Genomic DNA, 53,283 nt, shown 5'->3' on the forward strand with positions numbered 1-53,283 from the left:
TCCATCTCCGGGCGTGGCACCGTCGTAACCGGCCGTATCGAACGCGGCATCGTCAAGGTTGGCGAAGAAGTTGAAATTGTCGGCATCAAGCCCACCATCAAAACCACCTGCACCGGTGTAGAGATGTTCCGCAAACTGCTCGACCAGGGACAGGCGGGCGACAACGTCGGCGTACTGCTGCGCGGCACCAAGCGTGAAGAAGTCGAGCGCGGCCAGGTGCTGGCCAAGCCTGGTTCCATCACCCCGCACACCAAATTCTCGGCAGAGATCTATGTGCTCTCCAAGGATGAGGGTGGCCGTCACACCCCATTCTTCCAGGGCTACCGTCCACAGTTCTACTTCCGCACCACCGACGTAACCGGTGCGATCGAACTGCCGGCCGGCACGGAAATGGTCATGCCGGGAGATAACATCTCGATCAACGTTGCGCTGATCCAGCCGATCGCCATGGAAGAAGGCCTGCGTTTCGCGATTCGCGAAGGCGGCCGTACCGTTGGTGCCGGTGTCGTGGCCAAGGTCATCGAGTAAAAAACTTTTATTCGCGGCGAACACGGGTTCGCCGCACCGCTCTTTAGGAATATCATGCAAAGCCAAAAAATCCGTATCCGTCTCAAAGCATTTGACTACCGACTGATTGACCAATCTGCCCTTGAGATTGTTGAAACCGCCAAAAGAACTGGCGCGGTTGTGCGTGGGCCGGTTCCATTGCCTACCCGGATAGAACGTTTTGACGTACTGCGCTCGCCGCACGTTAACAAGACCTCCCGTGACCAGTTTGAAATCCGTACCCATCTACGTTTGATGGATATCATTGACCCCACGGACAAAACCGTGGATGCGCTGATGAAGCTGGATCTTCCGGCTGGCGTGGATGTGGAAATCAAGCTGTAAACTATTAAACCTGTAGTATGGTTTGTAACGGCTAAAAATACGGTGTATAATCCGCCGTCTTTTTAGTCGTTTAGTTCTTTTGCTATTAAAACCGCCGGTCAATCGAAATCGGCATTGTTTAAGGAAAATAATGATGAGCCTCGGACTTATAGGTCGCAAGGTTGGCATGACGCGCATCTTTACCGACGACGGAACAAGCGTTCCGGTGAGTGTAATAGACGTGTCGGGTAACCGTGTGACTCAGATCAAGAGTGCAGAAACGGATGGCTATTCTGCCGTCCAGATGACATGTGGCGAGCGTCGTGTCAGTCGTGTGACTAAAGCATTGGCGGGGCACTACTCCAAAGCTGGAGTTGAGGCTGGCCGTTCCATCAAGGAGTTCGTCGCGACTGCGGATCAAATTTCCCAGTTTGCGTTAGGTGCCAGTGTCAGTGCTGATGTCTTTCAGGCCGGGCAGTTGGTTGATGTGACAGGTACAACCCAGGGTAAGGGTTTTGCCGGTGCAATCAGACGTCACCACTTCAGTTCCAACCGTGCTACCCATGGTAACTCCCGTTCGCATAACAGTCCTGGTTCGATCGGTCAGAATCAGGATCCTGGTCGCGTATTTCCTGGAAAGCGTATGGCTGGACATCTTGGTGCTGTGCGTCGTACCACACAAAATCTTGAAATCGTACGCGTCGATGCCGAGCGTCAGCTGCTGCTGATCAAAGGCGCGATCCCCGGCTCCAAAGGTGGCGATGTTCTTATTCGTCCCGCTGTGAAGGCAGGTGCATAATGGAACTTAAACTTATTAATGATCAGGGCCAGGCAACGGCAAGTGTCAATGCTTCGGACGTTGCTTTCGGTCGTGAATTCAATGAAGACCTGGTTCATCAGGTTGTGACCGCATACATGGCAAATGCGCGTACGGCGACAAGTGCGCAAAAGGGTCGCAGTGAAGTGGCAAAAAGTACAAGGAAGCCATTCCGTCAAAAGGGCACGGGCAATGCTCGTGCGGGTATGGCGTCCAGCCCGCTGTGGCGTGGAGGTGGTAAGACATTCCCAAATAGCCCAGATGAGAACTTTTCCCACAAGGTTAACAAAAAGATGCATCGTGCCGGAATGCAGTCCATTCTTTCAGAGTTGGCGCGTATTGGTCGTCTGCAGGTGGTTGAGGAGTTCAGGATTGATACTCCCAAGACTAAACAGATGGTGCAAAAAATCAAGTCACTGGGATTTGAGAGTGTTCTTGTTGTGACTGATGATGTGGATGAAAATCTGTATCTTTCCTCGCGTAACCTGCCGCATGTGTTGGTCGTAGAGGCTCAACATGCTGATCCAGTAAATTTGGTTCGTTTTCCCAATGTACTGTTGACCCGCGGTGCGGTGAAAAAATTTGAGGAGATGCTGGGATGAGTGCGAATACAGCGAATCAAGAGCGCCTGATGCAAGTTATTCTCGCGCCGCAAATTTCAGAAAAAGCCACAATGTTGGCTGATAAATATCAGCAAGTGGTTTTTCGTGTGGTCGGCAATGCAACCAAGCCAGAAGTAAAGGCTGCGGTTGAACTGTTGTTTAAGGTTGAGGTGGCTGGTGTGCAAATTGCCAATGTTAAAGGCAAGGTAAAGCGTTCTGGCCGCACCATGGGTCGTCGCAAGGACTGGAAAAAGGCTTTTGTTTCTTTGAAGCCGGGCCAGGAACTTAACCTCATGGTTGGCGAGTAGGAGAGCTGATATGGCACTAATTAAAGTAAAACCAACTTCCGCTGGTCGGCGCGCTGTTATCAAGGTTGTCAACCCGGATCTGCACAAGGGTGCGCCTCATGCCCCACTGCTGGAAAGCCAGTTTAAACATGCAGGCCGCAATCATAATGGCCGCATTACTGTGCGTCATCAAGGTGGTGGTCACAAGCAGCATTACCGGGTAATTGACTTCCGTCGTGACAAGGATGGTGTTCCTGCAAAAGTTGAGCGCCTTGAGTACGATCCGAATCGTAGCGCTAATATTGCTCTGCTTTGCTACATGGATGGTGAGCGTCGCTACATTATTGCTCCCAAGGGTGTATCTGTTGGTATGCAATTGATCAGCGGTTCCGATTCGCCCATCAAGGTGGGTAATACCCTGCCTCTACGAAACATTCCCGTGGGTTCGACGATTCATTGCGTTGAGATGATGCCAGGCAAGGGTGCACAGATTTCGCGTTCGGCGGGCACTTCGGTTCAGTTGCTTGCTCGTGAGGGGGCGTATGCTCAACTGCGTTTGCGCTCTGGTGAAATTCGTAAAGTTCACGTGGACTGTAAGGCTACCATTGGTGAGGTGGGTAATTCCGAACATAGCCTTCGTTCCATTGGTAAGGCAGGGGCAATGCGTTGGCGTGGCGTGCGTCCGACTGTTCGTGGCGTGGTGATGAACCCGGTCGACCACCCGCATGGTGGTGGTGAAGGCAGGACGTCCGCTGGCCGTCATCCTGTCAGCCCATGGGGTACTCAGACCAAGGGGTATCGTACTCGCCGAAACAAGCGCACACAGAATATGATCGTGCGCCGTCGCCCATCGAATAAGAGGTAATCTAAATGGCTCGCTCTATTAAAAAAGGCCCGTTTGTCGACGTGCATCTGATTAAGAAGATTGAAACTGTTCGTGCTACTAATGACAAGCGTCCTATCAAGACCTGGTCCCGCCGTTCAACCGTTTTACCTGATTTTGTTGGTTTGACAATTGCTGTGCATAACGGCAAGCAGCATGTTCCCGTATTTGTTAACGAGAACATGGTTGGACACAAGCTGGGTGAGTTTTCTTTGACGCGCACCTTTAAAGGGCATGCCGCGGATAAGAAGGCGAAGAAATAGGAGATCATGATGAGAGTAAGCGCAGTATTACGCGGAACCCGCCTATCGGCACAGAAAGGCCGCCTGGTTGCTGATCAGATTCGCGGTTTGCCGGTTGAGCGCGCCTTGAATATTCTGGCTTTTAGCCCAAAAAAAGGTGCCGTTATAATCAAAAAGGTTCTTGAATCTGCAATTGCCAATGCCGAGCATAACGAAGGTGCCGATATTGACGAATTGAAGGTTTCTACCATTCTTGTGGACGAAGGTACTACGCTCAAGCGCTTCCGTGCTCGTGCCAAGGGTCGTGGCGCACGTATCCTTAAACCGACCTGCCATATAACCGTAACGGTTGGCGACTAAAGCAAGGGTAGAAAGGGAAAATTATGGGACAGAAGATTAATCCGACTGGCTTTCGCCTGAGTGTTCTGAAGAACTGGTCGTCGAAATGGTATGCAAATAGTAAAAACTTTGCTGGAATGTTGCATGAAGATATCAAGGTACGAGCATTCCTGAAAAAAAAGCTGGCACATGCTGCGGTTGGCCGGATTTTGATTGAGCGTCCGGCGCGTGATGCAAAAATTACGATTTTCAGTGCCCGCCCTGGCATCGTAATCGGCAAGAAAGGCGAGGATATTGAAGCGCTCAAGATTGAATTGAAAAAGATGATGGGTGTCCCCGTCCATCTTAATATCGAAGAAATCCGCAAGCCTGAAATCGATGCAACCTTGATTGCAGAGAACATCGCATCGCAGCTTGAGAAGCGTGTAATGTTTCGGCGTGCGATGAAGCGCTCCATGCAAAATGCGATGCGTTTAGGTGCGCAAGGCATCAAGATTATGAGTGCTGGACGCTTGAATGGAATCGAAATTGCGCGTACTGAATGGTATCGTGAGGGCCGCGTTCCTCTCCATACCTTGCGTGCTGACATCGACTATGGCGTGGCCGAAGCTAAGACAACATACGGCATCATCGGCATCAAGGTATGGGTGTTCAAGGGCGAAGTGATGGGTAAGGGTGAACAGCCTGTTGCCGCACCGACCGAACCAGTAAAGAGAGCGAGAAAGCCAGGAGCGAAACATGCTGCAGCCAGCTAGACAGAAATTCCGCAAACAGCAAAAGGGCCGTAATACCGGCATAGCTACGCGCGGTAATAAAGTAAATTTCGGTGATTTCGGACTGAAAGCCATTGGTCGTGGCCGTTTGACTGCGCGTCAAATTGAAGCGGCTCGACGTGCAATGACCCGTCACATCAAGCGCGGTGGCCGGATATGGATTCGTATTTTCCCGGATAAGCCTATTTCCTCAAAGCCCGCCGAAGTTCGTATGGGTAATGGAAAAGGAAATCCTGAATATTTCGTGGCAGAAATTCAACCCGGAAAAGTACTGTACGAAATGGACGGGGTAAGCGAGGAACTGGCGCGTGAGGCTTTCCGTCTCGCTTCGGCAAAGCTCCCGATTGCCACCACTTTTGTACTTCGACATGTAGGTAGCTAATAATTATGAAATCCAGTGAATTGAGAGCTAAATCGGCTGATGAGTTGAACCTGGAAATGGTTGAGCTCTTGCGCGCGCAATTTAGCCTGCGCATGCAGCTTTCCACCCAACAAAGCAACAAGGTGGATCAATTGGGTAAAGTTCGTAAGGACATTGCCCGGGTGCGTACCATCATGAGTGAAAAAGCGAGGCAAGCATGAGCGAAGCTAAAGTAACTACGCGCGCACTGGTTGGGCGCGTGGTCAGCGACAAAATGAGCAAGACTGTGACGGTTCTTGTTGAACGCAAGGTAAAGCATCCTTTGTATGGGAAAATTATTCGCCGTTCAAAGAAATACCATGCTCATGATGAGAATAATGAATTTCACGAAGGCGACATGGTTGAAATTCAAGAGTGTCGGCCAATTGCCAGAACCAAAGCGTGGCGTGTAAGTAAACTGCTTGATAAGGCGGTTTAACCTTATTCTTGCAGAAGCAAGAAATTCAATATATACTTGCTGTCTTTGTTGGCGAACCCCCTAATTAGTGGCTGTCGCTGCTGTAGGGTACCAAAACTGACCGTTGTTATATGCTTCGGTTCTGCAAGGAACCGAAGCATAGACGGCTTAAGTTGGAGAAATTTATGATTCAGATGCAAACTCGGCTGGATGTTGCCGACAATACCGGTGCGCGCTCCGTTATGTGCATTAAGGTGTTGGGTGGATCCAAGCGTCGTTACGCCGCTATCGGCGATATCATCAAAGTAACTATCAAGGATGCAGCTCCGCGTGGACGCGTCAAAAAGGGCGATGTCTACAACGCTGTAGTTGTCCGCACTGCCAAAGGTGTTCGTCGTTCAGACGGCTCTTTGGTGAAGTTCGATGGGAATGCGGCTGTACTCCTGAATAATAAACTCGAGCCAATTGGCACCCGTATTTTCGGGCCGGTCACGCGTGAATTGCGTACTGAGCGATTCATGAAGATCGTGTCGCTGGCGCCTGAAGTTCTGTAAGGGGCTGACAATGAACAAGATTCGCAAGGGTGACGATGTGATCGTTACTACTGGTAAAGACAAAGGCAAGCGTGGTGCAGTTCTTCGCATTCTTGAGGGTAAGGTTGTGGTTGAGGGGGCTAATAAAGTTAAAAAGCACCAAAAGCCAAACCCCATGAAGGGCTCTGCTGGCGGTATTGTGGATATTGAAATGCCGATTCAGATTTCAAATGTGGCATTGTTTAATCCAGCTACCAAAAAGGCTGACCGTGTTGGTGTAAGGCAACTTGAGGATGGCCGTAAGGTTCGTTTTTTCAAGTCCAACGGCGAAGTGATTGACGCGTAAGGAATTAACATGGCTCGTTTGCATGATTTTTATAGGGAAACTGTGGCAAAGCAGCTCAAAGAGCAGTTTGGCTACAAATCCGTAATGGAAGTGCCTCGGATAGAAAAAATTACGCTCAATATGGGTGTTGGTGAGGCGGTTGCGGATAAAAAGGTAATGGAGCACGCGGTAAGTGATATGCAGAAGATCGCAGGTCAAAAGCCGGTTGTAACCAATGCCAAGAAGTCAATTGCTGGCTTCAAGATTCGTGAGGGATATCCGGTGGGCTGCAAGGTCACGCTGCGTAAGGTGCAGATGTACGAATTTCTGGATCGCCTGGTTACTGTTGCAATCCCTCGAATTCGAGATTTCCGGGGAATTTCCGGTAAATCTTTTGATGGTCGCGGGAACTACAATATGGGTGTGAAAGAGCAAATAATTTTTCCGGAAATTGAATACGAGAAAATTGATGCGCTTCGTGGCATGAATATCACTATAACAACCACTGCCAAAACTGATGAAGAAGCGCGTGCCTTGCTTGCAGCGTTTAGCTTCCCGTTCAAGAACTGAGGTCGACATGGCAAAAACTTCTTTGATTAACCGCGACCTGAAGCGTCGTGAAACAGTTAAGAAATATGCTGCTAAGCGTGCGGAGCTGAGTGCAATCATTAACAATGTAAAGTTCAGCGACGAAGAGCGTTATGCGGCTCGCGCCAAATTGCAGCAATTGCCGCGTGACTCCAGTCCTGTTCGTTTGCGTAATCGCTGTGCGTTGACGGGACGTCCACGTGGCACGTATAGCAAGTTTGGGCTTGGGCGCAGTAAGTTGCGTGATCTGGCCATGCGCGGTGAAATTCCGGGCATGACCAAGGCCAGCTGGTAACGGGAGAATACAGAATGAGTATGAGTGATCCGATCGCCGATATGCTGACCCGTATCCGGAATGCGCAAAAAGCAGAGAAGGTTGCGGTTTCAATGCCATCTTCCAAGGTTAAGGTTTCTATCGCCGGTGTTTTGAAGGAAGAAGGTTTTATTGATGACTTCGGCGTGCGTGAAGAAGAGGGTAAGCCCTTGCTTGAACTGCGTCTGAAGTATTATGCAGGTCGTCCTGTGATTGAAAAAATTCAGCGCGTAAGCCGTCCAGGCTTGCGTATTTACAAAGGCAGTCAGGATTTGCCCAAAGTTATGAATGGTTTGGGTATTGCAATTGTCTCTACCTCCCGGGGTGTGATGACAGACCGCAAGGCACGGGCAAATGGTGTCGGCGGTGAAGTCCTGTGTGTCGTGGCATGATGAGGTGAATGCATGTCCAGAATAGCTAAAAATCCGGTAGTGGTTCCATCCGGCGTAGAAGTAAAAGTTTCTGCGAATGAAATTACGGTTAAAGGTCCTCTCGGTGTGCTCAGTCAGGCAATGACTGCGGACATTACTGTTGTGCATGAAGGGGATAATCTTCAGTGCGCAGCAGCGAACGACTCCATCCAGGCAAATGCGATGTCCGGTACGATGCGGGCACTGCTGGCAAATATGGTCAAGGGTGTTTCGCAGGGTTTTGAGCGCAAACTGACCCTTGTGGGCGTTGGTTATCGCGCACAGGCCAAGGGAGATGTTTTGAGTTTGTCCCTGGGGTTTTCTCATCCCGTTGAGCACAAGATGCCTGCCGGTGTAAAGGTTGAAACTCCGACTCAGACCGAGGTTGTTATCAAGGGTATCGATAAGCAACAGGTTGGTCAGGTGGCTGCCGATGTGCGTGCCTATCGTAGTCCTGAGCCATACAAGGGTAAGGGTGTTCGCTACTCCGATGAGGTTGTGGTGATCAAGGAAACCAAGAAGAAATAATCGAGGCAAGAGTCATGAATAAAAATCAAGCTCGTTTGCGCAGGTCACGTAAAACCCGTGCCAAGCTCGCAGAGTTGAAAGTGGTTCGGCTGTCAGTGTTCCGCACCAACTGCCATATGTACGCCCAGATCATAGATGCAACTGGTGGTAAAGTTCTTGCCAGTGCATCTACAGTTGAAGCTGATGTGCGCAAGGAATTATCAAATGGCGGCAATTCAGCTGCTGCTGCAATTGTGGGCAAGCGGATTGCTGACAAGGCCAAGAGCCTTGGGATTGAAAAAGTTGCTTTTGACCGCTCCGGCTTCAGGTACCACGGTCGAGTGAAGTCATTGGCCGAAGCGGCACGTGAAAACGGCTTGGTGTTCTAAGCGGGGACGATGATGGCAAAAATGGATATGGAAGATCGCGGCGACGGTTTGCGCGAGAAAATGATTTCGGTAAACCGGGTCACCAAGGTTGTTAAGGGTGGACGGATTATGGGCTTTGCGGCACTAACCGTGGTTGGTGATGGCGATGGCGGAATTGGCATGGGAAAAGGTAAAGCAAAGGAAGTACCTGTTGCTGTGCAGAAAGCCATGGATGAAGCCCGCCGCAATCTGGTCAAGGTGAATCTGAAAAACGGCACGCTGCATCATGCCGTTGTTGGTGAACACGGTGCTGCCAAGGTTTATATGCAGCCCGCCTCTGAAGGTACCGGAATTATCGCCGGTGGTCCGATGAGGGCAATATTTGAAGTAATGGGCGTGCATAACGTTCTTGCGAAATGTATTGGTTCAACCAACCCATATAACCTGGTTCGCGCGACCATTAATGGTTTGCAGGCGATGAATACACCATCCGAGATTGCTGCCAAACGTGGCAAGTCTGTGGAAGAGATTCTGGGGTAATAAAATGTCGAATACAGCCAAAACTCTGAAAGTAACCTTGGCCAAGAGCACGATTGGCACCATTCAAAAGCATCGTGCATGCGTGCGGGGCCTTGGACTGCGCCACTTGAATCATACGGTTGAGGTTAAAGACACGCCTGAAAACCGTGGCATGATCAATAAGGTTAATTACCTCTTGAAGTGCGAGGAATAAATGCAACTAAATACTCTAAAACCTGCTGAAGGCAGTAAGCATTCCAAGCGCCGCGTGGGTCGCGGTATTGGAAGCGGACTTGGAAAGACCGCTGGTCGTGGTCATAAGGGTCAAAAATCTCGTGCAGGCGGTTTCCATAAAGTTGGCTTTGAAGGTGGCCAGATGCCACTGCAACGTCGTTTGCCAAAGCGCGGCTTCAAATCACTGACGAAGGGTAATGTGGCTCAGGTGCGTTTATCTGCACTGAATGCTTTGCCTGTGGATTCTGTCGATCTGTTAGTGCTTAAGCAGGCTGGTGTTGTGCCAGGTTCTTGCCTAGGTGCAAAAGTCTTCCTGTGTGGAAAAGTCGAGAAAGCTGTGAAATTGCAGGGAATTCTCGTGACCAAGGGTGCAAGAGCGGCTATTGAAGCTGCTGGCGGTAACGTGGCAGGTCTGGAGTAATCACTTCTTGGCTACTTCGAGCGTAGGTTCTGCGGGCAAATACTCGGATCTCAAGCAGCGCTTGCTGTTTGTGCTGGGCGCGTTGATTGTTTATCGCATTGGTGCGCACATTCCGGTCCCTGGAATTGATCCGGCTGTTCTTGCTGAGCTATTCAAATCGCAGCAGGGCGGCATTCTGGGCATGTTTAACATGTTTTCGGGTGGCGCGCTGTCTCGTTTTACTGTTTTTGCGCTTGGGATCATGCCTTATATTTCGGCTTCCATCATTATGCAATTAATGACGGTTGTTTCGCCTCAGATGGAACAGTTAAAGAAAGAGGGCGAATCCGGACGGAAAAAAATCACCCAGTACACCCGCTACGGAACAGTCGCCCTGGCCCTGTTTCAGGGTATAGGAATTGCGATTGCACTGGAAGCGCAGCCTGGATTGGTTATTGATCCAAGTCTGTTGTTCCGTGTAACTACTGTTATCACATTGGTAACTGGAACACTTTTCCTGATGTGGATTGGCGAGCAAATTACCGAGCGTGGAATAGGTAACGGTATTTCCATTATCATCTTTGCCGGTATTGTTGCCGGATTGCCGAGTGCAATTGGAGGAACGCTTGAGTTGACTCGCACGGGCGCATTCTCGATCCCTCTGGTTATTATGTTGTTTATTGCTTCAATCGCTGTGACGGGATTTGTTGTTTTCGTGGAACGCGGTCAGCGCAAGATTCTTGTGAACTACGCTAAGCGTCAAGTTGGCCGGCAGATCGTTGGCGGTCAAAGTTCTCACTTGCCACTTAAATTGAATATGGCCGGCGTCATACCGCCGATCTTTGCCTCCAGCATTATTTTGTTTCCCGCTACACTTGCGGGCTGGTTTGGCAGTAGTGAAAACATGAGCTGGCTGAAGGATATCGGATCCACTCTTTCCCCAGGGCAGCCCTTGTATGTCATGTTTTATGCCACTGCAATTATTTTCTTTTGTTTTTTTTATACGGCCCTTGTGTTCAATCCCAAGGAAACTGCGGATAACTTGAAGAAAAGTGGTGCTTTTGTACCAGGAATTCGTCCTGGAGACCAAACGGCAAAATATATAGATCGCATTATGGCCCGGTTGACATTGGCTGGTGCGTTGTATATTACATTGGTGTGCTTGCTTCCTGAATTCCTGATCGTGAAGTGGAATGTGCCTTTCTACTTTGGCGGAACTTCGTTGCTGATTATTGTTGTTGTGACAATGGATTTCATGACTCAGGTGCAATCTTATCTGATGTCTCATCAATATGAGAGCCTGCTCAAGAAAGCAAATTTCAAAGGTGGCGGCATATTGCCACGCTAATTTGAAAAACGGACAAATAGAATGTCGAAAGAAGACACGATTGAGATGCAAGGGGAAGTGCTTGAAAATCTTCCCAACGCTACTTTTCGTGTCAAGCTGGAAAATGGTCATGTAGTACTTGGTTACATTTCTGGAAAAATGCGCATGCACTATATCCGGATTTTGCCAGGCGACAAGGTAACTGTAGAGCTTACGCCTTACGATCTATCCAGAGCGCGAATTACATTTCGTGCTAAGTAGCATTCGGTCGGAAATGTCTGACAATAGTTTTAAGGAGATATCAAATGAGAGTTCGTGCTTCTGTTAAGAAAATCTGCCGTAAATGTAAAATGGTGCGGCGGCAAGGTGTCCTACGTGTGATTTGTGATGACCCGCGCCACAAGCAACGTCAAGGTTGATTGTTATCTTGTTTGCTGATAAAATTCTTCGTTTTTCCATTCTAATTAGCTGTTGGGAGTGACCGCATGGCCCGCATTGCTGGGGTGAATATCCCGAACCATCAACACACCGAGATTGCGCTAACTGCCATATATGGCATCGGTCGCACCCGGTCGCGATTAATCTGCGCCGCTGCCGGAGTTAATACGTCTACCAAAATCAAAGATCTGAGCGACAGCGACGTTGAGCGGTTACGCGATGAAGTGGGTAAATTTGTTGTCGAGGGCGACCTTCGACGCGAAGTTACGATGAGCATTAAGCGTTTGATGGATCTTGGGTGCTATCGCGGCCTTCGTCATCGTCGTGGTCTGCCTGTCCGTGGTCAGCGTACGCGTACTAACGCCCGGACTCGCAAGGGCCCGCGCAAAGCTATCCGCAAATAAACTGACAGCGGATAAGTAAAGGATAAATTATGGCTAAAGCAAATGTACGGGTGCGTAAAAAAGTAAAAAAGAATGTGGCAGAAGGCATTGCTCATGTTCACGCATCTTTCAATAACACCATTGTCACGATTACTGACCGCCAGGGTAATGCTCTCTCTTGGGCAACATCGGGTGGAAGCGGTTTCCGTGGTTCACGCAAGAGTACTCCTTTTGCAGCGCAGATTGCCGCTGAACATGCTGGCAAAGCGGCACAGGAATGCGGCGTGAAGAATCTTGAAGTTCGGATCAAAGGCCCTGGCCCTGGTCGTGAATCAGCTGTGCGCGCACTTAATGCCGTAGGGTTCAAGATTACCGGTATTACCGATGTGACTCCGATTCCACACAACGGTTGTCGCCCGCCCAAGAAGCGCCGCATTTAATACGGCAAATATTTTTGCAGGAGAATTACTTTGGCTAGAAATCTTGACCCCAAGTGCCGTCAGTGCCGCCGCGAGGGAGAAAAACTGTTTATCAAGGGTGAAAAATGCTTCACCGACAAATGTTCGGTAGAGAGAAGAAGCTACGCGCCTGGTCAGCATGGGCAGAAGCAGAATACCCGCCTTTCTGGCTACGGTGTACAGTTGCGCGAAAAGCAGAAACTTCGCCGTATTTATGGCATTCTTGAAAAGCAATTCCGTGGTTACTATCAGGAAGCTGATCGTGTGCGTGGCATTACCGGTGAGAATTTGCTGCAGCTGCTTGAATGTCGTCTTGATAATGTGGCATACAGAATGGGATTTGGCGCCTCGCGTACCGAGGCCCGTCAGGTCGTTCGTCACAACGCTATTCTCGTCAATGGTCGTCGGGTAAATATTCCTTCCTATCAGGTAAAGCCTGGTGATGTCGTTGAGGTTGCTGAAAAAGCCAAAAACCATCTGCGTGTTAAAGGTGCAGCAGAAGCTGCTGAACAACGCACTTTCCCCGAGTGGATCGAAGTTGACATCAAGGCTCTTAAAGGAACATTTAAAGCCAAGCCGCAGCGTGCCGAACTGCCAGCTACAATTAACGAGCACCTCGTAGTCGAGTTGTACTCGAAATAATTGAGCAAGCTACCAATTTAGAGGAATTACGATCCATGCAAAGCAGTGCCGCTGAGTTTCTTAAACCTCGGATAGTTGACGTCCAGAGTCAAACACCCATGCGTGCCCGGGTGACAATGGAGCCGTTTGAGCGTGGCTATGGGCATACGCTTGGTAACGCGCTACGTCGCATTCTTTTGTCATCCATGCCTGGCTATGCAATTACCCAGGTTCAGATTGATGGTGTGGTGCATGAGTATTCGTCCCTTGATGGCGTTCAGGAAGATGTGGTCGATATTCTTCTGAACCTGAAGGGCATTGCACTTAAACTTCATAACCGAGGCGAAACTACGCTGACTCTTTCAAAGAGTGGCGAAGGCCCGGTGACTGCGGCTGATATTGAATCCTCTCACGATGTTGAAATCGTCAACCCCGGTCATGTCATAGCGCATCTGACCAAGGGTGGTAAGCTTAACATGACCATCAAGATCGAGCAGGGACGTGGATATGTTCCGGTCAGTGTGCGTCGTGTTGCTGATGAAGATCGCTTGGTGGGTGCGATGCTGCTGGATGCATCTTTCAGTCCGGTTCGCCGAGTCAGTTATGCCGTTGAAAGTGCACGTGTTGAGCAGCGCACAGATCTTGACAAGCTTGTGGTCGAGATTGAAACCAATGGAGTGATCGACCCAGAAGAGGCTATCCGCTATGCAGCCCGCATTCTGGTTGATCAATTGTCGGTGTTTGCTGAGTTGAAGGGAACGCCGGCAGAAGTTGAAGCGCCGCGTAGCCCTCAGGTTGACCCGATTCTGTTGCGACCCGTTGATGACCTGGAATTGACTGTGCGCTCGGCCAATTGCCTTAAAGCTGAAAATATTTACTATATCGGCGATCTGATTCAACGTTCTGAAACCGAATTGCTGAAAACACCCAATCTGGGACGCAAGTCCCTGAATGAAATCAAGGACGTGCTGGCTTCAAAAGGCCTCACGTTGGGTATGAAACTGGAAAACTGGCCGCCTGTCGGTCTGGAAAAGGCCTGATTGTCGGCATTGCCGATTCAGGGGACTTCTAAAATAAGGATTTGTCATGCGTCACCGTTTATCTAATCGCAAACTGAACCGCACTTCTAGCCACCGTCTGGCAATGTTGCGCAATATGGCTAACTCTCTATTGCGCCACGAAGTCATCAAGACTACGTTGCCAAAGGCCAAGGAACTGCGCCGCGTTGCTGAGCCACTGATTACACTGGGCAAGAAGCCTTCTTTGGCTAACCGTCGTCTCGCATTTGATCGTCTGCGTGACCGTGAAATTGTGGTTAAACTTTTTGATGAACTGGGGCCACGCTTCCAGTCTCGCAATGGCGGTTATCTTCGAATTTTGAAATGTGGATTCCGTCTGGGTGATAATGCACCTATGGCAATTGTTGAGCTTGTCGATCGCGCTGCTGATGCAGAAGTGGTTGATGAAACTGCCGCTTAAGCCATCAAGTTCAATGCAAACAAAAGAGCCGGATTTATCCGGCTTTTTTGTTTTTTCAGGGATGAAATTATTATTCTGATAGTATGCGCAAATGATTTTCCTGCTTACCGATTACGGCAGTTTTGATCCATATTGTGGATTGCTGAAGGCGGCGATATGGGGAAATGCCCCAGATGCAATTATTGTGGATTTGCTGCATCAGGCCCCTGAATTTAATATCACGGCGAGTGCCCATTTGCTCGCGGCGATGTCTCTTCAGTTCCCGGTTGCCAGTGTATGTGTTGCAGTAATTGATCCCGGTGTGGGTTCTGAACGTGAAGCTGTAGTGATGCGGGCTGATGAGAAATGGTTTGTTGGGCCAGACAATGGCCTGCTTGCGGTAGTTGCAGGTCGCGCCAGAAAAAGTGAGTTGTGGCGAATTGACTGGCGTCCGGAGAAACTTTCGGTTTCATTTCATGGGCGCGATCTTTTTGCGCCAGTTGCAGCCTGGATTGAGAAGGGTGCTTTTCCTCACGACAAGCTCTCCAGTATTTCGCGCCTACAGGTTGTACTGGATAGTGGCGACCTCGCTGAGGTGATCTATATTGACCATTATGGGAACCTCCTGACCGGATTGCGCACCACCCAGATTCCGCGAGAGACGACCTTCTTGTTTGGATCCTGGTTGATTGAATACTCCCGTGTATTTTCGGATGCGATGCCTGGGCGCCTCTTCTGGTATGAAAACAGCTGTGGCATGGTCGAGTTTGCGTTAAATGGCTCTAGCGCGGCTCAATTCCTGGGTACAAGGATTGGGGATCAATTCGAGATTCATCTGCCGCCCTGAAGCAGTGTTTTTGCAAGATAGGCTCCAGTGTGACTGTCGCTGTTGGCCGCCACCTCCTCCGGAGTACCTTCGGCGATGATTAGTCCCCCTCCATTCCCGCCTTCCGGGCCCAGATCGATGACCCAATCTGCTGTTTTGACGACATCAAGGTTGTGCTCAATCACCACGATGGTATTGCCGTGTTCGCGCAGGCGGTGCAGAACTTTGAGCAACATTTCGATGTCCTGAAAATGCAGGCCGGTTGTCGGCTCGTCAAGAATATACAGCGTTCTTCCCGTGTCCCGTTTGGAGAGTTCGAGAGATAGCTTGACACGCTGGGCTTCTCCGCCTGAAAGGGTGGTCGCGCTCTGGCCGAGCGTAATGTAACCGAGCCCCACGTCCAGCAATGTTTGCAGTTTGCGCGCAACGACTGGAACCGGGCTGAAAAAATCACGCGCCTGTTCTACAGTCATCTGCAGAATTTCGTGAATATTTTTTCCCTTGTACTGGATCTCCAGCGTTTCTCGGTTGTAGCGGTGACCGTGACAGACGTCGCAGGGGACGTAAATATCTGGCAGGAAATGCATTTCAACCTTGATCATGCCATCCCCCTGGCAGGCCTCACAGCGTCCTCCCTTGACGTTGAAGGAGAACCGCCCCGGGCCATAGCCGCGCTCACGTGCCTGGGGCACGCCCGCGAACAAATCCCGGATCGGTGTGAACAAGCCGGTATAGGTGGCAGGATTGGAGCGAGGCGTGCGTCCAATCGGGCTTTGATCGACGTTGATGACCTTGTCAAAATATTCCAGCCCATTCAATTCGGTGTAGGGAGCGGGCTCGGCATTGCTGCCATAGAGATGCCGGGCGACGGCGTTGTAAAGCGTGTCATTGATCAGGGTGGATTTTCCGGAGCCGGAAACGCCCGTGACGGAAATCAGCAGGCCGACAGGGAGGTTGAGTGTGACCTGTTTCAGATTGTTGCCGCATGCGCCGGTGATTTGAAGCATGCGCGTGGGGTCGGGTTTATGCCTTTGTGCCGGGGTTTCAATTCTGCGCTGACCCCTCAGGTACTGGCCTGTAAGCGATGCCGGGTTAGCCATGATTTCTGCCGGTGTTCCTTTGGCGACCACTTCGCCGCCATGTTCTCCGGCTGCCGGCCCCATGTCCACCACATAATCCGCCATCAGTATCGCATCTTCGTCGTGCTCAACCACGATGACGCTGTTGCCTAGATCGCGCAGCCTGATGAGGGTCGTAAGCAGCCGGTCGTTGTCGCGCTGGTGCAGGCCAATGGACGGCTCGTCAAGGACGTACATGACGCCCGTGAGGCCCGAGCCGATCTGGCTGGCCAGACGGATGCGCTGGGCTTCTCCTCCGGACAAGGTATCTGCCGAGCGATCAAGCGAAAGATAATCCAGCCCGACATTGGTTAGGAACTGGAGGCGGCTGGCGATTTCCTTGATGATGCGCTCGGCGATGGCCTGCTTTTGCCCTGTCAGCGAGACTTGCTGGAAAAATTCCAGCGCCTGCTTCAGCGGCAAATGGCTGAGTTCGAAAATAGGGCGTCCCGCAACCGTGACATGGCGTGCTTCCAGTCTCAGGCGTGTTCCATCGCAACTGGGGCAGGTCTGGTGATTGAGGTATTTCGTCAGCTCTTCGCGTACGGCAATGGAGTCGGTTTCATGGTAGCGGCGTTCAAGATTGCGCAAAATGCCTTCAAAGGGGTGTTTGCGGGTCTGGAATCCGCCCCGCTCGCCTAAATACTTGAATCCGATTTCTTCAGATCCACTGCCATTGAGCAGGATTTCCTGCACGCGGGGAGAGAGCTCCTCGAACGGTTGTTCCAGGTCAAAGCCATAATGCAAGGCCAGGGCCTGCAGCATCTGGAAAAAGAACTGGTTGCGCCGGTCCCAGCCCTTGACTGCGCCCGAGGCCAGGGACATATGGGGAAAGGCGACAACTCTCTTGGGGTCGAAGACGTTGATCTGGCCCAATCCGTCGCATTTGGGGCATGCGCCCATCGGGTTGTTGAAAGAAAACAGGCGCGGTTCCAGTTCTGCCAGCGAGTAGCTGCACACCGGGCAGGCAAACTTGGCCGAAAAAAGGTGCTCCTTGCCGCTATCCATTTCTACAGCCAGCGCCCGGCCATCGGAGTGGCGCAATGCGGTTTCAAACGATTCCGCCAGGCGCTGCTTCATGTCGGGCCGGATCTTGATTCGGTCCACTACCACTTCGATGGTGTGCTTCTTGTTTTTTTCCAGTTTTGGCGGTTGGTCTATTTCATAAGTTTCACCATCCACGCGCAGCCTGACGAAGCCCTGGGCCCGCAATTCGTCAAACAATTCGACTTGTTCGCCCTTGCGCCCCGCCACCAGCGGCGAGAGGATCATCAGCTTGGTGTCTTCCGGCAGCGCCAGCACGTGATCCACCATCTGGGAAACGCTCTGGGATTCGAGCTTGATGTGATGTTCCGGGCAATGGGGGTCGCCCACCCTGGCGAAAAGCAGGCGCAGGTAATCGTGAATTTCCGTCACCGTGCCGACGGTGGAGCGCGGATTGTGGCTGGTGGCTTTCTGCTCGATGGAGATGGCGGGTGACAGCCCCTCGATCAGATCGACGTCGGGCTTTTCCATCAGTTGCAGGAACTGGCGGGCGTAAGCGGAGAGGGATTCGACATAGCGCCGCTGACCCTCGGCATACAGGGTGTCGAAGGCAAGAGAAGACTTGCCCGAGCCCGATAGCCCAGTGATGACCACCAGCTGGTTGCGTGGAATATCGAGGCTGATGTTTTTCAGGTTGTGGGTGCGGGCACCGCGAATTTTTATGAAGGACATGGTCCACTGCAGAGTTAATCGTAACCTGCTAATATACCCAACTTTGCCCGCAAGAACCAATTCCATGCAATATGCTGACCGGATGAGCCCCGTTGAATTGCGCGCCAGTGCTGGTCTGGCGGGTATTTTCGGGCTGCGCATGCTGGGCATGTTCCTGATCCTTCCGGTGTTTGCCATTTATGCAACAGGCATCCCCGGCGGCGAGAATCACGTCATGATCGGCCTGGCGCTGGGCGCTTACGGCCTGACGCAAGCGCTTCTGCAGTTGCCTTTCGGCATGGCGTCCGATCGTTTCGGGCGCAAGCGGGTGATTTATTTTGGTTTGATCCTGTTCGCGCTGGGCAGTTTTGTCGCGGCTTCATCGCACGATATTTACTGGATCATCATCGGGCGTTCGATTCAGGGAGCGGGCGCGATTTCGGCGGCGGTGACGGCCTTGCTTGCCGATTTGACGCGCGAGCAGCACCGTACCAAGGCCATGGCCATGATTGGCTCCACGATCGGCCTCATGTTTGCCTTGTCCATGGCGCTGGGTCCTGCCCTTTATCAATTTATCGGCGTACCGGGCATGTTTGCCCTGACCGGTGTGCTGACCTTGCTGGCAATGGTCGTGGTGGCAGTGGTGATCCCCGACCCCGGGGTCAGCCATTTTCATTCCGATGCCGAAATGGTGCCGGCGCGGCTGAAAGATGTATTGAAAGACAAGCAACTGCTGCGCCTGAATTACGGCATTTTTTCCCTGCATGCCGCACAGATGGCAATGTTTACCGTAATCCCCCTGGCTTTGATGAAGACCGGCCATCTGGCGGAAACCCAGCACTGGAAGATTTACCTGCCGGTCATGCTGCTCGCTTTTGCTTTCATGGTGCCTGCCATTATCGTGGGCGAGAAGAAGGGCAAACTGAAGCAGGTGTTCGTCATGGCCGTTGTGCTTCTGTTGCTGACCCAGCTGCTTCTGACTGTGCTGGTAAGCTATTTCTGGGGTATCGTCGCAGCGCTGATGATTTTCTTTGTTGCATTCAATATTCTTGAAGCCAGCCTGCCCTCACTTATTTCAAAGCTTGCTCCGGCGCAGGCCAAAGGCACCGCCATGGGCGTGTATAATACCTCGCAGTCTCTGGGGCTATTTGTAGGTGGTGTGACCGGCGGGCTATTGGCGCACCAGTTTGGTCATTTTGCCGTGTTCGCATTTGGCGCGGGCCTGTCTGCTGTCTGGCTGTGGCTGGCCCTTTCCATGCGTACCCCGCCAGCAGTGAAAACCATGATGTATCATCTCGAAGCAATGGATACTTCCAAGGCGCATTTGCTGGCGCAGCAACTGGCGGCAGTGCCGGGTGTTTCCGAAGCAGCGGTGTCCGCAGAAGAAGGTGTGGCCTACCTCAAGGTCAACATGGCAGGCTGGGACGAAGAACAGGCGTTAAAACTAATCGACGGAGGAGTGTGACATGGCATCAGTGAACAAGGTGATTCTGGTCGGCAATCTGGGCAAGGATCCGGAAGTGCGTTATATGCCCAGCGGTGAGGCGATCACCAATATCACCGTGGCGACAACGGATACGTGGAAAGACAAGAGCGGAGAAAAGCAGGAAAAGACCGAATGGCACCGCGTCGCGTTTTTCAGCAAGCTGGCCGAAATCGCCGGGGAATATCTGAAGAAGGGCAGCCAGGTGTACATTGAAGGCCGCCTGCAAACCCGCAAGTGGCAGGACAAGGAAGGCCATGAACGCTACACCACGGAAATCGTTGCGGATCGCATGCAGATGCTGGGTTCGCGCAGTGGTGGCGGCAATACCTTTGAGGTGGTGGACAAGGAGCCCGCCGGGGGTGGAGCAGCGAAGCCCGCCAAAAAAACCGGTGGAGAGTTTGACGATTTTGAGGACGACATCCCTTTCTAGGGTGGTGCCTTGAACTGGATGGGTAATACCCCCATTTAGTGCTCATCCCTTTTTGATTTTGAATGGAGTTTGTGATGCCAATTTACGAATACCGTTGTTCCGATTGCGGATTCCAGAAGGAATTCATTCAGAAGATGAGCGATGCGCAGCTCACCACCTGCCCCGAGTGCGGCAAGGAAACGCTGGGCAAAATGCTGAGCGCGGCTGGCTTCCAACTCAAGGGCGACGGCTGGTACCAGACCGATTTCAAGGGCGGTTCCAAGCCCAAGGAAGAAACCAAGCCTGCCGGTGGTTGTGGCGGCGGTTGCGCCTGCCACTAAGTTGCCAGTCAAAGTGCATATATTTGCTGCGGGTTTGATTTGTGCAAATTCGGCCTGAAGTCATGAGACGCTATTTCATCACCGGTTTGTTGATCTGGATTCCCCTGGTCATTACCCTCTGGGTGCTCAATCTGCTGATTGGCATGCTGGATCAGAGCCTGCTGCTGGTGCCCGAATCCTTGCGCCCGCTGGCATTGATCGGGCTGAACATTCCCGGTGTGGGCGCCATTCTTACCGTGCTGGTGATTTTCCTTACCGGCGTGTTGGCTGCGAATATCATCGGCCAGCGCCTGGTGCGGTTCTGGGAGGCGCTGCTGGCGCGCATCCCGGTGGTCAAGTCGATTTACTACAGCGTCAAGCAGGTCAGCGATACTCTGTTTTCAGGCAACGGGGAAGCCTTTCGCAAGGTGCTTCTGGTACGTTACCCCCATCCCGAATCATGGTCGCTGGCCTTCCAGACCAATGTGCCAAGTGAAGTGGCATCCCGGCTGGATGATGAGCATGTGGGTGTGTTCATTCCCACCACGCCCAGCCCTGTCAATGGCTTCTATTTCTATGTCAAGAAGAGCGAAACCATCGAGCTCGACATGAGCGTGGACGATGCGCTCAAGGCCATTGTTTCCATGGGTGTGGTGGCACCCAAGAAAGTCCCTGCGTCAGTTACCTATCCTGGCGACTGATTTTTCCTGCTCTCGGGTATAATTCCCCCTTTTTTCAGCGCCCAGGCGCTTTCGTAAAAACTCGAATCGGATTCAATCATGATGCGTACTCATTACTGCGGCGCGGTCAATCGCGCCCATTTGCAGCAAACCGTTACCCTGAGCGGCTGGGCACACCGCCGCCGCGACCATGGCGGGGTGATCTTCATCGACCTGCGCGACCGCGAGGGCCTGGTGCAGGTGGTGTGCAATCCGGACAAGGTGGATACCTTCGCCATTGCCGAGAAAATCCGCAACGAGTTCGTGCTGAAAGTCACTGGCCGCGTCAATCCGCGCCCCGAGGGAACGGTCAACCCCAACCTGCCTACCGGCGAGATCGAAGTCATCGCCGACAGCATTGAAATTCTCAATGCCTCCCTGACACCGCCGTTCCAGCTCGACGACGAAAACCTGTCCGAGAACGTGCGCCTGACGCACCGCTACATCGACCTGCGCCGCCCGGTGATGCAGGAAAACATGAAGCTGCGCTACCGCGTCGCCAAGACCCTGCGCGATTATCTCGACCAGCACGGCTTCATGGAAATCGAAACCCCGATGCTGACCCGCTCCACGCCGGAAGGCGCGCGCGATTACCTGGTGCCGAGCCGGGTCCATCCGGGCCAGTTCTTTGCACTGCCGCAGTCGCCGCAGATTTTCAAGCAGCTGCTGATGGTGGCGGGCTTCGACCGCTACTTCCAGATCACCAAGTGTTTCCGCGACGAGGACCTGCGCGCTGACCGCCAGCCGGAATTCACCCAGGTCGACATCGAAACCTCGTTCATGAGCGAAAACGAGATCATGGACATTGTGGAAACCATGATCCGTGGCATGTTCAAAACCGTGATGGACATCGACCTGCCCAATCCCTTCCCGCGCATGCCTTATTCCGAGGCCATGGGCCGTTACGGTTCGGACAAGCCCGACATGCGCGTGACGCTGGAACTGACCGAACTGACTGACGTGATGAAATCCGTCGAATTCAAGGTATTTCGCGGTGCGGCGGACATGGAAGGCGGCCGCGTGGCGGCGCTCAAGGTGCCGGGCGGCGGATCGCTGTCGCGCAAGGAAATCGACGATTACACCACTTTTGTCGGCATCTACGGCGCCAAGGGCCTGGCTTACATCAAGGTCAATGAAGTGGCCAAGGGCCGCGACGGCCTGCAGTCGCCCATCGTCAAGAACCTGGACGATGCCGCCCTGAAAGCGATCATCGAGCGCACCGGCGCCACCGACGGCGACCTGATTTTCTTCGGCGCCGACAAGGCCAAGGTGGTGAACGAGGCGCTCGGCGCACTGCGCGCCAAGGTCGGCCACGATCGCGGCCTGGCCGAAAGCGGCTGGCGTCCGCTATGGGTGGTGGATTTCCCGATGTTCGAGCGCGATGAGGAAAACAACCGCTGGGCGGCGCTTCACCACCCCTTCACTGCACCCGCCGACGGCCACGAGGACCTGCTCGCCAGCGATCCCGGCAAGGCCCTGTCCAAGGCCTACGACATGGTGCTGAACGGCTGGGAAGTGGGTGGCGGTTCGGTGCGTATTCACCGCCAGGAAGTCCAGGCCAAGGTGTTCCAGGCCCTCAACATCAGCGACGCGGAAGCCCAGGAAAAATTCGGCTTCCTGCTCGACGCACTGCAGTATGGCGCGCCCCCGCACGGCGGCCTGGCCTTCGGCCTGGATCGTCTTGTGACCCTGATGGCCGGTGCCGAGTCGATCCGCGACGTGATCGCCTTCCCCAAGACCCAGCGCGCTGCCTGCCTCATGACCCAGGCGCCCAACACGGTGGACGAGAAACAGCTGCGCGAACTGCATATCCGCTTGCGCCAGCAGGTGCAGACGCAAGTCGAAGTAAGCAACAACTGAGCCCCAGAATTGGAGAATTGAAATGGCAGTAACCCCTCACGACCTGGTGGTCGAAGCCAAATCCCTGATCAGTGAAGTTTCCTGCGATGAAGCCATGTCCCTGCTCGGCAAGCGCGTCGTGCTGGACGTGCGCGAGTATGATGAATATGCCGCAGGCCACCTGCCGGGCGCCATCAACATCCCGCGCGGCATACTCGAATTCAAGATCGGCATGGTGCCGGAAGCAGCGCCGCGTGATGCCTCGCTGCTGATCTATTGCCGCACCAGCGGCCGCGCGGCTCTGTCCGCCGTGCAGCTGCACCGGCTGGGCTATAGCGATGTGGTCTCCCTGTCCGGCGGCTTCGATCAGTGGAACAACGAACAGCGGCCGACCGAGAAGCCAGAGCAGATCAACTTCGAGTAATTCCGGAATTTGCCCGGATGGTTTACAAAACGCCCGTTTCCGTCCTGGTGGTCATCTACACGCCGGATTTGCAGGTCCTGCTGCTGGAACGCGCCGATCATCCCGGTTACTGGCAATCGGTGACCGGCAGCTGCGATCCCGGCGAGAACCTGCGCCAGACCGCAGTGCGCGAAGTGGCCGAGGAAACGGGTCTCGCTGCCGAATCATTCCGGCTCAGCGACTGGAATACTCAAAATGTGTTCGAGATTTATGCCGAGTGGCGCCATCGTTACGCCCCCGGCGTCACACACAATACCGAGCACGTGTATGGACTGTGTCTGCCGGAGCCGCTGCCCATTACCCTCGCCCCGCGCGAGCACCTGGATTTTGTCTGGCTGCCATGGCAGGAGGCGGCCCGAAAGGCTTTTTCCTGGACCAACGTGGCGGCTATCGAGAAGCTTCCGGAGATGACTGGCCATCCTGGTTAAAGCCGGGAAATCCGGGAATTCCGCGCAAATAGTGTTCCCCCAGCAGTTTGCTCTCCTCGCGCAGGAAATCCAGAAAGGCCAGCGCGACCACGGATAGCTGCTTGTCCTTGGGATGGGCTATGTACCAGTGGCGGCGGATCGGGAATCCCGCGACATCGAGCAAAACCAGGTCTTCAGCACTACGCTCCAGCGCGAGGGTATGCGCCGACAGCACCGCGATACCCAGCCCGCCAGCCACTGCCTGCTTGATCGCCTCGTTGCTGCCGAGTTCCATCCTGACCTTGAGTTTCAGCCCGCGCTCGCCGAAAAAACGCTCGGTGGCGAGACGGGTGCCGGAGCCCGCCTCGCGCATCAGGAACGGCTCCTCCACCAGGCGCGATAGCGGAATATTCCTCTCCGCCGCCAGGGGATGGCTGCTTGCGGCCAGCACCACCAGCGGGTTCTCCAGGAAGGGTTCCAGCTCCACCTCCATGTGTTCCGGCGGCTGCCCGAGCACGTACAGATCGTCCTCGTTGTCGGCCATGCGCTGCAACACCCGCTCGCGGTTGGTCACCTTGAGCGAGACGTCAATGCCGGGATAGCGCTGGCAGAAAGACCCGAGCAGGCGCGGCACGAAATATTTGGCGGTGGTGATCACCGCCAGGCGCAGCTTGCCCGCCTTCACCCCCTTCATGTCAGAAACCAGCATCTCGAACCGCGACAGCCCCTCGAAAATGTCGTGGCTGACCTTGAGCAGCTCGCGCCCGGCATCGGTCAAATGAATGCGCTTGCCGATCTGTTCCAGCAAGGGCAACCCGACAATATCGCTCAACTGCTTGAGCTGGATGGAGACGGTCGGCTGGGTCAGGTGAAGCTCCTCGGCGGCGCGGGTGAAACTGAGGTTGCGCGCCACCGACTCGAACACCTTGAGCTGGCGCAAAGTGGCATGTTTCATTGCCGTTTCCTCGAAAAAAGTATCATAGATAATTATCTATGATTAGCCTTTAAAAATACAATTATTATTTATGATCCAACATGGTTACAGTGGCAACACGCTCTAACGAGCCACAAGCTTTCCATACCGGAAAGCATACTGTTTTAACCCGAAATCAAGGAGCTAGCAATGGCAGTCAAGACCTACAACGCCGGTGTGAAAGAATACCGGCAAACTTACTGGACGCCGGAATACACCCCGCTGGATACCGACATCCTTGCCTGTTTCAAAATCACCCCGCAGCCGGGTGTGCCCCGCGAGGAAGTCGCCGCCGCCGTGGCTGCCGAATCTTCAACCGGCACCTGGACCACGGTGTGGACCGACCTGCTGACCGACCTGGATTACTACAAGGGCCGCGCCTATCGCATCGAAGACGTGCCTGGCGACGATACCTGCTTCTACGCCTTCGTGGCCTACCCGATCGATCTGTTCGAAGAGGGTTCCGTGGTCAACGTGCTGACCTCGCTGGTGGGCAACGTGTTCGGTTTCAAGGCGCTGCGCGCGCTGCGTCTGGAAGACATCCGCTTCCCGATCGCCTACGTCAAGACCTGCGGCGGCCCACCCCAGGGCATCCAGGTCGAACGCGACAAGATGAACAAGTATGGCCGTCCGATGCTGGGCTGCACCATCAAGCCCAAGCTGGGTCTGTCCGCCAAGAACTACGGCCGTGCCGTGTACGAGTGCCTGCGCGGTGGCCTGGACTTCACCAAGGACGACGAGAACGTCAACAGCCAGCCGTTCATGCGTTGGCGCGATCGTTTCGAATTCGTGCATGAAGCCACCATGAAAGCGCAGCGCGAAACCGGCGAGCGCAAGGGCCACTACCTGAACGTCACGGCTCCAACGCCAGAAATGATGTATGAGCGTGCCGAGTTCGCCAAGGAAATCGGCGCACCGATCATCATGCACGACTACCTCACCGGTGGTCTGACGGCCAACACCGGCCTGGCCAACTGGTGCCGCAAGAACGGCATGCTGCTGCACATCCACCGCGCCATGCACGCCGTGCTCGACCGCAACCCGCACCACGGCATCCACTTCCGCGTCTTGACCAAGGTGCTGCGCCTGTCCGGCGGCGACCACCTGCACTCCGGTACCGTGGTGGGCAAGCTGGAAGGCGACCGTGAAGCGACCCTGGGCTGGATCGACATCATGCGCGACGAGTTCATCAAGGAAGACCGTTCACGCGGCATCTTCTTCGATCAGGACTGGGGCTCCATGCCTGGCGTGATGCCGGTCGCATCCGGCGGTATTCACGTCTGGCACATGCCGGCACTGGTGAACATCTTCGGCGATGATTCGGTGTTGCAGTTCGGCGGCGGCACCTTGGGTCACCCCTGGGGTAACGCAGCCGGCGCGGCGGCCAACCGTGTCGCTCTGGAAGCCAGCGTGGCAGCGCGTAACGAGGGTCGGAATATCGAAAAAGAAGGCAAGGATATTCTGACCAAGGCAGCGGCCAACAGCCCGGAACTGAAGATCGCCATGGAAACCTGGAAAGAGATCAAGTTCGAGTTCGACACCGTCGACAAGCTGGACGTGGCACATAAATAAATTGGTGAGGCGTGAGGGGATAGGGGTGAGGCGAAAAACCTCCCCTCACCCCTCCCGCCTAACCCCTCACCTGAATATAAGGAGCAATAAAATGAGTGAAGTGATGGATTACAAATCGCGCGTTAGCGATCCTGCCAGCCGCAAGTTCGAGACCTTCTCCTACTTGCCGGCCATGACTGCGGACGAGATCAAGACGCAAGTGGAATATCTGGTTTCCAAAGGCTGGAATCCGGCCATCGAGCATACCGAGCCGGAATACCTGATGGATTCCTACTGGTACATGTGGAAGCTGCCGATGTTCGGCGAAACCGACGTGAGCAAGGTGCTGGCTGAAGCCGAAGCCTGTCACAAGGCCAACCCCAACAACCACGTGCGTCTGATTGGTTACAACAACTTCAACCAGTCACAGGGCGCGGCGATGGTGATTTTCCGCGGCAAGACGGTTTGATGTAGCGCTTTCCCCGCCGTCACCCCCTTTCGGCGGCGGGGTTTTTTTGAGCAAACAGTCATCAGCTATCAGATGTTGGCAAGGAATGCGATAAGAGCGGGCTCTTGCCGAAAGCAGATAGCTGATCGCTGACAGCCATGAGGAACGGACATGAACGACATCATCCAGCAGTACCGTATTGAAAAAGAACCCTACTACCGCCCCGTCTCGGACGAGGTGGAGCTGTACGAAGCCGCCTACAGCGTGCGCATGCCGATGATGCTGAAAGGCCCGACCGGCTGCGGCAAGACCCGCTTCGTCGAACACATGGCCTGGAAGCTGGGCAAGCCGCTGATCACCGTGGCCTGCAACGAGGACATGACCGCCTCCGACCTGGTCGGCCGCTTTCTGCTCGACGCCAACGGCACCCGCTGGCAGGATGGCCCGCTCGCCCTCGGCGCGCGCCACGGCGCCATCGTCTATCTGGATGAAGTGGTGGAAGCGCGCCAGGACACCACCGTGGTGATCCACCCGCTGACCGACAACCGCCGCGTGCTGCCGCTGGAAAAGAAAGGCGAGCTGGTGCATGCCCACCCCGACTTCCAGTTGGTGATTTCCTACAACCCCGGCTACCAGAGCCTGATGAAGGATCTGAAGCAGTCCACCAAGCAGCGTTTCGGCGGCCTCGACTTCAACTATCCCGAGCATGCCATCGAAACCGAGATCGTCGCCCATGAAACCGGCGTCAGCGCGGAAGTGGCCGGCAAGCTGGTGTCCATTGCCGAACGCGCCCGCAATCTCAAGGGCCACGGGCTGGACGAGGGCATCTCGACGCGCATGCTGACCTACGCCGGCAGCCTGATCGCCACCGGCGTCGACCCGGTCAAGGCCTGCCGCGTGGCGCTGGTGCGTCCGATCACCGACGATCCCGACATGCGCGATGCGCTGGATGCGGCGGTAACCACTTTCTTTTAGGTGAGGCGAGAGGCGTGAGGGGTGAGGCGAGAAAACCCTGGTTCTTCGCCTCACCCCTACCCCCTCACCCCTTACGGAGGTTCCATGAGCATCAATCTCGAAGACTATCAGGAACTGCTGGACTCGCTTTCCCCGGCATTGCAGGAAAGCCTGCATGCTGCGTGGCATGAAGCGGCCAAGGTTTTCAGCGCGCGCGGCCTGGACAATTATCTCAAGGGTGCCGCCGCGCTGAAGACACTGGGCAAGGGCGACGATCTGATCGCCACCTGGATCGACCATGCGCCGCTGGTGGCCAAGGAGATCGGCGAGGATGTCGTTCCGGACCTGGCGCAGACCGCACTTGAGTTCGCATCCAAGACCTCGGGAGCCGTCATCGAGCTGGTGCTCAGTACCGCGCCCACGGCGGCCAATCGCCTCGGTGACGAGGTGCTGTTTCGCGCTTATCTGCAATTTCTCAATACCCTGCTGTCCCAGGCGCCGCGCGGCATGCGCCCGATGCTGGAAAACCTGGAAAAATTGTTCAGCCAGCTCACCCTGGGCGGTTTGCGCCGCTGGGCGCTGTGGGGCGCCCACGCCCACCGCACCAACTATCCGGAGCAGGCCAACTACTTCAGCCTGCAATCCAGGGAATCCCTGGCCATGCTCCAGAAGGAGCGCAAGGGCACCCTGTTCATCGATGTGCAGCGCCGCATCAACATGTACCTGCGCGCTCTGTGGGCACGGGATTTTTTCATGAAGCCGACCTCCGGCGACTTCGAGACGCGCGAAGGCTACCGGCCCTATGTGGAAGGCTATTTCATCCACTTGCCCGACGCCTACGATGATTTTTTACTCCCCTCCCCCCAAAGCGGGGGAGGGGCTGGGGGAGAGGGGAGCAAGCTGCCAGGCCTGGAAATGTATCGCGCCGCCGCCGCCCATAGCGCCGCCCACCTCGTTCATACCCAGGAACCCATTTCGGCCGAGGCGCTCAATCCCTGGCAGATGGCAGTGATCAGCGTGATCGAGGATGCCCGGGTGGAAACACTGGCGGTGCGCAAGTTTCCCGGCCTCAAACATCTCTGGTCTCAACTGCATACGATTGAGCCCGTTCAGGGCAAATCGGCAGGCGATTACCTCAACCGCCTGGCACGCGCCCTGCTGGATAACAGCTACCAGGACAACGATCCGTGGATCGCCCAGGGAAGAGTATTGTTCAAGCAGGCAGCGGAGCAACTCGACACCAACCAGGTGTCCTGGGACATCGGCGTGCAACTGGCGCATGAATTCATGGCCAGGCGTATTCCCTTCAATCCGCGCACCGACCAGCTCACTGCGCCCTACCGCGACGACAACCGCTATTTCTGGGAATTCGAGGAATTCGATTTCGACAAGGCCATGGCAGCGGGTTACGAAGCTCCCAAGCAGGTGCGCAAGCACGTCAACCTGATGGAATTCGCCAACGAAATCGATGTCGAGAATGCCGGCGACGACGCGGAAGAAATCTGGGTGCTGGGCACCGAGTTGTTCCCCTATGAAGACATGGGCAAGTCCTTCAACGAACTGGAAGGCAAGGAACCGGTTTCCGAGCCCTACCATTACGCCGAGTGGGATTACCAGATCCAGCTCGAACGTCCGGCCTGGGCCACGGTGCTGGAAAAACGTCCGAAAGCCGGCGACCTGCAACTGATCGACGACATCGCCGCGCAGCACAAGCGCACTATCGGCCGCCTCAAGTTCCTGCTCGATGCCCTCCAGCCGCAGGGCGTGACGCGCATTCGCAAGCTCGAAGACGGCGACGAGGTGGACGTCAACGCGGCGATCCGCGCCATGATCGACATCCGCATGGGGCAGCAGCCCGACCCGCGCATCATGATGCGTTCGGTGCGCAAGGTGCGCGACATTTCGGTGATGGTGCTGCTGGACCTGTCGGCATCCACCAACGACAAGGTAAGCGGGCAGGATTACAGCGTGCTGGATTTGCAACGCCAGGCTACCGTGTTGCTGGCCGACGCCATCCACAAGATTGGCGACCCCTTCGCGATCCACGGCTTCTGCTCGGACGGCCGCCACAATGTCGAATATTTCCGCTTCAAGGATTTCGACCAGACCTATGGCGAGCTGCCGAAGTCGCGCCTGGCGGGCATGAGCGGCCAGCTATCCACGCGCATGGGCGCGGCCATCCGCCATGCCGGGCATTACCTGAAATTGCAGAAATCAGCCAAGAAGCTGCTGCTGGTCATCACCGATGGCGAACCCGCCGACATCGACGTGCGCGACCCGCAGTACCTGCGCTACGATACCAAAAAAGCGGTGGAGGAAATGGCGCGCTGCGGCGTGACTACTTTCTGCATGTCGCTTGACCCCAGGGCGGATCAATATGTTTCCCGGATTTTCGGGGCCAGGAACTACATGGTCGTGGACCATGTGGAACGATTGCCGGAGAAGTTGCCGGTACTTTATGCGGGGCTTACACGATGACACAGCAAACTTATGCCGGTATCGACCAGGATACCAATGCCGGCCTGACCCACCTCGGGCGCATGGTGCGCGATGCCTGGGTGTTCGGTATCCTGCCGGAAACGGAAACCTGCGCGGGCTGGGATTCCGCGCGCATGCAGAACCTGTACGAGCAGGTTTATGCGGCCTGGGAACCCTATGCGCATCTGCCCAGCCGTCTGCCGGAAGCATTGCGCGAGCGCCATGCCCGCTTTTATGCCCAGGCCATCACGGCCGCGCGTGATGAGGGCTGGGACCCGGAGCTGGGCGAGGACGAATAAGGCCTCTAAGAAAGCAGTCTTAAACTCGTGCATGTAGGAGCGCCGCCCCCGGCGCGAATGCGGCCACAAATCGCGGCGAGTCCCCGGCCAAAGCACCCGAGGACAAGGGCGCCGCACCCACAACGGGATTTTGGCGCTAACCAGGTAATCCTGAATTGAATATTAACGACGGCCCGTCGAAGCGGCCCTTTTTGTCCCGGTCCTGCATGGCGCGGATCGGGACAAACAGGGAGCCGGAGGCGCAACGGGAAAGCAGTTCGCTGCTTATTTCATGTCGCGGTAACGGGTGATTTCCATAAGGCGGGTAGAATGCACGGATTAAAGAAAATTATCCATGCTTTGTATGTCCTTATGGGAGGTAAAGATGAAAAAACCGATTCAGGAATTCAACAAGTGGCTGCTCTCACTGGTCGAGCACCTCGGCCTGCTGGTGATCGCCATTGCCACGGTGTTCGCCATGGGCAGCGAAGTCATGGTCATGGTGAGAGCGGAGATGGTCACCCTGGCCGACCTGCTGCTGCTCTTCCTGTACCTGGAAGTGCTGGCGATGGTCGGTCTGTATTATGGCACTGGCAAGCTGCCGGTGCGCTTTCCGCTCTACATCGGCATGGTGGCGCTGGCGCGCTACATGATCCTGGACATGAAGGCCATGGACGACTGGCGCATGTTGGCGGTGAGCGGCTCGATCCTGATGCTGACCATGGCGGTGCTGATGATCCGCTTCGGCCATGTCCGCTACCCGTATCCGGGCGACGAGCAGGCGATCGAGCAGCGAAACGGCAGCCAGGCAAAGAATTGAACGATGGGTGTAAACCTCAATCATGACAACTCGCATCATTAATGGCCGGAGAAAGAATTCATGAAGAAATCAGCTGGTTCCAAAAAAACTGCCAGTATCACTGGTAGCAGGATTCTGGTCGGCATCCTCACCGGCAGCCCCAACGACCTGCCCACCGTGGTCAAGGTGCGCGATACCCTGAGCGAACTGGGCATCGCCAGCGAAATCGTGGTGGCTTCGGCGCATCGCACCCCGGACAAGGTGCTGGCCTATCTCGAACGCGCGCACCGGGAGGACGTGCAGGTTCTGATCGGCTGTGCCGGCGTGGCCGCCCATCTGGCCGGCGTCATCGCGGGCCATACCCGCCTGCCGGTGATCGGCCTGCCGCTTTCGGGCGGCATCATGTCCGGCCTGGATGCCCTGCTGTCGACCGTGCAGATGCCGCCCGGAGTGCCCGTTGCTACCGTGGCGGTGGATGGCGCGAAGAACGCCGCCATGCTGGCCGCCCGCATCCTGGCGCTGAAATTCCCGGAAATCAACCTGGCTCTGGAAGCGGCAGCGAAGAAGGAACGCGCCCGCTACGACCAGACTGCCGATGAAGCATTGGCGAAACTGACAGGAAAATAAGATGGCGCTGGTCAACATGGCCGACATGCTGGGCCACGCCTACCGCCATGCTTATGCCGTGGGTGCATTTGGCGTGGTGACGCTGGATTTTCTCGAAGCCATCATCCAGGCGGCGGAAAACTATCGCGCGCCGGTGATCCTCAATCTGGCCGAATCGCATTTCGGCTATTACGATTTTGATCTGCTGGCCCCGGCTGTGGTGGCGGCGGCGCGGCGCGCCAGCGTGCCGGTGGCGATCCATCTCGATCACGGGCAGAGCCTCGAATCCGCCGGGCGCGCGATTCGTTCCGGATTCAGCGGGGTGATGGTGGACTACTCTGATCAGACTTTCGAGGACAACCTGCGCCTGACGCGCGAAGTGGTCGCCCTGGCGCATGCCAGCGGGGTGGCAGTGGAGGGAGAACTGGGCTACGTTCCGGGAGGCGAGGGTGAGAATGCGGAAAAGCTGTCCCATGAATTCGACTACACCTCGCATTCAGAGGCCAAGGTGTACGTGGCGCGCAGCGGGGTGGATTGCCTGGCAGTGTCTATCGGCACCCGGCACGGGCGCATGAAAGGGACGCCCAAGCTGGATTATGCGCGGCTGGCGAAAATCAACGAAGCGGTGGGCATCCCGCTGGTGATTCACGGCGGCAGCGGGTTGTCGGATGAACAGTTCCGTAAGCTGATCGCCAACGGCGTGGCCAAGATCAACTACTACACCGCGCTTTCCGATCTTGCGGTGCAGCATATCCGGGATAACCCCAGCATCGGCGACAGCGGGTACATGGCCCTCAAACGCAGCGTCCGTGACGCGGTGCGTGCCGAAGTGGAGCGTTGCATCCGCCTGTGGGGCAGTGGCGGGCGCGCGGCGGAGGTGCTGGAACAGTGCCGCTCCCAGGTCGAAGCCAAAGCTTAGCGCTTAGCCATTATTCGCGCGACCGGCTGATTTTTTCCTCATATTCTGGTAAGTTTAGCGTTTGCTAATTTTCCCGGATGCGAAGCCACGCCATGCAAGTCAGCCCCATTACCTTCGACAAGTTCAGCCAGATGCAGGATGGCGACTGCCAGGCCCGCATCATTGCCGCCAAGGCCAAACTAGGGAAGCGACTGGTGATTCTCGGACACCACTACCAGCGCGACGACGTGATCTGTCACGCCGATTTCACCGGCGACTCGCTCAAGCTTTCGCGCCAGGCGGCGGATTCGGAAGCGGAGTACATCGTGTTCTGCGGCGTGCATTTCATGGCCGAGGTGGCGGATGTCCTGTCACGCCCGGAACAGATTTCCATCCTGCCCGATCTGTCCGCCGGCTGTTCCATGGCGGACATGGCCACCCTGTCCAAGGTCGAGCGCGCCTGGCGCGAGCTGAAAACGGTGCTCGATCCGGATGAAAACGTCACGCCCGTCACCTACATCAACTCCGCCGCCGACCTGAAAGCCTTCTGCGGCGAGCACGGCGGCATCGTCTGCACTTCCAGCAACGCCACCAGAATCCTCGAATGGTCCTTTGCCCGGCGCGAGAAGGTGCTGTTCTTCCCCGACCAGAACCTGGGCCGCTGGAGCGGCTTCAAGATGGGCATTCCGCTCGATGAAATGGTGCTGTGGGACTACGACCAGCCAATGGGCGGCCTGACGCCGGAGCAGATCAAAAAAGCCAGGATTATTTTATGGAAAGGCCTGTGCTCGGTGCACCAGATGTTCCAGCCGCAGCACATCCACAAATTCCGCGAACAGCACCCGGACGGCCTGGTGATCTCCCACCCCGAATGCAGCTTCGAGGTGTGCCAGCTGTCGGACTATGTCGGCTCCACCGAATACATCATCAAGACCATCGCCGAATCCGCGCCGGGTACCAAGTGGCTGGTCGGCACCGAGCTGAACCTGGTCAACCGGCTGGCGAACCGCTTCAAGCCGGAAGGCAAGCTGGTGCAGTTCATGTCCTCGACAGTGTGCATGTGCTCCACCATGGCGCGCATCGACCCGCAGCACCTGGCCTGGATTCTGGAAAACCTGGCTGAAGGCAAAGTGATAAACCAGATCAAGGTACCGCCCCAGGAAGCCGCAATGGCTCGCCTGTCGCTGCAACGCATGCTCGACGCTTCCTGATTTGCCTGGTGGAATGCGGTGGCGGCACGCAAAGCCTGATCACGCGTAGTCAGTCACGCTGAAACGAAAGGGCTCCCCCCTGATAAGGGGGGCTGGGGGGGTTAAATCCAGGCCTGTGGGTCATCCTGTAACCCCCCTCATTCCCCCCTTGTGCGAGCATCCGCTGTGCGGATTGCCTGCTTGACCCACTTCAGGGGGAGGTGTCCGCTCAAGAGTATCCGTGTCTTTCATCCTGGCAGGCTGCTAACCCGTCTCCGCCAGCCCCCTCACTTTACGAGTCGCATCCATTGCATGTCGTAGCACAATAGCGCTACATTTGGCCTTGTCCCTTGTTTGGAGTGCCCGACATTGTCAATCAAACCCTGGCGAGGGCGACCGACAGCAAAGGCCGAGTACCAAGCATTGGCCCTGTGCACCCGGAAGGAGCTTCGGACTGGAAGCTGAGAAATGTCTACGAAAGCGGGTGAAGTCCAGAGCACTCGACTCTCGGGGTGTTAAAATGGACTCAATCAATCCGACAGTTAAAATTGATGGAAACGAAACCTGCCTGCTCAGCGGATCAAGTCATGTGTCATTGCAGTGGCACCAAGCAAAGCTACATTCAACGCCTGTTTGACGAGGGACTGGATATACAGGACATTTCCAGAAGGACGGGTGCGCTTTCCGGCTGTGGCGGTTGTGAATGGGATATTGGGGATTACTTGAAGGAACTTGCCGCACAACGCGCAAGTGGAACGACCATCAATAAGTAGATGTGACGTCATCAGGAGCAAGTGGGGATGGCGCCCAATTGGAGCAGCAATAAGGGGCTTGGCTCGAATTACCTTCCAAGCCGGCGTTCCGATTGTGTCGTTTGTACGCAGTCGCGTTTAGAGAAAGCAGCCGTTCGGGTGATTCTCGCCCCTATGGCTGGTGACGATTCCATACCGGTCGTTGGACCACCTGAATGCCACCGACAGCAAAGGCCGGAGGCTGTGTGGAAACGTGTAGAGATAACGGTTTAGGGGTAGTGATATCAGGAATTATTGCCGCTGATTTTCAGAATCCGCGATCGGAGTTGGGCGCTGCACACCTGTCGTTTAGTCACGCAGCAAATAAAAATGGTGTCTGACCCCATTTATTACGCGTGCTTGTGGCTTTATGCTGTTGATTTCTTGCTCCTTATCCGCTCGCGCACGAAAGTTTTGAAGCCTTCAAAGTCCAGTTGCGCTACTTCACCAGTGGCTTCGACCACTCGTGCGCTCTCATGTGGTGCAGCCAATTCACTGGCCAGTATGCGGAAGCGTAGCCGTAACTTCCCTGGACCAAGCGGGATGATTCCGAGCGTGTCGGAGGATCTGCCTTCCTCGCCGGGCAGCAGGGTACCAAAGCGCACTTGGCAGACCGGAATTAAACCTTCGTCATCGACGACGAGTCGCCTGTTCTGGCTGGCCATAACTTCTGGCATAGTGCGTATGCCAGAAAGGAGATCCCAATGCATTCTTGGCTCCCTAGGCAGCTCGTCTCCTGGGAGCATCTGGAAGCCTTGTCCCGCAAGTGGCTCAACGGAAACCTCAAGCTTAGCGTTCGAGAGTTGAACCTCTGAGCGATTGAGCAGCACGAACTGCATCTGGATGAGTCCTTCGTCCACACGTACAAACTCCGCGTACTCCCTCCAGAAATGCCTGTTGTCATGCCCCATGAAAGGACGGATATCGATTCCAAGCGGGCCGCTGGCCTGCCGAGGACTCACATAATCGGGGAACTTCTCGGAGAACTGCAGGTAGCTTCGAGCAAAGGTGTCAGGCAGGTTGTTGTTGTCGGGCGTAAGCACGGACAGATCCACCCGCATGTCGCCGCGCCCGGCATCGGCGAGCGCCATCGCCGTGATTTCTGGTGGCTCTGCCTCGTCCGTACTACTGCCGCGACGCACGTACACAATGTTGCTCTTTAGCTTGCCGTAGGCATGGGAAAGGTAGAACGGGCGCTTTTGCTTCGGAATCGAGATGACGCCGATGGTTTTTCCTTCGTACAAGTGCTCTTCATAGCGGAACGTTAGCTTGGGCTTCACCTTACTGTGTACGAACTGCTGCACCATTGCGTCGTCGATAGTCTGGGAGATGCCCAACACTTCGGCTGGGTGAGGCCGCCGGTCCTTGAAACCGAGGAGGATGTACCCAGTACCGTCGCGCCACGCATTTGCAATCGCGAGGATATCCTTAAGCATTTCGGCCTTATCGTCCTCGCTGCCGCCGATGAAGCGGTACTGCGCTGACTTGAAGTCAATGTCGGTGCCCTCGCTCTTGTACCGTAGTGAAGTCAGCAGTTCTTCTATCAACGTCTCTCCCTCCTAGCCGCATTGTAAGCTAGGTCTAATGAGTGGGCTACGCGGCTTCCAACACTTCAGCAAGTTTTGCCAGCGTTCTTTGATTTCTCGTCCAGACACGCCATCTGGTCGATGGGTTACTGTATTCAAGCAAACTTGCGTCTGCTGATTGGTAAGTGTGTTGTCCCGCCCCTCTAACGATAACTGCCATTCAGTCGCAGTTTTCTGCCAACGACTGCAGTTCGCGCCACAGCAGTCACTGCACTGAGCAACGACACCGGCAGCTTTGGCCGATCTCCAGCCCTTCAGCGCCTTCTCCCCGGCGAACGGTTCAGTGTCGATAGGCCCCTCGCGTTGCAAACACCTGTTCAGATAGCCACCACGAAATTTCGATTGCAAGGATTCCGCCATGAAACCCGATTCTTCACCCGCTCATTTCACGAGCGCGGCTTGGCCCTCGCGGTCGGTGTGGCGTTCCACGGGTCGTCGGGCCAGGGGTGCTTGGGGTAGCGGCCTTTAAGTTCCTTCTTCACCTCGGGGTAGGTGTGGTCCCAGAAGTTCTTCAGGTCGCGCGTGACCTGGATCGGGCGCTGGGCGGGGGAGAGCAGGTGGAGCATCAGCGCGACCTGGCCGTCGGCGACGGCGGGAGTGCGGGCGAGGCCGAACAGTTCCTGGAGTTTGACCGCCAGCACCGGCGGGGCGCCGTCGGGGAAATATTCGAGGCGCTTGCGCGAGCCGCTCGGCACGGTGATGTGGGTCGGGGCGAGACGTTCGAGTTGCTGCTGCCGGTCCCAGTCGAGGCGGGTCTTGAGGATGGCAGGCAGGTCGAGGCGGGTGAGATGGTCGCGCCGGGTGACGCCATCGAGATAGGGCGCAAGCCAGTCTTCCAGCGTGGCGAGCAGGGCGGTGTCAGTGAGATCGGGCCAGTCGGCGTCGGGCTGCCACTGCCGCAGCGAGGCGATCCGCGCCTGCAACTGGCGCGCTTCCTCGTTCCAGGGCAAGGCTTCGATGCCGAGGTCGCGTACGCCGTCAAGCATCGCCTGCACCGTCGCCTGCCGGGCGGAGCCTGCTGGCAGTGGCCGTTGCGCCAGAACCAGGGCGCCGAGGCGGTGTTCCTCGCGCGCCAGCACGGTCTGGGTCTGGCGTTCCCAGCGCTCCACCGACTGCCACGCCAGTTTCTCGCCAAAATGCCGTGCAAGGTCGTCCGCGTCGAGCGCGGCGGCGAGGAAGATGCGCCCTTCGTCGCCCTTGCCGTCGAGGCTGGCGGCCACCAGCAGCGGCGGGCCACCGGCACAGCCCGGCAGCAGCCGGGCGCCGCGTCCGTTAGCGAGCAGGTAGCGCCCCTCGCCCTCGCTGCGGCGCTGGGCGATGCGGTCCGGGTAAGCCAGGGCGAGGAGCAGGCCGATGGCGGCCTCGTCCATCGCGCTATCGTCCGCCGCTACTCCTAGCAAATGGCGCCACTGGTGCGCGGCGCGTTCGGCGGCGGCGCAGGCGTTGGGATCGGCGCCGAAACGATGCGCCCCGGCGTTGCCCCGGCTACGATGGGCGCGCAGGGCTTCCACCCGCAGGGCGAAGTCGCAGCGGTGCTCGCCATTAAGGGTGCGCAGCGGGTCTCGCCCGGCGGCCACGGCAGCGATGTCGCAGGCAAGGGCGCCGAGCCCCATCTCCCGGCCGCGCAGCAGCATGTGGGCGAGGCGCGGATGGAGCGGCAGTCCGGCCATCTCCCGTCCCAGGGGCGTGATGCGACCGGCGCTGTCCAGGGCTTCGAGCTGTTGCAGCAGTTCGCGCCCCTGGGCCAGGGCAGCGGCGGGGGGCGGGTCGAGCCAGGTCAGCGTGGCGGCATCGTTCACTCCCCACTGCGCCAGTTCGAGCGCGAGGGGGGCGAGGTCGGCTTCGAGGATTTCCGGGACGTTAAATGCGACCAGGCCGCGCTGCATGTCCTCGTTCCACAGCCGCAGGCAGATTCCCGGCCCGAGACGCCCGGCCCGTCCGGCGCGCTGCTCGGCCGAGGCACGCGAGACGCGCACCGTCTCCAGACGGGTCAGCCCGCTCGTCGGATCGAAGCGCGGCACCCGCTGCCAGCCGCTGTCGATCACGGTGGTGATGCCCTCGATGGTGAGCGAGGTCTCGGCGATGGGCGTGGCGAGGATGATCTTGCGCCGTCCCTGCGGATCTGGCGCGATGGCCGCCTGCTGGCGCTCGAAGGGCAGGTCGCCGTAGAGCGGATGGATCAGGGGCGTGCCGGGAAGGGCCGCACGTTCGGCGAGCAGGGCCTCGACGCGGCGGATCTCGCCGGAGCCGGGGAGGAAGGCGAGGATGTCTCCCCCCACTTCGCTGGCGGCATCCGCCACCGCACGTGCCATGGTCTGGGCCATCTCTCCGGGCTGGGGCGCCGCGCTGCTGCCTGCCCGGTAGCGCACCTCGACCGGGTGGCTGCGCCCCTCGCTACGCACCAGCGGGGCGCCGAGCAGGGCGGCGATGCGCTCGCCGTCGAGGGTGGCAGACATCACCAGGATTTTCAGATCCTCGCGCAGGCCGCTCTGGGCATCGCGGCACAGGGCCAGGGCGAGGTCGCTGTGAAGATTGCGCTCGTGGAATTCGTCGAAGATCACCAGCCCCACCCCAGCAAGTTCCGGGTCGTGCTGGAGGCGGCGGGTGAGGATGCCCTCGGTCACGACCTCGACGCGGGTGCGCTTCGATACCCGGTTTTCGAAGCGCACCCGGTAGCCGATCCGTTCGCCCGCTTCCTCGTCCAGTTCGGCGGCCATGAACACGGCGGCCCCGCGCGCGGCAAGGCGGCGCGGTTCGAGCATCACGATGGTCTGTTCACCGAGCCAGGGTTCGTCAAACAGGGCGAGCGGGATGCGGGTGGTCTTGCCAGCGCCCGGCGGTGCCTCGAGCACCACCGCTGGGTGGGCAGCGAGGGCGGCGCGCAGCTCGGGCAGGATCGCGTCGATGGGAAGGGGTTGGGTCATGGGGAGGTGAATTATATCGAACCCGACCATTTTGTAGCGGAAGGATGCATGTCGGCTGCGTCGATCATGCGGCCTGGTTCTGGGGTAAAATTCGCCTTCGCACCCCATGCCGTTTTCAACGATACCCAGGTTAAATCTTGACCAGCATTCCCACTCATTCCCTTGAGCTCCTTGCACCCGCCAGGACCGCAGCGATCGGCCGCGAGGCCATCCTGCACGGTGCGGACGCGGTGTATATCGGCGGGCCCTCGTTTGGCGCGCGCCACAACGCGGTCAATACGGTGAGCGAGATCGCCGCGCTGGTGGAATTCGCGCACCGCTACCATGCGCGCATTTTCGTCACCCTCAACACCATCCTGCATGACGCCGAACTGGAAGCGGCGCGCCGCCTGATCCACGAGTTTTACGATGCTGGCGTCGATGCGCTGATCGTTCAGGACATGGGCCTGCTGGAACTCGATCTGCCGCCCATAGCCCTGCATGCCTCGACCCAGTGCGACATCCGTACCCCGGAAAAGGCGCGTTTCCTGGCCGATGTCGGGTTCTCGCAGATCGTGCTGGCGCGCGAGCTGACGCTGCAACAGATCGCCGCCGTGCACGCTGCCGTGCCGGCCGATACCGTGATCGAACACTTCATCCACGGCGCGCTGTGCGTGGCCTTCTCCGGCCAGTGCTACATCAGCCACGCGCAAACCGGGCGCAGCGCCAACCGCGGCGACTGCTCCCAGGCCTGCCGCCTGCCCTATACCCTGCAGGACGACCAGGGCCGCGTGGTGGCTTTCGACAAGCACCTGCTGTCGGTCAAGGACAACAACCAGAGCGACAATCTACGCGCCCTGGTCGATGCCGGCGTGCAGAGCTTCAAGATCGAGGGGCGCTACAAGGAAGCCGCCTACGTCAAGAACATCACCGGCCACTACCGCCAGCTGCTGGACGGCATCCTGGCCGAACGGCCTGAACTGGCGGCTGCTTCGAGCGGCCGCACGCAATTGCTGTTCACGCCCAACCCGGACAAGACCTTTCACCGCGGCGCGACCGACTACTTTTCCACCGGGCGCAAGGCCGACATCGGCGCCTTCGACACCCCGGCCTTCGTCGGCGTGCCGCTCGGTACGGTGACGCGCGTCGGGCCGGACTGGTTCGAACTGGAAGCGAGCGAGCCGCTCGCCAACGGCGACGGGCTGACCTACCTGTACAAGCGCGAAGTTTTTGGCATCCAGGCCAATCGCGCCGAGCGCGCGGGCAAGTTCTGGCGCGTGTGGCCGAACGAGCCGGTCGGTTCCTTGCCGGGCCTCAAAGCAGGCACGGCGCTCTCCCGCAACCGCGACCATGCCTGGGATCAGGCGCTGACGAAGAAATCCGCCGAGCGCCGCATCGATGTGAGTGCATGCTTTGGTGAAAGCGCCGACGGCTTCACCCTGCGGCTGCAGGACAGCGATGGCATCAGCGTGACCGCCAGCATCGTTTTCGACAGGCAGCCGGCGCAGAACCCGGCAGAAGCCGAAGCCGCCTTGCGCGAGCAGCTGGCCCGCTTCGGCACCACCATTTTTGCGTTGCAGCACCTCGACATCGCCTGGAGCCAGCCCTGGTTCGTGCCGTCATCCGTGGCCAACAAGCTGCGCCGCGATGCGGTCGAGCAGCTGGAAGCCGCGCGCCTCAGAGCCTACGTCCGCCCGGCGCGTAAACCCGCCGTGGAGCCGCCCGTCGCCTACCCGGAAGAAACGCTCTCTTATCTCGCCAATGTCTACAACCAGGCGGCGCGGGCATTCTACGCCCGCCACGGCGTCAAGCTGATCGAGGCGGCCTACGAGGCGCACGAGGAAGCGGGCGAGGTGTCGCTGATGATCACCAAGCACTGCCTGCGCTACTCGTTCAGTCTTTGCCCCAAGCAGGCCAAAGGGGTGACAGGTGTCCAGGGGCAGGTGCGCGCCGAGCCGATGACGCTGATGAACGGGAAAGAGCGGCTGACGTTGAAATTCGACTGCAAGGCGTGCGAAATGCACGTCATGGGCAAGATGAAGAAGCATGTGCTGAATGCGCCGCCGGTCTCGGTCCCCGTGACCTTTCAGCGGCGAAGCCCCGGCACGCTGGCCGGGAAATAGGCTTTACGACTGGCTGCTAGGAAAACCGCTGTTGCAGGTACTGGATGATGTCGCCGGACTCGTACATCCACTGGCTGTTGCCCTGTGGGCCGGTGATTTTCAGGCACGGGGTCTGGATCTTGCCGCCGCCTTGCAGCAGGGCTTCCCTGTGCTCCGGGTCGTGCTGCGCATCGCGCAGTTCGATGTTCAGGGACAGGCGGCTGATTTCCTTCCGAACTTTCATGCAGAAGGGGCAGGTTTTGAACTGGTAAAGCGCCAGCCCCTGGCATTCCTGATCGACTCGCTGTTGCGCTTCAGCCGGGCGTTCGATGCCTTTGGGGGTGCTCAGCTTCTCTCCCAGCAGCATGAAAGGGGTCAGCACCAGGCGCAGGGTTCTGAAAAACGTTCTGATAATAAATTTCATGGTCTCTCTGTTGAAAGTTGATAAATATCAATAATGAGGCAAAGGGGCGTGAATTTTACTGTACTTGCAGTCAGGACCCTAAAGTTTCTTTCCGCCCAGGATCGACCCCAGCACGCCACGGATGATTTGGCGTCCGAGTTGCGATCCGACGGCGCGGGCGGCGCTTTTGATGGCGGCTTCGGCGACGCCCTGGCGGCCGCCGCCACCACCCAGTATGTCGCCGATACTGTCCAGCCAGCCGCCGCTGGCAGGTTTTTCGTCTGAAGCCCTGCTGGAAGAGGTGGCGGGTGAGGGACTCTGTTCCGCCCGTTCCTTCAGTTTTTCATAGGCTGATTCGCGATCCACTTCGGCCTCGTAGTGGCCGAAGAGCACCGATTGCCGGATGATGGCCTGGCGCTGTTCGGGCGTGACCGGGCCAAGCTGGCTGCGCGGCGGGGCAATCAGGGCACGTTCCACCGGATGCGGGCGGCCTTTTTCGTCGAGCAGGGAAACCAGCGCCTCGCCCACGCCCAGCTCGGTGATGGCGGCTTCCACGTCCAGGCCGGGGTTGGCGCGGAAGGTCTCCGCCGCGGCGCGCACGGCCTTCTGGTCGCGCGGCGTGAAGGCGCGCAGGGCATGCTGGACGCGGTTGCCGAGCTGGCCCAGCACCTTGTCCGGGATGTCGAGCGGGTTCTGGCTGACGAAGTAAACGCCCACCCCCTTGGAGCGGATCAGGCGGACGACCTGTTCGATCTTGTCCTGCAGCGCCTGGGGTGCGTCGTTGAAGAGCAAGTGGGCTTCATCGAAAAAAAACACCAGTTTGGGTTTTTCCACGTCGCCCACTTCCGGCAGTGTTTCATACAGTTCCGACAGCATCCACAGCAGGAAGGTGGCGTACAGCTTGGGCGATTGCATCAGCTTGTCAGCGGCGAGGATATTGATCATGCCCAAGCCTTTGGGGTCGCACTGCATCAGGTCGTCCACATTCAGTGCCGGTTCGCCGAACAGTTTTTCGGCCCCTTCGGATTCCAGCGTGATCAGGCCGCGCTGGATCGCGCCGATGCTGGCCGCGGAAATGTTGCCGTATTCGGTGGTGAAGTCCCTGGCATTGTCGCCGACATGCCGCAGCATGGCCTGGATATCCTTGAGGTCGAGCAGCAGCATGCCATTGTCGTCGGCGATCTTGAACACCAGCGTTAGCACACCGGCCTGGGTGTCGTTGAGATTGAGCATGCGGGCCAGCAGTAGCGGGCCCATTTCGGAGATGGTGGCGCGCACCGGGTGGCCCTGTTCGCCAAATACATCCCAGAACGTGACCGGGCAGCCGGAAAAGGTGAAGTCGCCAAGCCCCAGTTTGGCGATGCGCTCGACGATCTTGGGTTTTTCCGTGCCGGGCTGGCTGATGCCGGAAAGATCGCCCTTGACGTCGGCCATGAACACCGGCACGCCCATGCGGCTGAAATTTTCCGCCATCACTTGCAGCGTCACCGTCTTGCCGGTTCCGGTGGCGCCGGCAATGAGGCCGTGGCGGTTGGCCAGTTGCGGCAGCAGAAACAGTTCCTGGGTATCGTTCTTGGCAATCAGGGATGGGGTGATCATGAGCGCGCTCCGGCTTTTTCAATTAATGCCCGAAATGGTACCATTGCACCTTTTGAAACAGAACAACGGAATACCTTATGGCCGGTCACAGCAAATGGGCAAATATCCAGCATCGCAAAGGGCGTCAGGACGAGAAGCGCGGCAAGATTTTTTCGCGCCTCTCCAAGGAGATCACGGTCGCCGCCAAGATGGGCGGCGGCGACGCCAACTTCAACCCGCGCCTGCGCGTGGCCATCGACAAGGCCAAGGAAGTGAACATGCCGGCCGACAACATCGACCGTGCGGTCAAGAAAGGCACGGGCGAGCTGGAAGGTGTGGATTATGTGGAAATCCGTTATGAAGGCTATGGCATCAACGGCGCGTCCATCATTGTCGATTGCCTGACCGACAACCGCACCCGTACCGTGGCCGACGTGCGCCACGCCTTTTCCAAGCATGGCGGCAACCTCGGCACCGACGGTTCGGTGGCCTTCATGTTCAAGCACTGCGGCCAGATCATCTTCGCCCCCGGCACCAGCGAGGATAAAGTCATGGAAGCCGCACTGGAAGCGGGCGCAGAGGACGTGCTCAGCAACGACGACGGCAGCGTGGAAGTCATCACCGCGCCGGGCGATTTTGCCGCAGTGAAGGAAGCGCTGGAGAAAGCGGGCCTCAAGGCCGAAGTGGCCGAAGTGACCATGAAGCCGGACAACGAAACCGTCTTCAGCGGCGATGACGCGGTGAAAATGCAGAAGCTGCTCGACGCGCTCGACGCGCTCGACGACGTGCAGGAAGTCTTCACGTCGGCCGTGATCGAGGATTAGGCAATCCGTATCCTCGGCATTGATCCGGGCCTGCGCGTCACTGGTTTTGGCGTGCTGGAAAAAGATGGCAATCATTTGAACTATATTGCCAGCGGCTGCATCAAAACCGGGGACGGCGAACTGCCGCAGCGCCTCAAGATTATCCTGGATTCCATCGGCGAGGTGATCGCCACCTACCAGCCGGATCAGGCGGCGATCGAAAAAGTTTTCGTCAACGTCAATCCGCAATCCACCCTGCTGCTGGGCCAGGCCCGCGGCGCGGCGATATGCGCCCTGGTGGCGCGCGATCTGCCGGTGGCGGAATACACCGCCCTGCAGGTGAAACAGGCGGTGGTGGGCAACGGCCATGCCGGCAAGGAGCAGGTGCAGGAGATGGTGCGCCGCCTGCTGCATCTCGAAGGCACACCCCAGGCCGATGCCGCCGATGCGCTGGCCTGCGCCATCTGCCATGCCCACGGCGGACAGGGGCTGGGGGGGCTGGCAACAGCGGGTTACCGCGTGAAAAATGGGAGACTGGTGTGATCGGACGACTGAGCGGCAAGCTGCTGGAAAAGCATCCTCCCCAGATCCTGCTGGATGTGCAGGGCGTGGGCTACGAAGTGGATGTGCCGATGAGCACCTTCTACAACCTGCCCGCCCTGGGCGAGAGCGTGACGCTTTTTACCCAGTTGATCGTGCGCGAGGATGCACACCTGTTGTATGGCTTTGCCACCGACCACGAGCGCCAGGCCTTCCGCCAGTTGCTCAAGGTCAACGGCGTGGGCGCCAAGCTGGCGCTGACCATCCTCAGCGGCTTGTCCGTGGACGAACTGTCGCATGCCGTGATGGCGCAGGACGCCGGGCGGCTGATCAAAATTCCCGGCATCGGCAAGAAAACCGCCGAACGCCTGTTGCTGGAGCTGAAAGACAAATTTGCCCCGGGGGAAACGGGTTCGGCCCTGTTGGGCGCGGTGGTCAAGCCGGCTTCCGCCAGCAGCGACATCCTCAATGCCCTGCTGGCGCTGGGGTACAATGACAAGGAAGCCGGCTGGGCGGTGAAACAGCTGGCCGCCGAAACCGGCGTGACCGACGGCATCCGCCAGGCGCTGAAGCTGCTGTCCAAATCATGAAATGAATAATGTTATATTTGTACGCTTGACGTACAGCGTAAAAACCACTACATTTTGCCATGATTAAATCTTTCCGCTGCAAGGATACGGAAGCGCTATATCAGGGCAATCGTGTCAGGAAGTTTGAGGCCTGTGCGGCACAAGCCGAAAGAAGGCTGGAAATTCTCGATAATGCGAAAAGCATCCACGACTTGATGGGTTTGCCCAGCAACCGCTTCGAGGCCTTAAGCGGCGATCGCGCCGGACAATTCAGCATTCGCATCAATCAGCAATGGCGTGTCTGCTTCGAGTGGAAAGAGACGGATGCTTACAACGTGGAGATCGTGGATTACCACTAAGGAGAATGAACATGAACGGCATGCGCGCCATACACCCCGGTGAAATACTCAGGGATGAGCTGGACGAGCTCAAACTATCGGCCAACGCCTTTGCCAAGGCGCTGGACGTGCCTGCCAACCGGATTACTGCGATTCTCAATGAGCAACGTGGCATTACAGCAGACACGGCATTGAGATTTGCCCGTTTCTTTGGAACCACACCTGATTTCTGGATGAGCCTGCAAAGCAGCTACGATGTCAAAAAAACGCGTGAAGCGGTAGGTCAGGAAATCGAAAAAAACGTTAAGCCACGCGAATTGCTTGCTGCCTAGACCCGGATGCGTCTAAAAACTACTACACGACATGATCTACAAGAAATTTACGGCTCATAGCGTATTTAATTTTGGAGGCAAGGTGATGAATATTGTTGTCGAAGTACCGCAAAACCTGCCCGATGCTATTCATTGCACGCCGCAGGAATTCACCCGTGAAGCCAAAATGGCGATGGCGGCCAAGCTATATGAAATGCGGCGGCTGTCTTCAGGCATGGCTGCTGCACTGGCAGGTGTGGGGCGCGTTGAATTTTTGCTTGAACTTCACCATTTTGGCGTAGCAGTGATCGATCTCAATCAGGAAGAGCTTGAACAGGATGTGGCGAATGCCTGAAGGTGGAAGCATCATCGTCACCAACACCACGCCTTTGATTGCCCTTGCGGTAGCGACAGGTAGCCTTGATATTCTGTCGGCGCTTTATGATCGCGTCATTGTTCCGCTTGAGGTTTCGGAAGAAATCCTGGCTGCCGGGCCTCAAGCGCCGGGAGTGGAGACGTTTCGTAAGGCAGCCTGGCTTGAGCATCGAAAGGATGCCATCGAACTGCCGCTCTATCTGCGCAATACGCTTGATCGCGGTGAGGCATCGGTAATCCAGACAGCCGTGGCTGAGGGTATTGAAAAGGTATGTATCGACGAGTCGGCCGGACGCCGCATCGCGCGTCTGAATGGCTTGGTGCTAACGGGTACGGCTGGAATTCTCGTCAAAGCCAGGCAACAGGGCTACCCCGTTAGCCTCTCGTTGGCGCTGGAGCGAATGAAATCGCATGGCATCTGGCTGGGTGAAACGGTGGTTCGCTTTGTTCTGGCGGCGGATGGTAAATAAATCGCATGATCGAAACCGACAACCTCAAAACGGCCAGCCGCCTGATTTCCCCATCCCACGCATCGCCCCAGGAAGAAGCGCTGGAGCGCGCCTTGCGCCCCAAGCTGCTGGACGAGTACGTGGGCCAGGAGAAGGCGCGCGGGCAGCTGGAGATTTTCATCCAGGCGGCGCGGATGCGCGCCGAGGCGCTCGACCATGTGCTGCTGTTCGGCCCGCCAGGCCTGGGCAAGACCACGCTGGCGCACATCATCGCGCGCGAGATGGGGGTGAACCTGCGCTCGACTTCCGGCCCGGTGCTGGAGCGGCCGGGCGATCTGGCGGCGCTGCTGACCAACCTCGAACCTAATGACGTGCTGTTCATCGACGAGATTCACCGCCTCTCGCCGGTGGTGGAGGAGATTCTTTACCCCGCGCTGGAGGACTACCAGCTCGACATCATGATCGGGGAAGGGCCGGCGGCGCGTTCGGTCAAGCTGGAGCTGCCGCCCTTTACCCTGGTGGGCGCGACCACCCGCGCCGGGATGCTGACCAATCCGCTACGCGACCGCTTCGGCATTGTGGCGCGGCTGGAATTTTATACCCACGAGGAATTGCGCCGCATCGTCACCCGTTCGGCGCGATTGGTGAGCGTGGAACTGTCGGACGAGGGTGCGCTGGAAATCGCCCGCCGTTCGCGCGGCACGCCGCGCATCGCTAACCGCCTGCTGCGCCGGGTGCGGGATTTCGCCGAGGTGAAGGCCAGCGGGCATGTTACCCGGGAAGTGGCGGATGCCGCCCTGACCATGCTGGACGTGGATTCCCTGGGCCTGGACATGATGGACCGGGTGTTGCTGCTGGCGGTGCTGGAGAAGTTTGGCGGCGGTCCGGTGGGGGTGGACAATCTCGCGGCGGCGATCGGCGAGGAGCGCGACACCATCGAGGACGTGCTGGAGCCCTACCTGATCCAGCAGGGCTACCTGATGCGCACCCCGCGCGGCCGCGTGGCCACGCCCAGCGCCTATCTGCACTTCGGCCTCAAGCGGCCGGAGGGCGGCCGTAATGGCGAGCTGTGGAATGAGTGAGTTCGCCTGGCCGGTGCGGGTCTATTACGAGGACACCGATTCGGGCGGCGTGGTGTACTACGCCAATTACCTCAAGTTCATGGAACGCGCGCGCTCCGAATTGCTGCGCGCCCATGGCTTCGAGCAGACGGACCTGATAAGCGATCACGGCGTGATTTTTGTGGTGCGCGACGTGCACATCAGCTATCTCCGGCCCGCCGTGTTCAATGATCTGCTGAATGTCACAGTGAGCGTGCATGCTGCCGGACGAAGCTGGATCGAATTTGCCCAGACGGTCGAGCGTGGCGGTGACATTCTGTCGCGCGCGCAGATCAAAATCGTATGTGTGAACCATCTGTCATTCAAACCTGTCGAGATTCCTGAGATCATCAGGAAGAAAATGGAAATATCATCGTGAACGTTAATCAAGACCTGTCTTTCCTGTCCCTGATCACCAATGCCAGCGTGGTGGTGCAACTGGTGATGCTGGGGCTGTTGCTCGCCTCCATGATGTCGTGGTGGTACATCTTTCAGAAGATGTTCGCCATCAACGTGGCGAAACAGACCACCGACAAGTTCGAGCGCGACTTCTGGAGCGGATCGGATTTGCAGAGCCTGTTCCAGAAAGTGGGCAGCCGCGAAGCAGGGGGGATGGAAAGCATATTCGAAGGCGGGTTCCAGGAATTCTCCAAAATGCGCCGCCAGAGCGGCACGGACATTGCGCTGGTGATGGAGAGCACGCGCCGCGCCATGCGTGCGGCCTACCACCGCGAACTCGACCTGCTCGAAGCCCATCTGCCGTTTCTCGCCACGGTGGGCTCGGTCAGCCCTTATGTCGGCCTGTTCGGCACGGTGTGGGGCATCATGAACGCTTTCCGCAGCCTCTCCAGCGTGGGACAGGCGACGCTGGCGCATGTGGCGCCGGGCATCGCGGAAGCCCTGATCGCGACGGCCATGGGCCTGTTCGCGGCGATTCCGGCGGTGATCGCCTACAACCGCTACAGCTCCGAGATCGACCGCCTGGCCACGCGCTTCGACAGCTTCATGGAAGAGTTTTCCAATATATTGCAAAGGCAAGCCAAGTAATGAGCCTGCGTCGCCAGCGCAAGCTGATGAACCAGATCAACGTCGTGCCGTATATCGACGTGATGCTGGTGTTGCTGATCATTTTCATGATCACCGCGCCGCTCATCAACCCCGGTCAGATCGAGCTGCCCCAGGTGGGACAGGCGCTGAAGCCACCGGTCGCGCCGCTGGAGATTTCCATCAAGGAGGACAAGCGCCTGCTGATACTCGACCGTGAAACCGGCAAGCAGCCGAGGGAAGTGTCGCGCGACGATCTGGTCCAGGCGGTCAAGGAGAAGCAGGAAAAGAACCCCGAGCAGTCCGTGGTAATCGCGGCGGACAAGAACGTGCGCTATGAAGAAGTTCTGAATGTGATGGATATCCTGCAGCAGAACCAGGTCAAGAAAATCGGCTTGCTGGCCAAACCAAAGGGTCAGTAGTGGTTTTTGAGCGCAAACAACCGGGCCAGTGGAAAGCGGGCGCATTGGCGCTGCTGGTGCATGTGCTGTTTCTGGGGCTGATGATTTTCAGCGTGAGCTGGCAGAATCAGGAGCAGGCCGGCGTCGAGGTGGAACTGTGGAGCGAAGTTCCTGCACCGGCCAAGGTTGCGCCTCCGCCGCCCAAGCCTGCACCGGCTCCCAAACCAGAACCGAAACCGGAGCCCAAGCCCGAAGTGAAACCTGAACCGAAGCCGGTCAAGGCAGATATCGAGCTCAAGGCGAAGGAAGAAGAGAAAAAAAAGCGCCGTGAAGAGGAACTAAAACAGAAGCAGGAGAAACAGAAGAAGGAAGAAGAAAAGCGCAAGCAGGAACAGGAAAAACAGGAAGCCCTGCGCCAGAAGCAGGCAGAGGCTGAAGCGGCCAATGCGCGCAAGGCCGAGGCGGTGGCGCAGCAGGCTGCGGGGCAGCGGGTGCTGGACGACTACACCGGGCGTATCAAGTCCAAGATCAAGCGCTTCATCATTCTGCCGCCGGATCTGGCGGGCAACCCCCAGGCGGAGTTTGATGTCACCCTGATGCCGACCGGCGAGGTTCTGCATTTGAAGTTAACCAGGAGCAGCGGTTCCAGCGCTTATGACAGCGCGGTGGAACGGGCCATTTACAAGGCGCAGCCATTGCCGCTGCCGCCCGATCCGGGGCTGTTCGGCAAGTTCCGCGAACTGCACCTGAAGTTCAGATTGAATGAGGATTAATGAGGATTAAGGTATGAAACGTAATATCAAGTGGCTGCTGATGGCGTGCGTGATGGTACTGGCAGCGCCAGTGCACGCCGCATTGACGATCGAAATCACCGGCGGGGCGGGCAACCAGATTCCCGTGGCCATCGTGCCGTTCGCGGCAGAAAACACGCAAGCGCAAAGCATCAGCGGCATTGTCGCAGCCGACCTGACGCGCAGCGGGCTGTTCCGGATGGTGGACACGGCGGGCGTTCAGCCCCAGCCGCACGATCCCGCCGAGGTGCGTTACCCGGACTGGAAAAGCCGCAATGCCGAGGCGCTGGTGATCGGCGGCATGACGCCGCGCCCGGACGGCAAGATCGACGTGCGTTTCCGCCTCATGGACGTGGTCAAGCAAAGCCAGCTGGCCGGTTTCAGCTATACCATCGCGCCGGCGCAATTGCGCGCCACCGCGCACAAGATCGCCGACGTGATCTACGAGAAGCTTACCGGCGATGTCGGCGTGTTCAGCACCCAGATCGCTTACATCGTCAAGGAAGGCAAGCGCTTTGAGCTGCAGGTGGCGGATGCGGATGGCTACGGCGCGCAGACCGTGATGGCGTCGCAGGAGCCCATTCTTTCACCGGCCTGGTCGCCGGATGGCGAAAAACTGGCCTATGTGTCGTTCGAGAAGAAAAAACCGATTATTTACGTACAGGCGCTCAAAACCGGCGCCCGCCAGGCGCTGGCTTCGTTCAAAGGCAGCAACAGCGCGCCGGCCTGGTCGCCGGATGGCAGGAAACTTGCCATTGTCCTGACGCGCGATGGCCGTTCGCAGCTTTACCTGATCAACGCCGATGGTGGCAATCTGCAGCGCTGGAGCGACAGCGCGGGGATCGATACCGAGCCGGACTTCTCGCCCGATGGCAAGTGGATCATCTTCACCTCCGACCGCGGCGGCAGCCCGCAGATTTACCGCATGCCGGCGGTCGGTGGCGCCGGGCAGCGCATTACCTTCGAAGGGAGTTATAATGTCTCGCCGCAATTCAGCCCCGACGGCAAGAGTTTCGTTTTCATCCAGCGCAACGGCGGGCAGTTCCATGTCGCGGTGCAGGATTTTGCCACCGGCCAGGTGCAGGTGCTGACCGATACCCCGCAGGATGAGGCGCCCAGCTATGCGCCTAATGGTAAAATGGTCATTTATGCCACGGAAATCAACCGCCGTGGCGTATTGGCGGCTGTTTCCAGCGATGGACGGGTGAAACAGCGGCTGTCGGTGCAGGCCGGAGATGTGCGTGAGCCGGCATGGGGTCCTTTGTTAAAAAATCAGTAAATTTTAGGGAGAATCAAATGAACAAGTTGTTTTTGAGTGCAATTCTGCTGGGTATGTTGTCTGCTTGCGCCAGCACGAGCGACAAGGGTCAGGGCGCTGCTTCGGTTGAAGACAAGAGCCTGGGCCAGAAATCAGCAGGTGCTTCAACCCAGGGCGCCCAGCAGCAAGGCGTGGCAATGGACCCGCTCAAGGATCCCAGCAATATTCTTTCCAAGCGCAGTGTGTATTTCGATTACGACAGCTACAGCGTAAAGGGTGAGTACAAACCCATGGTCGAAGCGCACGCCCAGTACCTGAAACAAAATAGTAAAGCCAAGGCCTTCGTGCAGGGCAATGCCGACGAGCGTGGCAGCCGCGAGTACAACCTGGCTCTGGGTCAGAAGCGTGCCGAGAGCGTCCGGAAAGTCATGAACGTGCTGGGCGTGTCCGACAGCCAGATCGAAACCGTCAGCTTCGGCGAGGAAAAGCCCAAGGCTGAAGGCCGCGATGAAGCTTCGTGGGCGCAGAATCGCCGTGCTGATATTGTTTATCAGGGCGAATAAGAATGCGTAGGCTTGCGCTTCTTCCAGCCTTGCTGCTGTCGGGGGTGTGCCACGCCGGGCTGTTCACGGACGACGAGGCGCACCAGAAAATCAGCGATATGCAACTGCAGAATACCCAGCAGCAGAGCAAGCTGGAGACGCGCTTTGCCGGTCTGGAAAGCGCGCAGCGTGCTCAGGGCATGGAAATGCTGTCCCAGCTGGAAGCGCTGAAATCCGAGCTGGGCAAGCTGCGCGGCCAACTGGAAGTGCAGACGCACGACATTGAAGGCCTGCAGAAGCGCCAGCGCGATCTGTATGTCGACGTGGATACGCGTTTGCGCCAGCTGGAGAGCGCAGCAGCCACGGCGGCGGCTGCCGCGGCTGCGCCGCTGGAAGAAAGTCCGCCCAAGTCCGGCAAGGATAGTAAATCCGGCAAGGACAAAAAGTCGTCAGCCAAGGCAAATGCCGCGCCAGTAGCGGTTCCTGCTCCTGTGTCGGCACAGAAAACGGCTGAGGCTGATCCTGCTGAAGAGGCAAAAACCTACGATGCAGCGTTCAACCAGTTCCGGGGCGGAAATTATCAGGGCGCCCTGACGGCTTTTCAGGCATTCAATCAGGCCTATCCGAAAAGCCCTCTGGCTCCCAGCGCCCAATACTGGATCGGCAACTCGTACTTCAACCTCAAGGATTTCAGGTCCGCGATCTCCAGCCAGCAGGAGTTGATCAGCCTGTACCCCAAGAGCCCCAAAGTGCCGGATGCGCTGCTGAACATGGCATCCAGTTATCAAGGCATGGGTGACGTGGGTACGGCGAAAAAGACACTGGAGGATGTGCTGGCCAGATTTCCGGTCAGTGATGCAGCCGACAAGGCAAAATATCGCCTCGAATCCATGAAGTAAGGGCTCTTTATCGAGCCATAAACATCCCTCATGCTGCGTATCAACGAGATTTTCTATTCCCTGCAGGGGGAGACCAGCCGTGCCGGGCTGCCCACGGTGTTCGTGCGCCTGACCGGCTGCCCCCTGCGCTGCGGCTATTGCGATACGGCCTATGCCTTCACTGAAGGCGTGGCCATGGATATTCCCGCCATCCTCGAGCAAGTGGCAGCTTACGCGCCGCGTTATGTCACCGTGACCGGCGGCGAGCCGCTGGCGCAGAAGGAATGCCCGGCATTGCTCGCTGCCTTGTGCGACGCAGGCTACTCGGTTTCGCTGGAAACCAGCGGTGCGCTGGACATTTCCCGGGTGGATCCGCGCGTCTCGCGCATCGTGGATATCAAGACGCCTGGCTCGGGCGAAATGGAAAAAAACCGCTGGGCCAACCTGGCCTTGCTGACCCCGCATGACGAGCTCAAGTTCGTGATCTGCGATGCAGCGGATTACGAATGGGCGCGGCGGCAGATGCAGGAACAGCAGCTCGTCGCCAGATG

General features: G+C 57.2%; 71 protein-coding genes (1 of these 71 only partly in view). 65 read left to right on the forward strand and 6 right to left on the reverse strand.

Annotated elements, in window-relative coordinates; genetic code table 11:
* From WC392_11705 to WC392_11855, 31 genes are all read left to right on the forward strand, one after another.
* Positions 1–528: EF-Tu/IF-2/RF-3 family GTPase (locus WC392_11705; GenBank protein MFA5243028.1), on the forward strand; the 528-nt coding region annotated here is incomplete at its 5' end.
* Positions 529–582: 54 nt separating this feature from the next.
* On the forward strand, positions 583–891 hold the full coding sequence (gene rpsJ, locus WC392_11710; GenBank protein MFA5243029.1) for a 30S ribosomal protein S10: 309 nt from the start codon (positions 583–585) through the stop codon (positions 889–891).
* A gap of 133 nt (positions 892–1,024) precedes the next feature.
* Positions 1,025–1,669 carry a 50S ribosomal protein L3 gene (gene rplC, locus WC392_11715; protein MFA5243030.1) on the forward strand — a complete coding sequence of 215 codons (645 nt, stop codon included), beginning with the start codon at positions 1,025–1,027 and terminating at the stop codon, positions 1,667–1,669.
* Positions 1,669–2,289, forward strand: coding sequence for a 50S ribosomal protein L4 (gene rplD / locus WC392_11720; GenBank protein MFA5243031.1), 621 nt, complete (start codon positions 1,669–1,671; stop codon positions 2,287–2,289). Before rplC ends, rplD begins: the two co-directional genes overlap by 1 nt.
* Positions 2,286–2,597 carry a 50S ribosomal protein L23 gene (rplW, locus tag WC392_11725; GenBank protein ID MFA5243032.1) on the forward strand — a complete coding sequence of 104 codons (312 nt, stop codon included), beginning with the start codon at positions 2,286–2,288 and terminating at the stop codon, positions 2,595–2,597. The genes rplD and rplW overlap by 4 nt, the downstream gene beginning before the upstream one ends.
* A gap of 10 nt (positions 2,598–2,607) precedes the next feature.
* The gene (rplB, locus tag WC392_11730) at positions 2,608–3,441 is read left to right on the forward strand and encodes a 50S ribosomal protein L2 (protein MFA5243033.1); all 834 of its coding nucleotides are present in this window, start codon (positions 2,608–2,610) and stop codon (positions 3,439–3,441) included.
* A gap of 5 nt (positions 3,442–3,446) precedes the next feature.
* Entirely contained in the window at positions 3,447–3,722 is a 276-nt protein-coding gene (rpsS, locus tag WC392_11735) for a 30S ribosomal protein S19 (GenBank protein MFA5243034.1), read from the forward strand.
* Between the two features lie 9 nt (positions 3,723–3,731).
* Complete coding sequence (gene rplV / locus WC392_11740) at positions 3,732–4,061, forward strand: 50S ribosomal protein L22 (protein ID MFA5243035.1); 330 nt, start codon at positions 3,732–3,734, stop codon at positions 4,059–4,061.
* Between the two features lie 23 nt (positions 4,062–4,084).
* Positions 4,085–4,795: a 30S ribosomal protein S3 gene (gene rpsC, locus WC392_11745; GenBank protein ID MFA5243036.1), complete on the forward strand. Its 711-nt coding sequence runs from the start codon at positions 4,085–4,087 to the stop codon at positions 4,793–4,795.
* A complete protein-coding gene (gene rplP, locus WC392_11750; GenBank protein MFA5243037.1) occupies positions 4,779–5,195 on the forward strand; it encodes a 50S ribosomal protein L16 in 417 nt (138 codons plus the stop codon). Before rpsC ends, rplP begins: the two co-directional genes overlap by 17 nt.
* A 5-nt stretch (positions 5,196–5,200) precedes the next feature.
* Positions 5,201–5,395, forward strand: a complete 195-nt coding sequence (rpmC, locus tag WC392_11755; GenBank protein ID MFA5243038.1) for a 50S ribosomal protein L29 — start codon at positions 5,201–5,203, stop codon at positions 5,393–5,395.
* Complete coding sequence (rpsQ, locus tag WC392_11760; protein MFA5243039.1) at positions 5,392–5,652, forward strand: 30S ribosomal protein S17; 261 nt, start codon at positions 5,392–5,394, stop codon at positions 5,650–5,652. The genes rpmC and rpsQ overlap by 4 nt, the downstream gene beginning before the upstream one ends.
* 164 nt (positions 5,653–5,816) lie before the next feature.
* Positions 5,817–6,185, forward strand: coding sequence for a 50S ribosomal protein L14 (gene rplN / locus WC392_11765; protein ID MFA5243040.1), 369 nt, complete (start codon positions 5,817–5,819; stop codon positions 6,183–6,185).
* A gap of 10 nt (positions 6,186–6,195) precedes the next feature.
* A complete protein-coding gene (gene rplX, locus WC392_11770; GenBank protein MFA5243041.1) occupies positions 6,196–6,510 on the forward strand; it encodes a 50S ribosomal protein L24 in 315 nt (104 codons plus the stop codon).
* 9 nt (positions 6,511–6,519) lie between these two features.
* Positions 6,520–7,059: a 50S ribosomal protein L5 gene (rplE, locus tag WC392_11775; GenBank protein ID MFA5243042.1), complete on the forward strand. Its 540-nt coding sequence runs from the start codon at positions 6,520–6,522 to the stop codon at positions 7,057–7,059.
* Positions 7,060–7,066: 7 nt separating this feature from the next.
* On the forward strand, positions 7,067–7,372 hold the full coding sequence (gene rpsN / locus WC392_11780; GenBank protein MFA5243043.1) for a 30S ribosomal protein S14: 306 nt from the start codon (positions 7,067–7,069) through the stop codon (positions 7,370–7,372).
* A 14-nt stretch (positions 7,373–7,386) separates the two neighbouring features.
* Complete coding sequence (gene rpsH, locus WC392_11785; GenBank protein MFA5243044.1) at positions 7,387–7,782, forward strand: 30S ribosomal protein S8; 396 nt, start codon at positions 7,387–7,389, stop codon at positions 7,780–7,782.
* A gap of 12 nt (positions 7,783–7,794) precedes the next feature.
* Complete coding sequence (gene rplF, locus WC392_11790; GenBank protein MFA5243045.1) at positions 7,795–8,328, forward strand: 50S ribosomal protein L6; 534 nt, start codon at positions 7,795–7,797, stop codon at positions 8,326–8,328.
* A gap of 14 nt (positions 8,329–8,342) precedes the next feature.
* Positions 8,343–8,696: a 50S ribosomal protein L18 gene (rplR, locus tag WC392_11795; protein ID MFA5243046.1), complete on the forward strand. Its 354-nt coding sequence runs from the start codon at positions 8,343–8,345 to the stop codon at positions 8,694–8,696.
* A gap of 12 nt (positions 8,697–8,708) precedes the next feature.
* The gene (rpsE, locus tag WC392_11800) at positions 8,709–9,215 is read left to right on the forward strand and encodes a 30S ribosomal protein S5 (protein ID MFA5243047.1); all 507 of its coding nucleotides are present in this window, start codon (positions 8,709–8,711) and stop codon (positions 9,213–9,215) included.
* A gap of 4 nt (positions 9,216–9,219) precedes the next feature.
* Complete coding sequence (rpmD, locus tag WC392_11805; GenBank protein MFA5243048.1) at positions 9,220–9,408, forward strand: 50S ribosomal protein L30; 189 nt, start codon at positions 9,220–9,222, stop codon at positions 9,406–9,408.
* Positions 9,409–9,849: a 50S ribosomal protein L15 gene (gene rplO / locus WC392_11810; GenBank protein MFA5243049.1), complete on the forward strand. Its 441-nt coding sequence runs from the start codon at positions 9,409–9,411 to the stop codon at positions 9,847–9,849. It abuts the gene before it with no gap.
* A gap of 7 nt (positions 9,850–9,856) precedes the next feature.
* Positions 9,857–11,176 (forward strand): preprotein translocase subunit SecY, encoded by a 1,320-nt coding sequence (gene secY / locus WC392_11815; protein MFA5243050.1) that lies wholly within the window; start codon positions 9,857–9,859, stop codon positions 11,174–11,176.
* A 21-nt stretch (positions 11,177–11,197) separates the two neighbouring features.
* Complete coding sequence (gene infA / locus WC392_11820; protein ID MFA5243051.1) at positions 11,198–11,416, forward strand: translation initiation factor IF-1; 219 nt, start codon at positions 11,198–11,200, stop codon at positions 11,414–11,416.
* A gap of 44 nt (positions 11,417–11,460) precedes the next feature.
* A complete protein-coding gene (gene rpmJ / locus WC392_11825; protein MFA5243052.1) occupies positions 11,461–11,574 on the forward strand; it encodes a 50S ribosomal protein L36 in 114 nt (37 codons plus the stop codon).
* Between the two features lie 66 nt (positions 11,575–11,640).
* Positions 11,641–11,997, forward strand: a complete 357-nt coding sequence (gene rpsM / locus WC392_11830; GenBank protein MFA5243053.1) for a 30S ribosomal protein S13 — start codon at positions 11,641–11,643, stop codon at positions 11,995–11,997.
* Between the two features lie 29 nt (positions 11,998–12,026).
* Entirely contained in the window at positions 12,027–12,416 is a 390-nt protein-coding gene (gene rpsK, locus WC392_11835; GenBank protein MFA5243054.1) for a 30S ribosomal protein S11, read from the forward strand.
* A 30-nt stretch (positions 12,417–12,446) separates the two neighbouring features.
* A complete protein-coding gene (gene rpsD, locus WC392_11840; protein MFA5243055.1) occupies positions 12,447–13,076 on the forward strand; it encodes a 30S ribosomal protein S4 in 630 nt (209 codons plus the stop codon).
* 35 nt (positions 13,077–13,111) lie between these two features.
* Positions 13,112–14,095 carry a DNA-directed RNA polymerase subunit alpha gene (rpoA, locus tag WC392_11845; protein ID MFA5243056.1) on the forward strand — a complete coding sequence of 328 codons (984 nt, stop codon included), beginning with the start codon at positions 13,112–13,114 and terminating at the stop codon, positions 14,093–14,095.
* 46 nt (positions 14,096–14,141) lie between these two features.
* Entirely contained in the window at positions 14,142–14,534 is a 393-nt protein-coding gene (gene rplQ / locus WC392_11850) for a 50S ribosomal protein L17 (GenBank protein MFA5243057.1), read from the forward strand.
* Between the two features lie 91 nt (positions 14,535–14,625).
* The gene (locus tag WC392_11855) at positions 14,626–15,360 is read left to right on the forward strand and encodes an SAM-dependent chlorinase/fluorinase (GenBank protein MFA5243058.1); all 735 of its coding nucleotides are present in this window, start codon (positions 14,626–14,628) and stop codon (positions 15,358–15,360) included.
* Here the strand turns inward: WC392_11855 and uvrA are convergent.
* The gene (gene uvrA / locus WC392_11860) at positions 15,345–18,173 is read right to left on the reverse strand and encodes an excinuclease ABC subunit UvrA (protein ID MFA5243059.1); all 2,829 of its coding nucleotides are present in this window, start codon (positions 18,171–18,173) and stop codon (positions 15,345–15,347) included. The genes WC392_11855 and uvrA overlap by 16 nt on opposite strands.
* Before the next feature lie 82 nt (positions 18,174–18,255).
* On the opposite strand from uvrA, the gene WC392_11865 reads away from it, so the two are divergent.
* The 7 genes from WC392_11865 (at position 18,256) to nudB (ending at position 23,816) form a co-directional block, all read left to right on the forward strand.
* Positions 18,256–19,617, forward strand: coding sequence for an MFS transporter (locus WC392_11865; GenBank protein ID MFA5243060.1), 1,362 nt, complete (start codon positions 18,256–18,258; stop codon positions 19,615–19,617).
* A 1-nt stretch (position 19,618) separates the two neighbouring features.
* Positions 19,619–20,068: a single-stranded DNA-binding protein gene (ssb, locus tag WC392_11870; protein ID MFA5243061.1), complete on the forward strand. Its 450-nt coding sequence runs from the start codon at positions 19,619–19,621 to the stop codon at positions 20,066–20,068.
* A 74-nt stretch (positions 20,069–20,142) separates the two neighbouring features.
* Entirely contained in the window at positions 20,143–20,388 is a 246-nt protein-coding gene (locus WC392_11875) for a zinc ribbon domain-containing protein (GenBank protein MFA5243062.1), read from the forward strand.
* A gap of 62 nt (positions 20,389–20,450) precedes the next feature.
* Entirely contained in the window at positions 20,451–21,068 is a 618-nt protein-coding gene (locus tag WC392_11880; protein MFA5243063.1) for a DUF502 domain-containing protein, read from the forward strand.
* A gap of 78 nt (positions 21,069–21,146) precedes the next feature.
* Entirely contained in the window at positions 21,147–22,946 is a 1,800-nt protein-coding gene (gene aspS, locus WC392_11885) for an aspartate--tRNA ligase (GenBank protein ID MFA5243064.1), read from the forward strand.
* A gap of 22 nt (positions 22,947–22,968) precedes the next feature.
* Positions 22,969–23,349 carry a rhodanese-like domain-containing protein gene (locus WC392_11890; GenBank protein MFA5243065.1) on the forward strand — a complete coding sequence of 127 codons (381 nt, stop codon included), beginning with the start codon at positions 22,969–22,971 and terminating at the stop codon, positions 23,347–23,349.
* A 17-nt stretch (positions 23,350–23,366) separates the two neighbouring features.
* Positions 23,367–23,816 carry a dihydroneopterin triphosphate diphosphatase gene (nudB, locus tag WC392_11895; GenBank protein ID MFA5243066.1) on the forward strand — a complete coding sequence of 150 codons (450 nt, stop codon included), beginning with the start codon at positions 23,367–23,369 and terminating at the stop codon, positions 23,814–23,816.
* Here the strand turns inward: nudB and WC392_11900 are convergent.
* The gene (locus tag WC392_11900) at positions 23,776–24,750 is read right to left on the reverse strand and encodes a LysR substrate-binding domain-containing protein (protein MFA5243067.1); all 975 of its coding nucleotides are present in this window, start codon (positions 24,748–24,750) and stop codon (positions 23,776–23,778) included. The two genes, nudB and WC392_11900, sit on opposite strands and share 41 nt — an antisense overlap.
* Positions 24,751–24,918: 168 nt before the next feature.
* On the opposite strand from WC392_11900, the gene WC392_11905 reads away from it, so the two are divergent.
* The 10 genes from WC392_11905 (at position 24,919) to WC392_11950 (ending at position 34,743) form a co-directional block, all read left to right on the forward strand.
* Entirely contained in the window at positions 24,919–26,340 is a 1,422-nt protein-coding gene (locus WC392_11905; protein ID MFA5243068.1) for a form I ribulose bisphosphate carboxylase large subunit, read from the forward strand.
* A 91-nt stretch (positions 26,341–26,431) separates the two neighbouring features.
* Complete coding sequence (locus WC392_11910; protein MFA5243069.1) at positions 26,432–26,788, forward strand: ribulose bisphosphate carboxylase small subunit; 357 nt, start codon at positions 26,432–26,434, stop codon at positions 26,786–26,788.
* A 150-nt stretch (positions 26,789–26,938) separates the two neighbouring features.
* Positions 26,939–27,742, forward strand: a complete 804-nt coding sequence (locus WC392_11915; GenBank protein MFA5243070.1) for a CbbQ/NirQ/NorQ/GpvN family protein — start codon at positions 26,939–26,941, stop codon at positions 27,740–27,742.
* 84 nt (positions 27,743–27,826) lie between these two features.
* Entirely contained in the window at positions 27,827–30,199 is a 2,373-nt protein-coding gene (locus tag WC392_11920; GenBank protein MFA5243071.1) for a VWA domain-containing protein, read from the forward strand.
* Positions 30,196–30,498 carry a hypothetical protein gene (locus WC392_11925; GenBank protein ID MFA5243072.1) on the forward strand — a complete coding sequence of 101 codons (303 nt, stop codon included), beginning with the start codon at positions 30,196–30,198 and terminating at the stop codon, positions 30,496–30,498. Before WC392_11920 ends, WC392_11925 begins: the two co-directional genes overlap by 4 nt.
* Before the next feature lie 364 nt (positions 30,499–30,862).
* On the forward strand, positions 30,863–31,297 hold the full coding sequence (locus WC392_11930; GenBank protein ID MFA5243073.1) for a phosphate-starvation-inducible PsiE family protein: 435 nt from the start codon (positions 30,863–30,865) through the stop codon (positions 31,295–31,297).
* Between the two features lie 60 nt (positions 31,298–31,357).
* A complete protein-coding gene (gene purE / locus WC392_11935; GenBank protein MFA5243074.1) occupies positions 31,358–31,903 on the forward strand; it encodes a 5-(carboxyamino)imidazole ribonucleotide mutase in 546 nt (181 codons plus the stop codon).
* Between the two features lies 1 nt (position 31,904).
* Positions 31,905–32,801 (forward strand): class II fructose-bisphosphate aldolase, encoded by an 897-nt coding sequence (locus WC392_11940; GenBank protein MFA5243075.1) that lies wholly within the window; start codon positions 31,905–31,907, stop codon positions 32,799–32,801.
* Positions 32,802–32,893: 92 nt separating this feature from the next.
* Positions 32,894–33,991, forward strand: a complete 1,098-nt coding sequence (gene nadA / locus WC392_11945) for a quinolinate synthase NadA (GenBank protein MFA5243076.1) — start codon at positions 32,894–32,896, stop codon at positions 33,989–33,991.
* A gap of 566 nt (positions 33,992–34,557) precedes the next feature.
* Positions 34,558–34,743, forward strand: a complete 186-nt coding sequence (locus tag WC392_11950) for a (2Fe-2S)-binding protein (GenBank protein ID MFA5243077.1) — start codon at positions 34,558–34,560, stop codon at positions 34,741–34,743.
* Between the two features lie 386 nt (positions 34,744–35,129).
* Here the strand turns inward: WC392_11950 and WC392_11955 are convergent, their stop codons facing one another.
* Together WC392_11955 and hrpB are read right to left on the reverse strand one after the other, a co-directional pair.
* Positions 35,130–36,308, reverse strand: a complete 1,179-nt coding sequence (locus tag WC392_11955) for an ATP-binding protein (GenBank protein ID MFA5243078.1) — start codon at positions 36,306–36,308, stop codon at positions 35,130–35,132.
* A gap of 425 nt (positions 36,309–36,733) precedes the next feature.
* A complete protein-coding gene (hrpB, locus tag WC392_11960; protein MFA5243079.1) occupies positions 36,734–39,271 on the reverse strand; it encodes an ATP-dependent helicase HrpB in 2,538 nt (845 codons plus the stop codon).
* Positions 39,272–39,417: 146 nt separating this feature from the next.
* On the opposite strand from hrpB, the gene WC392_11965 reads away from it, so the two are divergent.
* Positions 39,418–41,373, forward strand: a complete 1,956-nt coding sequence (locus tag WC392_11965) for a U32 family peptidase (protein ID MFA5243080.1) — start codon at positions 39,418–39,420, stop codon at positions 41,371–41,373.
* A 16-nt stretch (positions 41,374–41,389) separates the two neighbouring features.
* On the opposite strand, the gene WC392_11970 is transcribed toward WC392_11965, so the two are convergent.
* The gene (locus WC392_11970) at positions 41,390–41,776 is read right to left on the reverse strand and encodes a glutathione S-transferase N-terminal domain-containing protein (protein ID MFA5243081.1); all 387 of its coding nucleotides are present in this window, start codon (positions 41,774–41,776) and stop codon (positions 41,390–41,392) included.
* Positions 41,777–41,854: 78 nt separating this feature from the next.
* A complete protein-coding gene (locus WC392_11975) occupies positions 41,855–43,354 on the reverse strand; it encodes a helicase HerA-like C-terminal domain-containing protein (protein ID MFA5243082.1) in 1,500 nt (499 codons plus the stop codon).
* 77 nt (positions 43,355–43,431) lie between these two features.
* On the opposite strand from WC392_11975, the gene WC392_11980 reads away from it, so the two are divergent.
* The 16 genes in view from WC392_11980 to queE are tightly spaced (at most 59 nt apart) and all read left to right on the forward strand, a layout consistent with a single transcriptional unit that may run on beyond the window.
* Positions 43,432–44,157, forward strand: coding sequence for a YebC/PmpR family DNA-binding transcriptional regulator (locus WC392_11980; GenBank protein ID MFA5243083.1), 726 nt, complete (start codon positions 43,432–43,434; stop codon positions 44,155–44,157).
* 3 nt (positions 44,158–44,160) lie between these two features.
* Positions 44,161–44,679: a crossover junction endodeoxyribonuclease RuvC gene (gene ruvC / locus WC392_11985; protein MFA5243084.1), complete on the forward strand. Its 519-nt coding sequence runs from the start codon at positions 44,161–44,163 to the stop codon at positions 44,677–44,679.
* The gene (ruvA, locus tag WC392_11990) at positions 44,676–45,266 is read left to right on the forward strand and encodes a Holliday junction branch migration protein RuvA (GenBank protein ID MFA5243085.1); all 591 of its coding nucleotides are present in this window, start codon (positions 44,676–44,678) and stop codon (positions 45,264–45,266) included. Before ruvC ends, ruvA begins: the two co-directional genes overlap by 4 nt.
* A 59-nt stretch (positions 45,267–45,325) precedes the next feature.
* The gene (locus tag WC392_11995) at positions 45,326–45,604 is read left to right on the forward strand and encodes a type II toxin-antitoxin system RelE/ParE family toxin (GenBank protein ID MFA5243086.1); all 279 of its coding nucleotides are present in this window, start codon (positions 45,326–45,328) and stop codon (positions 45,602–45,604) included.
* 11 nt (positions 45,605–45,615) lie between these two features.
* Positions 45,616–45,915 (forward strand): HigA family addiction module antitoxin, encoded by a 300-nt coding sequence (locus WC392_12000; protein ID MFA5243087.1) that lies wholly within the window; start codon positions 45,616–45,618, stop codon positions 45,913–45,915.
* 31 nt (positions 45,916–45,946) lie between these two features.
* Positions 45,947–46,249 (forward strand): UPF0175 family protein, encoded by a 303-nt coding sequence (locus WC392_12005; GenBank protein ID MFA5243088.1) that lies wholly within the window; start codon positions 45,947–45,949, stop codon positions 46,247–46,249.
* Positions 46,242–46,739: a DUF3368 domain-containing protein gene (locus tag WC392_12010; GenBank protein ID MFA5243089.1), complete on the forward strand. Its 498-nt coding sequence runs from the start codon at positions 46,242–46,244 to the stop codon at positions 46,737–46,739. Before WC392_12005 ends, WC392_12010 begins: the two co-directional genes overlap by 8 nt.
* Positions 46,740–46,744: 5 nt before the next feature.
* The gene (gene ruvB / locus WC392_12015; protein MFA5243090.1) at positions 46,745–47,800 is read left to right on the forward strand and encodes a Holliday junction branch migration DNA helicase RuvB; all 1,056 of its coding nucleotides are present in this window, start codon (positions 46,745–46,747) and stop codon (positions 47,798–47,800) included.
* Positions 47,793–48,197 carry a tol-pal system-associated acyl-CoA thioesterase gene (gene ybgC, locus WC392_12020; GenBank protein ID MFA5243091.1) on the forward strand — a complete coding sequence of 135 codons (405 nt, stop codon included), beginning with the start codon at positions 47,793–47,795 and terminating at the stop codon, positions 48,195–48,197. Before ruvB ends, ybgC begins: the two co-directional genes overlap by 8 nt.
* Entirely contained in the window at positions 48,188–48,865 is a 678-nt protein-coding gene (gene tolQ / locus WC392_12025; protein MFA5243092.1) for a protein TolQ, read from the forward strand. Before ybgC ends, tolQ begins: the two co-directional genes overlap by 10 nt.
* A complete protein-coding gene (gene tolR / locus WC392_12030) occupies positions 48,865–49,284 on the forward strand; it encodes a protein TolR (protein ID MFA5243093.1) in 420 nt (139 codons plus the stop codon). The genes tolQ and tolR overlap by 1 nt, the downstream gene beginning before the upstream one ends.
* Positions 49,284–50,036, forward strand: a complete 753-nt coding sequence (gene tolA, locus WC392_12035; protein MFA5243094.1) for a cell envelope integrity protein TolA — start codon at positions 49,284–49,286, stop codon at positions 50,034–50,036. The genes tolR and tolA overlap by 1 nt, the downstream gene beginning before the upstream one ends.
* A gap of 13 nt (positions 50,037–50,049) precedes the next feature.
* On the forward strand, positions 50,050–51,333 hold the full coding sequence (gene tolB / locus WC392_12040) for a Tol-Pal system beta propeller repeat protein TolB (GenBank protein MFA5243095.1): 1,284 nt from the start codon (positions 50,050–50,052) through the stop codon (positions 51,331–51,333).
* A gap of 17 nt (positions 51,334–51,350) precedes the next feature.
* Complete coding sequence (gene pal / locus WC392_12045) at positions 51,351–51,875, forward strand: peptidoglycan-associated lipoprotein Pal (GenBank protein MFA5243096.1); 525 nt, start codon at positions 51,351–51,353, stop codon at positions 51,873–51,875.
* Between the two features lie 2 nt (positions 51,876–51,877).
* Positions 51,878–52,753, forward strand: coding sequence for a tol-pal system protein YbgF (ybgF, locus tag WC392_12050; protein ID MFA5243097.1), 876 nt, complete (start codon positions 51,878–51,880; stop codon positions 52,751–52,753).
* Between the two features lie 30 nt (positions 52,754–52,783).
* Positions 52,784–53,283, forward strand: the 5' portion of a protein-coding gene (gene queE / locus WC392_12055) for a 7-carboxy-7-deazaguanine synthase QueE (protein ID MFA5243098.1). The gene runs 136 nt beyond the window's last position; only the first 500 of its 636 coding nucleotides appear in the window; it begins with the start codon at positions 52,784–52,786; the stop codon falls past the right edge of the window.

The sequence above is a fragment of the Sulfuricella sp. genome, from assembly GCA_041651995.1.
Classification (GTDB): domain Bacteria; phylum Pseudomonadota; class Gammaproteobacteria; order Burkholderiales; family Sulfuricellaceae; genus Sulfurimicrobium.

Excerpts from the sequence above, each read along its gene's own strand:
- rpsJ (MFA5243029.1), top strand. The coding sequence starts at position 583 with ATGCAAAGCCAAAAAATCCGTATCCGTCTCAAAGCATTTGACTACCGA.
- rplC (MFA5243030.1), top strand. The coding sequence starts at position 1,025 with ATGAGCCTCGGACTTATAGGTCGCAAGGTTGGCATGACGCGCATCTTT.
- rplD (MFA5243031.1), top strand. The coding sequence starts at position 1,669 with ATGGAACTTAAACTTATTAATGATCAGGGCCAGGCAACGGCAAGTGTC.
- rplW (MFA5243032.1), top strand. The coding sequence starts at position 2,286 with ATGAGTGCGAATACAGCGAATCAAGAGCGCCTGATGCAAGTTATTCTC.
- rplB (MFA5243033.1), top strand. The coding sequence starts at position 2,608 with ATGGCACTAATTAAAGTAAAACCAACTTCCGCTGGTCGGCGCGCTGTT.
- rpsS (MFA5243034.1), top strand. The coding sequence starts at position 3,447 with ATGGCTCGCTCTATTAAAAAAGGCCCGTTTGTCGACGTGCATCTGATT.
- rplV (MFA5243035.1), top strand. The coding sequence starts at position 3,732 with ATGAGAGTAAGCGCAGTATTACGCGGAACCCGCCTATCGGCACAGAAA.
- rpsC (MFA5243036.1), top strand. The coding sequence starts at position 4,085 with ATGGGACAGAAGATTAATCCGACTGGCTTTCGCCTGAGTGTTCTGAAG.
- rplP (MFA5243037.1), top strand. The coding sequence starts at position 4,779 with ATGCTGCAGCCAGCTAGACAGAAATTCCGCAAACAGCAAAAGGGCCGT.
- rpmC (MFA5243038.1), top strand. The coding sequence starts at position 5,201 with ATGAAATCCAGTGAATTGAGAGCTAAATCGGCTGATGAGTTGAACCTG.
- rpsQ (MFA5243039.1), top strand. The coding sequence starts at position 5,392 with ATGAGCGAAGCTAAAGTAACTACGCGCGCACTGGTTGGGCGCGTGGTC.
- rplN (MFA5243040.1), top strand. The coding sequence starts at position 5,817 with ATGATTCAGATGCAAACTCGGCTGGATGTTGCCGACAATACCGGTGCG.
- rplX (MFA5243041.1), top strand. The coding sequence starts at position 6,196 with ATGAACAAGATTCGCAAGGGTGACGATGTGATCGTTACTACTGGTAAA.
- rplE (MFA5243042.1), top strand. The coding sequence starts at position 6,520 with ATGGCTCGTTTGCATGATTTTTATAGGGAAACTGTGGCAAAGCAGCTC.
- rpsN (MFA5243043.1), top strand. The coding sequence starts at position 7,067 with ATGGCAAAAACTTCTTTGATTAACCGCGACCTGAAGCGTCGTGAAACA.
- rpsH (MFA5243044.1), top strand. The coding sequence starts at position 7,387 with ATGAGTATGAGTGATCCGATCGCCGATATGCTGACCCGTATCCGGAAT.
- rplF (MFA5243045.1), top strand. The coding sequence starts at position 7,795 with ATGTCCAGAATAGCTAAAAATCCGGTAGTGGTTCCATCCGGCGTAGAA.
- rplR (MFA5243046.1), top strand. The coding sequence starts at position 8,343 with ATGAATAAAAATCAAGCTCGTTTGCGCAGGTCACGTAAAACCCGTGCC.
- rpsE (MFA5243047.1), top strand. The coding sequence starts at position 8,709 with ATGGCAAAAATGGATATGGAAGATCGCGGCGACGGTTTGCGCGAGAAA.
- rpmD (MFA5243048.1), top strand. The coding sequence starts at position 9,220 with ATGTCGAATACAGCCAAAACTCTGAAAGTAACCTTGGCCAAGAGCACG.
- rplO (MFA5243049.1), top strand. The coding sequence starts at position 9,409 with ATGCAACTAAATACTCTAAAACCTGCTGAAGGCAGTAAGCATTCCAAG.
- infA (MFA5243051.1), top strand. The coding sequence starts at position 11,198 with ATGTCGAAAGAAGACACGATTGAGATGCAAGGGGAAGTGCTTGAAAAT.
- rpmJ (MFA5243052.1), top strand. The coding sequence starts at position 11,461 with ATGAGAGTTCGTGCTTCTGTTAAGAAAATCTGCCGTAAATGTAAAATG.
- rpsM (MFA5243053.1), top strand. The coding sequence starts at position 11,641 with ATGGCCCGCATTGCTGGGGTGAATATCCCGAACCATCAACACACCGAG.
- rpsK (MFA5243054.1), top strand. The coding sequence starts at position 12,027 with ATGGCTAAAGCAAATGTACGGGTGCGTAAAAAAGTAAAAAAGAATGTG.
- rpoA (MFA5243056.1), top strand. The coding sequence starts at position 13,112 with ATGCAAAGCAGTGCCGCTGAGTTTCTTAAACCTCGGATAGTTGACGTC.
- rplQ (MFA5243057.1), top strand. The coding sequence starts at position 14,142 with ATGCGTCACCGTTTATCTAATCGCAAACTGAACCGCACTTCTAGCCAC.
- WC392_11855 (MFA5243058.1), top strand. The coding sequence starts at position 14,626 with ATGATTTTCCTGCTTACCGATTACGGCAGTTTTGATCCATATTGTGGA.
- uvrA (MFA5243059.1), bottom strand. The coding sequence starts at position 18,173 with ATGTCCTTCATAAAAATTCGCGGTGCCCGCACCCACAACCTGAAAAAC.
- WC392_11865 (MFA5243060.1), top strand. The coding sequence starts at position 18,256 with ATGAGCCCCGTTGAATTGCGCGCCAGTGCTGGTCTGGCGGGTATTTTC.
- ssb (MFA5243061.1), top strand. The coding sequence starts at position 19,619 with ATGGCATCAGTGAACAAGGTGATTCTGGTCGGCAATCTGGGCAAGGAT.
- WC392_11875 (MFA5243062.1), top strand. The coding sequence starts at position 20,143 with ATGCCAATTTACGAATACCGTTGTTCCGATTGCGGATTCCAGAAGGAA.
- WC392_11880 (MFA5243063.1), top strand. The coding sequence starts at position 20,451 with ATGAGACGCTATTTCATCACCGGTTTGTTGATCTGGATTCCCCTGGTC.
- aspS (MFA5243064.1), top strand. The coding sequence starts at position 21,147 with ATGATGCGTACTCATTACTGCGGCGCGGTCAATCGCGCCCATTTGCAG.
- WC392_11890 (MFA5243065.1), top strand. The coding sequence starts at position 22,969 with ATGGCAGTAACCCCTCACGACCTGGTGGTCGAAGCCAAATCCCTGATC.
- nudB (MFA5243066.1), top strand. The coding sequence starts at position 23,367 with ATGGTTTACAAAACGCCCGTTTCCGTCCTGGTGGTCATCTACACGCCG.
- WC392_11900 (MFA5243067.1), bottom strand. The coding sequence starts at position 24,750 with ATGAAACATGCCACTTTGCGCCAGCTCAAGGTGTTCGAGTCGGTGGCG.
- WC392_11905 (MFA5243068.1), top strand. The coding sequence starts at position 24,919 with ATGGCAGTCAAGACCTACAACGCCGGTGTGAAAGAATACCGGCAAACT.
- WC392_11910 (MFA5243069.1), top strand. The coding sequence starts at position 26,432 with ATGAGTGAAGTGATGGATTACAAATCGCGCGTTAGCGATCCTGCCAGC.
- WC392_11915 (MFA5243070.1), top strand. The coding sequence starts at position 26,939 with ATGAACGACATCATCCAGCAGTACCGTATTGAAAAAGAACCCTACTAC.
- WC392_11920 (MFA5243071.1), top strand. The coding sequence starts at position 27,827 with ATGAGCATCAATCTCGAAGACTATCAGGAACTGCTGGACTCGCTTTCC.
- WC392_11925 (MFA5243072.1), top strand. The coding sequence starts at position 30,196 with ATGACACAGCAAACTTATGCCGGTATCGACCAGGATACCAATGCCGGC.
- WC392_11930 (MFA5243073.1), top strand. The coding sequence starts at position 30,863 with ATGAAAAAACCGATTCAGGAATTCAACAAGTGGCTGCTCTCACTGGTC.
- purE (MFA5243074.1), top strand. The coding sequence starts at position 31,358 with ATGAAGAAATCAGCTGGTTCCAAAAAAACTGCCAGTATCACTGGTAGC.
- WC392_11940 (MFA5243075.1), top strand. The coding sequence starts at position 31,905 with ATGGCGCTGGTCAACATGGCCGACATGCTGGGCCACGCCTACCGCCAT.
- nadA (MFA5243076.1), top strand. The coding sequence starts at position 32,894 with ATGCAAGTCAGCCCCATTACCTTCGACAAGTTCAGCCAGATGCAGGAT.
- WC392_11950 (MFA5243077.1), top strand. The coding sequence starts at position 34,558 with ATGTGTCATTGCAGTGGCACCAAGCAAAGCTACATTCAACGCCTGTTT.
- hrpB (MFA5243079.1), bottom strand. The coding sequence starts at position 39,271 with ATGACCCAACCCCTTCCCATCGACGCGATCCTGCCCGAGCTGCGCGCC.
- WC392_11970 (MFA5243081.1), bottom strand. The coding sequence starts at position 41,776 with ATGAAATTTATTATCAGAACGTTTTTCAGAACCCTGCGCCTGGTGCTG.
- WC392_11975 (MFA5243082.1), bottom strand. The coding sequence starts at position 43,354 with ATGATCACCCCATCCCTGATTGCCAAGAACGATACCCAGGAACTGTTT.
- WC392_11980 (MFA5243083.1), top strand. The coding sequence starts at position 43,432 with ATGGCCGGTCACAGCAAATGGGCAAATATCCAGCATCGCAAAGGGCGT.
- WC392_11995 (MFA5243086.1), top strand. The coding sequence starts at position 45,326 with ATGATTAAATCTTTCCGCTGCAAGGATACGGAAGCGCTATATCAGGGC.
- WC392_12000 (MFA5243087.1), top strand. The coding sequence starts at position 45,616 with ATGAACGGCATGCGCGCCATACACCCCGGTGAAATACTCAGGGATGAG.
- WC392_12005 (MFA5243088.1), top strand. The coding sequence starts at position 45,947 with ATGATCTACAAGAAATTTACGGCTCATAGCGTATTTAATTTTGGAGGC.
- WC392_12010 (MFA5243089.1), top strand. The coding sequence starts at position 46,242 with ATGCCTGAAGGTGGAAGCATCATCGTCACCAACACCACGCCTTTGATT.
- ruvB (MFA5243090.1), top strand. The coding sequence starts at position 46,745 with ATGATCGAAACCGACAACCTCAAAACGGCCAGCCGCCTGATTTCCCCA.
- ybgC (MFA5243091.1), top strand. The coding sequence starts at position 47,793 with ATGAGTGAGTTCGCCTGGCCGGTGCGGGTCTATTACGAGGACACCGAT.
- tolR (MFA5243093.1), top strand. The coding sequence starts at position 48,865 with ATGAGCCTGCGTCGCCAGCGCAAGCTGATGAACCAGATCAACGTCGTG.
- tolB (MFA5243095.1), top strand. The coding sequence starts at position 50,050 with ATGAAACGTAATATCAAGTGGCTGCTGATGGCGTGCGTGATGGTACTG.
- pal (MFA5243096.1), top strand. The coding sequence starts at position 51,351 with ATGAACAAGTTGTTTTTGAGTGCAATTCTGCTGGGTATGTTGTCTGCT.
- ybgF (MFA5243097.1), top strand. The coding sequence starts at position 51,878 with ATGCGTAGGCTTGCGCTTCTTCCAGCCTTGCTGCTGTCGGGGGTGTGC.